This is a genomic window from Citricoccus sp. K5 (assembly GCF_902506195.1).
Taxonomy (GTDB): Bacteria; Actinomycetota; Actinomycetes; order Actinomycetales; family Micrococcaceae; genus Citricoccus.
In genome coordinates, this window is sequence record NZ_LR732817.1 from 1,809,430 (window position 1) to 1,867,100 (window position 57,671).

Annotated in this window: 44 protein-coding genes and 1 tRNA gene (1 of these 45 running past the window's edge); 16 read left to right on the top strand and 29 right to left on the bottom strand. The window is 69.3% G+C overall.

Annotated features, from left to right (window positions below; genetic code table 11):
• Positions 1–142 precede the first annotated feature (142 nt).
• The gene (locus BOSE125_RS08055) at positions 143–391 is read left to right on the top strand and encodes a WhiB family transcriptional regulator (protein ID WP_010144519.1); all 249 of its coding nucleotides are present in this window, start codon (positions 143–145) and stop codon (positions 389–391) included.
• Positions 392–498: 107 nt separating this feature from the next.
• Here BOSE125_RS08055 and BOSE125_RS08060 read toward each other — a convergent pair whose 3' ends face one another.
• The 4 genes from BOSE125_RS08060 to BOSE125_RS08075 all read right to left on the bottom strand — a co-directional run bounded on the left by BOSE125_RS08060 (position 499) and on the right by BOSE125_RS08075 (position 9,458).
• On the bottom strand, positions 499–2,103 hold the full coding sequence (locus BOSE125_RS08060) for a sensor histidine kinase (RefSeq protein WP_159551542.1): 1,605 nt from the start codon (positions 2,101–2,103) through the stop codon (positions 499–501).
• 9 nt (positions 2,104–2,112) lie between these two features.
• Positions 2,113–7,026 carry an NAD-glutamate dehydrogenase gene (locus BOSE125_RS08065; RefSeq protein WP_159551544.1) on the bottom strand — a complete coding sequence of 1,638 codons (4,914 nt, stop codon included), beginning with the start codon at positions 7,024–7,026 and terminating at the stop codon, positions 2,113–2,115.
• Between the two features lie 162 nt (positions 7,027–7,188).
• Positions 7,189–8,811 (bottom strand): ATPase, encoded by a 1,623-nt coding sequence (locus tag BOSE125_RS17955; RefSeq protein ID WP_236557880.1) that lies wholly within the window; start codon positions 8,809–8,811, stop codon positions 7,189–7,191.
• 8 nt (positions 8,812–8,819) lie between these two features.
• Complete coding sequence (locus BOSE125_RS08075; protein ID WP_159551546.1) at positions 8,820–9,458, bottom strand: flagellar biosynthesis protein FlgA; 639 nt, start codon at positions 9,456–9,458, stop codon at positions 8,820–8,822.
• A gap of 205 nt (positions 9,459–9,663) precedes the next feature.
• Between BOSE125_RS08075 and BOSE125_RS08080 the strand changes: the two genes are divergently transcribed.
• On the top strand, positions 9,664–9,894 hold the full coding sequence (locus tag BOSE125_RS08080; RefSeq protein ID WP_159551548.1) for a helix-turn-helix domain-containing protein: 231 nt from the start codon (positions 9,664–9,666) through the stop codon (positions 9,892–9,894).
• On the opposite strand, the gene BOSE125_RS08085 is transcribed toward BOSE125_RS08080, so the two are convergent.
• The gene (locus BOSE125_RS08085; protein WP_159551550.1) at positions 9,876–10,439 is read right to left on the bottom strand and encodes a hypothetical protein; all 564 of its coding nucleotides are present in this window, start codon (positions 10,437–10,439) and stop codon (positions 9,876–9,878) included. The genes BOSE125_RS08080 and BOSE125_RS08085 overlap by 19 nt on opposite strands.
• Before the next feature lie 234 nt (positions 10,440–10,673).
• On the opposite strand from BOSE125_RS08085, the gene BOSE125_RS08090 reads away from it, so the two are divergent.
• On the top strand, positions 10,674–11,453 hold the full coding sequence (locus BOSE125_RS08090) for a LysM peptidoglycan-binding domain-containing protein (protein ID WP_159551552.1): 780 nt from the start codon (positions 10,674–10,676) through the stop codon (positions 11,451–11,453).
• 79 nt (positions 11,454–11,532) lie between these two features.
• A complete protein-coding gene (locus tag BOSE125_RS08095; protein ID WP_159551554.1) occupies positions 11,533–12,099 on the top strand; it encodes an Rv3235 family protein in 567 nt (188 codons plus the stop codon).
• On the opposite strand, the gene secA is transcribed toward BOSE125_RS08095, so the two are convergent.
• From secA to mtrA, 7 genes are all read right to left on the bottom strand, one after another.
• Positions 12,096–14,885 carry a preprotein translocase subunit SecA gene (gene secA, locus BOSE125_RS08100; RefSeq protein ID WP_159551556.1) on the bottom strand — a complete coding sequence of 930 codons (2,790 nt, stop codon included), beginning with the start codon at positions 14,883–14,885 and terminating at the stop codon, positions 12,096–12,098. The two genes, BOSE125_RS08095 and secA, sit on opposite strands and share 4 nt — an antisense overlap.
• A 99-nt stretch (positions 14,886–14,984) precedes the next feature.
• On the bottom strand, positions 14,985–16,256 hold the full coding sequence (locus BOSE125_RS08105) for a winged helix-turn-helix domain-containing protein (RefSeq protein WP_159551558.1): 1,272 nt from the start codon (positions 16,254–16,256) through the stop codon (positions 14,985–14,987).
• Between the two features lie 58 nt (positions 16,257–16,314).
• Positions 16,315–16,995 (bottom strand): ribosome hibernation-promoting factor, HPF/YfiA family, encoded by a 681-nt coding sequence (hpf, locus tag BOSE125_RS08110; protein ID WP_159551560.1) that lies wholly within the window; start codon positions 16,993–16,995, stop codon positions 16,315–16,317.
• 162 nt (positions 16,996–17,157) lie between these two features.
• A complete protein-coding gene (locus BOSE125_RS08115; RefSeq protein WP_159551562.1) occupies positions 17,158–18,105 on the bottom strand; it encodes a ComF family protein in 948 nt (315 codons plus the stop codon).
• Between the two features lie 81 nt (positions 18,106–18,186).
• The gene (locus tag BOSE125_RS08120) at positions 18,187–19,932 is read right to left on the bottom strand and encodes an LpqB family beta-propeller domain-containing protein (RefSeq protein ID WP_159551564.1); all 1,746 of its coding nucleotides are present in this window, start codon (positions 19,930–19,932) and stop codon (positions 18,187–18,189) included.
• Positions 19,932–21,713, bottom strand: coding sequence for an MtrAB system histidine kinase MtrB (gene mtrB / locus BOSE125_RS08125; protein ID WP_236557881.1), 1,782 nt, complete (start codon positions 21,711–21,713; stop codon positions 19,932–19,934). Before mtrB ends, BOSE125_RS08120 begins: the two co-directional genes overlap by 1 nt.
• A gap of 1 nt (position 21,714) precedes the next feature.
• Positions 21,715–22,392, bottom strand: a complete 678-nt coding sequence (gene mtrA, locus BOSE125_RS08130) for an MtrAB system response regulator MtrA (protein ID WP_159551566.1) — start codon at positions 22,390–22,392, stop codon at positions 21,715–21,717.
• 227 nt (positions 22,393–22,619) lie between these two features.
• Here mtrA and BOSE125_RS08135 point away from each other — a divergent pair, with 227 nt between their 5' ends.
• The 5 genes from BOSE125_RS08135 to BOSE125_RS08155 all read left to right on the top strand — a co-directional run bounded on the left by BOSE125_RS08135 (position 22,620) and on the right by BOSE125_RS08155 (position 28,444).
• Complete coding sequence (locus BOSE125_RS08135; protein WP_159551568.1) at positions 22,620–23,963, top strand: hypothetical protein; 1,344 nt, start codon at positions 22,620–22,622, stop codon at positions 23,961–23,963.
• A 21-nt stretch (positions 23,964–23,984) separates the two neighbouring features.
• Positions 23,985–24,680, top strand: a complete 696-nt coding sequence (locus tag BOSE125_RS08140; protein WP_159551570.1) for a DUF4129 domain-containing protein — start codon at positions 23,985–23,987, stop codon at positions 24,678–24,680.
• The gene (locus BOSE125_RS08145; RefSeq protein WP_159551572.1) at positions 24,677–26,011 is read left to right on the top strand and encodes a DUF4350 domain-containing protein; all 1,335 of its coding nucleotides are present in this window, start codon (positions 24,677–24,679) and stop codon (positions 26,009–26,011) included. Before BOSE125_RS08140 ends, BOSE125_RS08145 begins: the two co-directional genes overlap by 4 nt.
• Positions 26,008–27,021: a MoxR family ATPase gene (locus BOSE125_RS08150; RefSeq protein ID WP_159551574.1), complete on the top strand. Its 1,014-nt coding sequence runs from the start codon at positions 26,008–26,010 to the stop codon at positions 27,019–27,021. Before BOSE125_RS08145 ends, BOSE125_RS08150 begins: the two co-directional genes overlap by 4 nt.
• A 112-nt stretch (positions 27,022–27,133) precedes the next feature.
• Complete coding sequence (locus tag BOSE125_RS08155; RefSeq protein WP_159551576.1) at positions 27,134–28,444, top strand: DUF58 domain-containing protein; 1,311 nt, start codon at positions 27,134–27,136, stop codon at positions 28,442–28,444.
• 106 nt (positions 28,445–28,550) lie between these two features.
• Here BOSE125_RS08155 and BOSE125_RS08160 read toward each other — a convergent pair whose 3' ends face one another.
• The 13 genes from BOSE125_RS08160 to BOSE125_RS08220 all read right to left on the bottom strand — a co-directional run bounded on the left by BOSE125_RS08160 (position 28,551) and on the right by BOSE125_RS08220 (position 43,336).
• Entirely contained in the window at positions 28,551–29,708 is a 1,158-nt protein-coding gene (locus BOSE125_RS08160) for a hypothetical protein (protein ID WP_159551578.1), read from the bottom strand.
• The gene (locus BOSE125_RS08165) at positions 29,708–30,085 is read right to left on the bottom strand and encodes a chorismate mutase (RefSeq protein WP_159551580.1); all 378 of its coding nucleotides are present in this window, start codon (positions 30,083–30,085) and stop codon (positions 29,708–29,710) included. Before BOSE125_RS08165 ends, BOSE125_RS08160 begins: the two co-directional genes overlap by 1 nt.
• Positions 30,086–30,089: 4 nt before the next feature.
• Positions 30,090–31,829, bottom strand: coding sequence for an ABC transporter ATP-binding protein (locus BOSE125_RS08170; protein ID WP_159551582.1), 1,740 nt, complete (start codon positions 31,827–31,829; stop codon positions 30,090–30,092).
• A complete protein-coding gene (locus tag BOSE125_RS08175; protein ID WP_159551584.1) occupies positions 31,826–32,860 on the bottom strand; it encodes an ABC transporter permease in 1,035 nt (344 codons plus the stop codon). Before BOSE125_RS08175 ends, BOSE125_RS08170 begins: the two co-directional genes overlap by 4 nt.
• A gap of 1 nt (position 32,861) precedes the next feature.
• Positions 32,862–33,941, bottom strand: coding sequence for an ABC transporter permease (locus tag BOSE125_RS08180; RefSeq protein ID WP_159554936.1), 1,080 nt, complete (start codon positions 33,939–33,941; stop codon positions 32,862–32,864).
• 54 nt (positions 33,942–33,995) lie between these two features.
• Positions 33,996–35,648: an ABC transporter substrate-binding protein gene (locus BOSE125_RS08185; protein WP_159551586.1), complete on the bottom strand. Its 1,653-nt coding sequence runs from the start codon at positions 35,646–35,648 to the stop codon at positions 33,996–33,998.
• A 189-nt stretch (positions 35,649–35,837) separates the two neighbouring features.
• Positions 35,838–36,986 carry a tRNA 2-thiouridine(34) synthase MnmA gene (mnmA, locus tag BOSE125_RS08190; RefSeq protein WP_159551588.1) on the bottom strand — a complete coding sequence of 383 codons (1,149 nt, stop codon included), beginning with the start codon at positions 36,984–36,986 and terminating at the stop codon, positions 35,838–35,840.
• Positions 36,987–37,033: 47 nt separating this feature from the next.
• Entirely contained in the window at positions 37,034–38,314 is a 1,281-nt protein-coding gene (locus BOSE125_RS08195; protein WP_159551590.1) for a cysteine desulfurase family protein, read from the bottom strand.
• A 17-nt stretch (positions 38,315–38,331) separates the two neighbouring features.
• On the bottom strand, positions 38,332–39,186 hold the full coding sequence (locus tag BOSE125_RS08200; protein ID WP_159551592.1) for a hypothetical protein: 855 nt from the start codon (positions 39,184–39,186) through the stop codon (positions 38,332–38,334).
• Complete coding sequence (locus BOSE125_RS08205; protein ID WP_159551594.1) at positions 39,183–40,010, bottom strand: hypothetical protein; 828 nt, start codon at positions 40,008–40,010, stop codon at positions 39,183–39,185. The genes BOSE125_RS08200 and BOSE125_RS08205 overlap by 4 nt, the downstream gene beginning before the upstream one ends.
• A gap of 463 nt (positions 40,011–40,473) precedes the next feature.
• On the bottom strand, positions 40,474–41,661 hold the full coding sequence (locus BOSE125_RS08210; protein WP_159551596.1) for a hypothetical protein: 1,188 nt from the start codon (positions 41,659–41,661) through the stop codon (positions 40,474–40,476).
• Positions 41,662–41,672: 11 nt separating this feature from the next.
• Positions 41,673–42,044, bottom strand: a complete 372-nt coding sequence (locus BOSE125_RS08215) for a hypothetical protein (protein WP_159551598.1) — start codon at positions 42,042–42,044, stop codon at positions 41,673–41,675.
• Between the two features lie 128 nt (positions 42,045–42,172).
• The gene (locus tag BOSE125_RS08220) at positions 42,173–43,336 is read right to left on the bottom strand and encodes a diacylglycerol kinase family protein (RefSeq protein ID WP_159551600.1); all 1,164 of its coding nucleotides are present in this window, start codon (positions 43,334–43,336) and stop codon (positions 42,173–42,175) included.
• A 263-nt stretch (positions 43,337–43,599) separates the two neighbouring features.
• Here BOSE125_RS08220 and folP point away from each other — a divergent pair, with 263 nt between their 5' ends.
• The 5 genes from folP to BOSE125_RS08245 all read left to right on the top strand — a co-directional run bounded on the left by folP (position 43,600) and on the right by BOSE125_RS08245 (position 48,818).
• Entirely contained in the window at positions 43,600–44,601 is a 1,002-nt protein-coding gene (folP, locus tag BOSE125_RS08225; protein ID WP_159551602.1) for a dihydropteroate synthase, read from the top strand.
• On the top strand, positions 44,598–45,395 hold the full coding sequence (locus tag BOSE125_RS08230; RefSeq protein WP_159551604.1) for a pyrimidine reductase family protein: 798 nt from the start codon (positions 44,598–44,600) through the stop codon (positions 45,393–45,395). Before folP ends, BOSE125_RS08230 begins: the two co-directional genes overlap by 4 nt.
• Complete coding sequence (locus tag BOSE125_RS08235) at positions 45,392–46,405, top strand: J domain-containing protein (RefSeq protein WP_159551606.1); 1,014 nt, start codon at positions 45,392–45,394, stop codon at positions 46,403–46,405. Before BOSE125_RS08230 ends, BOSE125_RS08235 begins: the two co-directional genes overlap by 4 nt.
• Before the next feature lie 106 nt (positions 46,406–46,511).
• Positions 46,512–47,012: a tRNA (cytidine(34)-2'-O)-methyltransferase gene (locus tag BOSE125_RS08240; protein ID WP_159554938.1), complete on the top strand. Its 501-nt coding sequence runs from the start codon at positions 46,512–46,514 to the stop codon at positions 47,010–47,012.
• A gap of 159 nt (positions 47,013–47,171) precedes the next feature.
• A complete protein-coding gene (locus BOSE125_RS08245; protein ID WP_159551608.1) occupies positions 47,172–48,818 on the top strand; it encodes an anti-sigma factor domain-containing protein in 1,647 nt (548 codons plus the stop codon).
• Between the two features lie 7 nt (positions 48,819–48,825).
• Here BOSE125_RS08245 and BOSE125_RS08250 read toward each other — a convergent pair whose 3' ends face one another.
• Positions 48,826–49,716 carry a PIG-L deacetylase family protein gene (locus BOSE125_RS08250; protein ID WP_159551610.1) on the bottom strand — a complete coding sequence of 297 codons (891 nt, stop codon included), beginning with the start codon at positions 49,714–49,716 and terminating at the stop codon, positions 48,826–48,828.
• Positions 49,717–49,739: 23 nt separating this feature from the next.
• A complete protein-coding gene (locus tag BOSE125_RS08255) occupies positions 49,740–51,281 on the bottom strand; it encodes a S1C family serine protease (RefSeq protein ID WP_159551612.1) in 1,542 nt (513 codons plus the stop codon).
• Between the two features lie 255 nt (positions 51,282–51,536).
• Between BOSE125_RS08255 and BOSE125_RS08260 the strand changes: the two genes are divergently transcribed.
• Positions 51,537–53,657 carry a TPM domain-containing protein gene (locus BOSE125_RS08260; protein WP_236557882.1) on the top strand — a complete coding sequence of 707 codons (2,121 nt, stop codon included), beginning with the start codon at positions 51,537–51,539 and terminating at the stop codon, positions 53,655–53,657.
• Positions 53,658–53,794: 137 nt separating this feature from the next.
• Positions 53,795–54,592, top strand: a complete 798-nt coding sequence (locus BOSE125_RS08265; protein ID WP_159551614.1) for a PspA/IM30 family protein — start codon at positions 53,795–53,797, stop codon at positions 54,590–54,592.
• Between the two features lie 179 nt (positions 54,593–54,771).
• Here BOSE125_RS08265 and BOSE125_RS08270 read toward each other — a convergent pair.
• Together BOSE125_RS08270 and BOSE125_RS08275 are read right to left on the bottom strand one after the other, a co-directional pair.
• Positions 54,772–54,845: transfer RNA gene (locus BOSE125_RS08270), tRNA-Met, on the bottom strand.
• 241 nt (positions 54,846–55,086) lie between these two features.
• Positions 55,087–57,671 carry the 3' portion of a UPF0182 family protein gene (locus BOSE125_RS08275; RefSeq protein ID WP_201301163.1) on the bottom strand. It continues 574 nt past the right edge of the window, so the window shows 2,585 of its 3,159 coding nt (coding positions 575–3,159); its start codon lies off the right edge, out of view — the gene reads right to left on this strand; the stop codon is at positions 55,087–55,089.

Sequence of the window (57,671 nt, forward strand, 5' to 3'; positions counted from 1 at the left end):
GGGGTCGTCGCAACGGCCCTTTTTTGTTGCCGTCGACAGGATGCTGCAGATCAGCCCCCGCATGAGGACTACCGTCCGATGACCCGAGACAGTATTGCCGGGGCCACCCGTGTGCCCGGCAGCGAAGGAGTGAACGATCAGCATGGATTGGCGTAGCCGGGCAGCGTGCCTGGACAAGGACCCGGAACTTTTCTTCCCGGTGGGGAACACGGGTCCGGCCCTGCTCCAGATCGAAGAGGCCAAGGCTGTCTGCCGCACCTGTGAAGTGGTCGACACGTGCCTGCAGTGGGCCATCGAGTCCGGACAGGACTCCGGCGTCTGGGGCGGCATGAGCGAGGATGAGCGCCGCGCCCTCAAGCGCCGGGCCGCCCGCGCGCGCCGCGCCTCCTAAGCCTGAAGCCAGACCGGGAACCCTGCGAACACCACAGACACGTTACAGGCCCTGACCCCGTGGGGTCAGGGCCTGTGACGTGTCCCGTCAAATCCCTCGGCACTCCATCAGTGCTCCGGGACCGGCGCCTGGATGACCACCTCGGTGCCGCCGGACTCCAGCGCCATCCAGTCGATGGTGCCCCGCAGGTCCCCCGCCACCAGCGTGCGGACGATGTGAAGGCCGAGCCCGGGGCTCTGCCCCGGTGCCGGAACGACGCCGGCTGACCCACCTCGGGCGTTCCGGGGATCGGCTCCGGTGTCCATCGCCGAACCGCCGGCGGCCCGCCCGGGTTCGCTGCCGACGTCGGACACCTGATCAGGGCCTCCCGCCCCCTCCATTCCGCTGTCCCAGAGGCGGACCTCCAGTCGCTCGCCAGAGGGTGTCTGCGTCCGGCGAGCCGAGAGCCCCACATGGCCACCCTTCGGCCCGATCCCGTGTTCCACCGCGTTCATGGCGAGTTCATTGATCACCAGGGCCAAGGGGGTCGCAAGGTCGGAGGGCAACTGGCCGAAACCGCCTCGGAATTCCGTGCTGATCTCCCGTCCGTCGCCGGCCACCTCCACGGCGAGCCGGAACTGGCGCCCCAGCAGGGAGTCCATGTCCACCTGTTGGTCCAGGCCTCGGGACAGCGTCTCGTGGACGAGGGCGATGGTGTCCACGCGGCGCATGGCCTGCTCCAGGCCCTTCTTCGCCTCCTCTGAGTGCATCCGCCGCGACTGCATCCGCAGCAGGGACCCCACGGTCTGGAGATTGTTCTTCACGCGATGGTGGATCTCCCGGATGGTGGCGTCCTTGCCGATGAGCTGCTGCTCCCGCCGGCGCAACTCCGTGACGTCCCGCAGGAGCACTAGCGCCCCGAAACGTCCTGCCTCATCGCGCAGCGGCACCGTGTGCAGGGTGAGGTTGACCGAGCGGACGTCCAGCTCGGCGCGGGCTGCGGCCTTGCCCGTCAGAACCAACGGCAGGGACTCGTCCACGGGCCGGCGTTCATCCTGGAGGTCCGTGACGATCCTCGCCAGGGACCGCCCCTCCAGGGGCTCGGTCTCCCCCAGCCGGCGGAAGGCCGAGACGGCGTTCGGCGTCGCGAAGTCCACCAGTCCCTCGGCGGTCAGGCGCAGAACACCGTCTCCGACCCGGGGCGAACCCCGGTGAGAGCCGCTGACGGCGTCGTCCGTCTCCGGCCACTGGCCGCGGGACAGCATGGTCAGCAGTTGTGTGGCGCTTTCCCGGTAGACCAACTCGAGCCGGGACGGCGTGCGCTGGCCCGTGAGGTTCTGGTGGACAGTGACCACCCCGATGCTCCGGTGGTGGCGGACCACGGGCCACACCGCCACCCTCATGGAGCTGTCCGGACCGTGCACCGAGGGCGCCGTGGCCGTCGGCTCGCCGGTGGTCCAAGCCTGGTCCACCAGGGACTTCAGGTCGGTCCGGACCCGGCTGCCCACGATGTCCCGGTGCAGGGAGGTCTGTGAGGTGAAGGGCCGGGCCTGGGCCAGGGCCACGAAGCCGCGGCCGGTGGCCTCCGAGCCCGCGACCGGATACCACAGCACCAGGTCCGCGAAGTCCAGGTCCGCGATGAGCTGCCACTCACCGACCACCATGTGCAGCCAGTCGACATCGCCCTCCGCCAGGTCGGGGTCGTCGTGGAGGGGGTCGGTGAACAAGGCCATGGGACAGTTCTACTGGGCCGTCACCGATCGCAGTTGGCGCAACGCCACGGAGAGCGAGGCCAGATCGTCCGACCCCGACTCGCGGATCTCCTCGAGGAAGCGTTCGGCCCTCTCCAGCCGGGTGGCGTTCTCCTCCTCCCAGGCCTCGACCAGGCGGGATCCGTCGTCCGTGTCCGCCTCGGTCCCACCGGCCAGGACGTCGGTGGTGACGTTGAGGATCAGGGCGTACAGGTCATCCCTCAGGGCGGCTCGCGCCAGCGCCTTCCAGCGCCCGCTCCGGGGCAGGTCCGTGATGAGATTGAGCATCTCCTCGGCGTCGAACCGGTCGTAGAGACGGAAGTAGACGTCCGCCACGTGCCGCGGTTCCCGTCCGGTCTGCCGGGCCAGGCGGACCACGTCCAGCAGACCGAAGGACTCGAACAGGATGGATCGCCGGCGGGCCAGCTCTGAGGGCAGACCAGCTTCCAGGGAGGCGTCCCGCCATTCGGCGAAGCGCTCGGCGTCCTGGCCCTGCACCAGCTGGGGCAGGTCCTCGACGAGGGCCTGAAGGGGGGCGGCGTAGTACTCGACGACTGCGCCGATGCCCTCGCCCTCCGCCCGGTGGTTGACGAGCCAGCGCACCGCCCGGTCGAGGAGCCTGCGGGCATCGAGGTAGACGCGTGCTTTGACCTCGCCGTCCACGCTGGCGGGCAGCGCCCGGAGCGACTCGAAGTAGTCGCCGTACCCGTAGATCTCCTTCATCGCCGAGTAGGCGGCGACCACGGTCGCGGCATCCGCCCCCGTCTCCTCCATGGCCCGGAACACGAAGGTGGTGCCGCCGGTGTTGACCACGTCGTTGGCCACGACGGTGGCGATGATCTCCCGGCGCAGCGGATGCTGCTGGATCCGCTCGGCATAGCGGCCACGTAGAGCGGAGGGGAAGTAGGCGTCCAGGGTGCGGTCATACCAGGGATCGTCCGGCAGGTCCGAGTCCAGCAACTGGTCGGACAGGTTCGTCTTCGCGTAGGCCACCAGCACCGCCAGCTCCGGCGTGGCCAGGGACTGGCCCTGCTCGAGGCGTTCTCCCAGCTCGTCGTCACTGGGCAGGTCCTCCAGCTCACGGTTCAGGTCCGCGTTCTCGACCAGCCACTGGATGTGCCGCTCGAAACTCGGCAACCATTCGGACACCTTCTGGGAATCATTGCGCAACAGGGTGTTCTGGTCGACGTTCGTCTTCAGGACCAGTTCGGCGACCTCATCCGTCATGGACTCCAGCAGGCCGGACCGGTCGTCTGCGTCCAGCGCCCCGGTGGAGACCAGCTGGTCCACCATGATCTTGATGTTGACTTCGTGGTCGGAACAGTCCACGCCGGCCGAATTGTCGATCGCGTCCGTGTTGATCAGCACCCCGGACAGGTTGGCCTCGATCCTGCCCCGCTGGGTGAAACCGAGGTTGCCGCCCTCCCCCACGACGGCCGCACGCAATTCACTGCCGTTGATGCGGATCGCATTGTTGGCCCGGTCCCCGACCTCGGCGTGGACTTCGGACTCCCCCTTGACGTAGGTGCCGATGCCGCCGTTGTACAGCAGGTCCACGGAAGCCTTCAGGATGGCCTGGAGCAGGTCGTTGGGCCTCAACTCGGTAGTGCCCAAGGGCAGATCGAGCAGTTCCTGGACCTGGGGGCTCACCGGGACCGATTTGGCATTGCGGTCATACACGCCACCGCCCTCGCTGAGCAGCGACGCGTCGTAGTCGGACCACGAGGACCGGGGCAGCTCGAACAGCCGCCTGCGCTCGGCGAAGGACACGGCCGGATCCGGATGCGGATCCAGGAAGATGTGCAGGTGATTGAAGGCGGCCACCAGCCGGATGTGCTCGGACAGCAGCATGCCGTTGCCGAACACGTCGCCGGACATGTCCCCGATCCCCACGACGGTGAAGTCCTCGGTCTGGGTGTCCCGGCCGAGGGACGCGAAGTGGCTCTTGACCGACTCCCAGGCGCCCCGGGCGGTGATGCCCATCGCCTTGTGGTCGTAGCCCACCGAACCGCCGGAGGCGAATGCGTCGCCCAGCCAGTGCCCGTACTCGGCGGAGATGGCGTTGGCGGTGTCGGAGAAGGATGCCGTGCCCTTGTCCGCCGCCACGACGAGGTAGGCGTCGTCCTCGTCATAGCGCACGATCCGCTCCCGGGTGGAGAAGACCATCCCGGTTCCGTCGGTGCTGCGCGACTGCTGGTCGGTGATGTCCAGCAGCCCGCGGATGAAGGTCCGGTAGGCCTCCCGGCCCGCCTCCACCCAGGCACCGCGGTCCACGGCCGGGTCCGGCAGGCGCTTGGCGAAGAATCCGCCTTTGGCCCCGGTGGGGACGATGACAGCGTTCTTGACCTGCTGTGCCTTGACGAGTCCAAGGACCTCGGTGCGGAAATCCTCCCGGCGGTCCGACCAGCGCAGACCGCCGCGGGCGATGGGGCCGAACCGCAGGTGCACGCCTTCGACCTCCGGGTCGTACACCCAGATCTCCCGTGCGGGCCGGGGCTGCGGGGCGAAGTCGATCTCCGAGGTCGCGATCTTGAAGCTCAGGCGCCGATGCCCTTGGAAGAAGTTGGTGCGCTGAGTGGCCTGCATGACGGTCAGGAAGCCTCGCAGCACGCGTTCGGCGTCCAGGGTGACGACGTCCTCCAGCGCCTCTTCGGCCCGTTCACGGACCCGCTCCAGACTCTGGCGCCGGGTCTCGCCGGCATCCGGGCCGTCGTCGTCTGTGGCCGAGGGGGTCGTGGGATCGAAGCGGGTGAAGAAGTAGTCGACCAGGGCCCGCGTCACGGTCTCGTGGGCCAGGAGCGCGTCCGCCATGAAGTCGAAGGAGTTCTGCATCCCGAGCAGCCGCAGGTACTTCGCGTAGGCACGCAGGACGCTCACGGTTCGGGAGTCCAGGCCGTGGGCGAGGACGAGGCGATCCAGGGCGTCGGACTCGGAGACGCCGGTGGTGGCGGCGACGACCGCGTCCTCGAGCAGCCCGGCGGTGGCCTCAGATTCGGTGCCCACCGGGTAGCCCAGCCCGAAGTCATAGAGGTAGAACTTGCGTCCGTCCGCCGGTTCCACCTCGAAGGGCCGTTCGTCCAGCACGGACAGGCCGAGGTTCTGCAGCACGGGCAGGATCTCGGTGAGCGTGCGTGGCCGGTCCGAATAGACCTTCATCCGGCCGATCGTGAGGTCTGTGACCCGTTCCTCGGCGATCCGTGAGCGCTCGTCCTGGTGTTCGGGGACGACGTGCACCACGGGCGCCCCCTCCCCCGGAAGGCCATTGAACCGGCCGATGTCCTCGAGGGCGTTGTCGATCTCGTAGGCCACCCGGTAGGCGGGCGGAAAGGCCTCGTCCCACAATCGGGCGGCGTCCACGCCGGAATCGGCGCCGAACGCCTCGACCGCCTGTTCGTCCACCCCCTCCTTCCAGGACCGGACGGCCCGGACCAGCCGGTTCTCGAGGTCCTTGGCGTCCACCGGTGCGGCGCGTTCGCGCTCGCGCGGCAGCCGGATGCGGAAGTACAGGCGTGCCAGCACGGATTCGGTGAGCCTGACCTGGAAGTCCAGGGACTCCCCGCCCAGGGCTTCCAGGAGCACGTCCTGGATACGGCCGCGCACATCCGTGTTGTAGCGGTCGCGGGGCAGGAAGACGAGGGCGTTCATGAAACGGCCGTAGGTGTCCGGCCGCAGGAACAGCCTGGTGCGGCGGCGTTCCTGCAGCTGCAGGATCTGCCGACAGGTCTCCCACAACTCATCCACGCCCACCTGGAACAGTTCGTCACGCGGGTAGGTCTCGAGGATCTGCTGGAGTTCGGCACCGGAGTGGGAGTCCCGAGGGAACCCGGACCGGTGCAGCACCTCGGCTGCCTTCTCCCGCACCAGCGGGATGTCTTCGAGTGACACCGAGTACGCCTTGGGGTCCCACAACCCCACGAACCGGCGTTCACCCGTGACCTTGCCGTCACGGTCGTAGGTCTTCACGGCCACATAGTCCATGTAGGCAGAACGCTGCACCCGGGAACGCGAGTTCGCCTTGGTGATGATCAGCGGGATGGGTCGCTCGATCTGGTTGCGACCGGCGATGGACAGGGGAGCCGGCGGCGTGGTGGGCCGTCGGCGCAGGATACCCAGGCCGGTGTCCTCCACCGGGACCAGGACCTGGCCGTTGTCCCCACTGTGCAGCACGTACTCGCGGTAGCCGGTGAACGTGAAGTGGCCGTCCTCCATCCAGTTCAGCAGCTCGCTGCTCTCGCGCACGCCCTGCACGTTCGTCGGGGCATCGTGCGTCAGAGTGCGGGCGGCGGTGAAGGCAGCCGCGCGCATGCGGTCAGCATCGGCGATGGCCGCGCGCACGTCCGCCAATGCGTGGCCGAGTCCCTTCTCGAGCCGGGCGGCCTCCTCATCGTCCAACGGGCCGACGGTCTGCACGCCGATCCAGGACTCTACGCCGGTGCGTTCGCCATCACCGGCGACCAGGGGGCCGAGGTCGGCGAGCGCTGCCGTGGTGTCACCGCTGGCGGTGCCCTGCTGGGTGGGGACGCGGTGGACGGCGGTCAGCGTCCCGGTGTCCTTGGCCCGATGGGTGATCACGGTCGGGTGGGCGACCATGCGGATCGCGTGCCCCTGGCGGGTCAGCTCACTCGTGACGGAGTCCACGAGGTAGGGCATGTCCGCATGCACGATCTGGACGAAGCCGTGGGGCCGGCTGGGGGTCACCCTCACGACCGCTTCGTTGGTGCCACGCCCGGCGGCCATCTCCACGTGCGTGGCGACGAGCCTCTCACGCGTGGGTGGGTCCAGCTCGGCCAGGTCCGCCTCCGAGACGTGCTCGAAGTACGCGCGGGCGAGGTGTTCGAGACCGAGGGGGGCGTCCGGGGTGCCGGCGGCCTGTTGATCGGTCCACAAAGGGGTTGACGACGACATCTGGGGGGTGTCCTCTTCCATCGCTGCAGCTATACCGGAGGAACCGGGCCTGGGCCGGGTGCAACCGGATGAGTGGAACGTCCTTGGTCCACTAGGGCGAGCCTAACGGCCCGCAGGTCAAAGCGTGAACGACGTGTGCCCGCTGCGGAGCGACGCGGGGGCTCAGCTGCGCCGCAGCAACGTCCGCAGACCGTGTCCGACGGCGGCCGTGGCGGGTCCCGTCTGGTGGCTTCCGGCAGCCGTGCCGGCCAGCCGGGCCACGGCGCGGCGCAGGGCCGACTTCGGTGCGGCCTCGGCCAGCACCTGCCCGCCGAGCAGCGCACGGTCCAAGGCCCGGCGGTCCCAGGGTAAGAACCCTCCGACGGTCCATGAACCGCCGAACCGGTCGAGGACGCCGGTGATCTGCGATTGTGGGGCCACCCCGGAGGCATCCGTCCGGACCTGGTTGACGACCACCTCGACCCGGCTTCGCTCCATGGTGTCCACGTGCAGGCCCAGCTCGTCCAAGCCGTGGATGAGCCGGGGCAGCCCCACCGGGTCGCCGGTGCCGACGGCCAGGATGCGGTCCGCGGCGGCCAACCCGGCCAACGTGGCCGCGTTGCGCTGTGGAGCGGGGATGTCGAAACTCAGTTCCTCGTCCTCCTCCAGGCAGAACCCACAGTCCAGCACGACCTCGTCCCAGCCGGCTGCTGCCGCCGACAGCACGCCGTCCAGGGCGGCGCGGCGCAGTTCCGGCCACCGGTCCGCACGGGTCAGTCCCGTGAGTACCTGGAGGGTGGTCCCGGCCACCCGAGCCCGGAGCGCTGCTCGTCCGACCCCCTCCGGGGAGATCCCTCCCTGGTCGGCGGTCCGGCACGCTTGGGCGATGCCCGCGGATTCGTCTAACAGGCCCAGGTGGATGCCCGCGGAGGCCGCATAGGTGTCCAGATCGATCAGCAGGGTCCTGCGTCCGGCGAGGGCCAGCTCCACCGCGAGGTTGACTGCCACCGTGGTGCGGCCCGGGCTCCCAGCGGGTCCCCAGACGGCAGTCACCCGGGGCGGTGCCGCGGGCTCGGTGGCAACTTCCCCGGGGACCAGGGGCTCCGGCTCGCCGCGTCGATCGGATGGGGCTTCCATGGCCGGATCATCGCCGGGGTCCGGCGCCAGAACGCCCGGCACGGCCGGGCAGGCGTCGCCCCGGTCTGCTCCATCCCGCTCTGCGCTAGCCGGTTCTGCGCCGACCCGGATGGCGCCAGCCCCCGTGACGGAGAAGGACAGAGCCTGAGCGTGATCGGCTCCCGGGCCAGGGGTGCGCACCTCGTCGTCGGCCGGGCGAGCCGGCGTCGTCTGCTCTGACTCGGTCAGGTCGTCAGCGCCGTTCTGGGCTGCCCGGCGCCCACGGCCGCGCGCCCCGGGTCCGGCCGCGGCGCGCTGGCGTTGCTGGTCCTGGGAAGCCGCGTCGGCCAGCAGCACGGCCAGCTCTTCCGGGTCCAGATCCGGGGAGGCCACCGGGATACCGAGACCGGAGAGGCGGTCGCGTTCAGCGGCCACCTCACTGAGTGCCACCACCGCGGCGGTCCGGGAACCCGCACTCCCGTCACCCAGGGATTCCATGAACGTCAAGGTGAGTTGATCGGTGTCTCCGGCCACGAGAACGACGTCCGCCAGACCCGTGCGGGCCATCGAGATCAGTTCGGCGAGACTCTCGCAGCGGCGGATCACCGTGACGGGCCCACGCAGTCGCTCGAGTCCGGAGACGTGGTCGAAGCCGGGCATGATGGTGGTGGCCACCGAGACCTTGCGCATGTGCACTCCTACTGTCCAGCGAGCGACGGGACCACGCTGATGCGCGCACCATTGCCCTTGGCGTCCAGGACCTGTGGCAGCTGCTCCGGACCCACGAGGATCTGCACGTTCATCCCGCCCGTGGAGCCGAACGATCCGGTGGCCTCCGTGATCTCGGCCAGTTCGGCCGACGGGGCAACCAGTTGCGGTTCGCTGAAGCCCTGATTGCCGTCCTTGGCTGCGATCCACACGTCCACCCGGGACCCGGAGGCCGTTCCCTCGGGGAGCGGGTCGGCCACCGTCAGGGACACAGCCTGCCGGGACTGTGGGTCCACCACGGCCACGGCACCGGCCGGGAGCAGTTCACCCTGGCGCACCGTGCCCACCACCGCGCTGTCCCCCGGGAACGGTTCGTCCGCTCGGAGGTAGTCGTCGGCCGCGTCTCCCAACCGGGCCTGCACCACCGTCAACTGTTCGGCCTCGACGACGTTGCCCGGAACCAGGTCCTGCCCGGCGGCCCAGTAGCCCTCTGATCGGTCCAGTGACTGCACCAGTGCCACGATCCCGGCCACCGACAACAGCACCAGCAGGAGCCCGGCCAGCAGCCGGGGGTCCTTCCATCCCGGCCGCGTGAGCCGCGGAGCCTCCGCCGTGTTCGTCCCCTCCACGGGCGTCCTCCCTCTCCGGTTCAGCAGCCCCATTCGCCGCTGACGTCCCCGACCACCTTAGCCAAGCCCGGCGCCTCCGCTGCCGGGGTGTGGACAACACGGGGTGAACAGAGCGCACAGAACCGCTGCTGTGGACAACCCCTGCACGGAAGGCGACCGTGGAAGAATGGAGGTGACCGATGCCCGCTCTCGACCCGGAGGACCAATGCCGCGCTTCCTGACCCTGACCGATGTCGCCGAGGAGCTCCAGGTCTCCATGGCGCAGGCACGTGCGCTGGTGCGCAGTGGGGAGCTGCCGGCCATCCAGATCGGCGGCCGGGGCCAGTGGCGGGTGGAGCAGGTCAAGCTCGACGAGTACATCGAGGACCTCTACGTGCAGCAGGCCGCCAAGGCCGAGGCCCGGAAGGCCGGTGCACCTCAGACGGAGGACGCCTGAGCCGAACGCACCAGGTGGATGGCGTCGAAGGGGATCACCCTGAGCCCGCGGACATTGCGCCCGCGCCGCTGTTCGTCCCGCGGGTGGACCGCCAGGTCGAGGTGGTCCAGCCCCACCCGGTCGATGGTCCCCTCCCCGAGTAGCCGCCCGTCCCGGCCGGTGACCACGAGAGCCACGCGGGCCCGGGACAACGACCGGTACAGGGAGCCGATGCCCAGCCGCCGCCGCCCGGGGGACGGTTCCTGGGCCACCACGGCCAGGGGGCTGTCGACGGCCGCCACGGCAGCGAGGTTCACCACCAGGCTCCCGCTCCGGTCCGTGCCGCCGATCCAGGTGGACCCCACTGTGGAGAGGCTCAACTCCAGCCGTTCTCCGTCCGCCAGCAGAAGCGCCAGCGGCGTCCCCACCGCCCCGCGCAATCGATCGATCAGGGCGATCGAGGATCGCTCGCCGCGCGTCATCTCGGCCGCCTCGGCCTCGGTGTCCTGCCAGTGTCCCTGGGCCAGCTGGGCCTCCAGATCGGCAAACAGCCCATCCCATCTCATCTCTCCAGCCTAGACGGGGGAACCGGCCTCACCCGTCTCCGGGGTGAACGGGCCACCGTGGGGCGCGGTCCAGGACCTGGCGCCGCCTCAGCATCTGTGAAGCTCAAATCGCATCAAACGTCATCAAACGTTCATTGCAGCACCCTATTGACATCGCAAGCCAACTATTGTTGCCTTAGTCCATCAAGGAAGAACGACGGGCGTCCGGCGCCCGCGTGGCTGAAGGGGCACACTGTGAGTGCATCGTCTGAGAACCGCCGCCCGGCACTCCGGGGCGAGGACCTGGTCCTGACCCTGCTGTGCACCGTGGCCGGACCGTTGCTGTGGTGGTTCGGCGCAACCGGGCTGGGAGGGGCCGCTCCCAGCGCCGGCCTGCCCCTCGTCGAGCGGCTGGTGGCCTCCCTGTGTGCCGGAGCGGGCGCCGTCGTGGCCGCATGGTGGTTCCTGGCTGTGCTGGGCACCGCCTTGGTGGCACTGGGTCACCGGACCAGGTCGCTCCGCCTCATACGCTGCGGCGGCACACTCTCCCCCGCCTTCCTCCGCCGGGTGGCGGCGTCAGTCCTGGGAGTCAACCTGCTGCTGGCGCCGGGGGCCTGGGCCACGCCGGGGTCCACCGTCGAGCCGCTCCCGGCGGCCCACGTTTCCACAGCGCGGGCGGCCTCGGTGTACACGCCCACCGCCCTCCCACACCCGGGTTGGCTCTCGGCCGCCTCGGCATCCCTGCCGGACGAACAGCCCCTTCCGACACCCACGTGGAAACCCTCGGCCCCGGTACCGTCCGCTCCCGGTGCACCGCGCTCGGGCCAGTCCGCCACGGACGACGTCAAGACCGTCACGGTACGCCGGGGTGATTGCCTGTGGGACATCGCAGCGCATGAACTGGGTCCCACTGCCACCGACCTGGAAGTGGACGGCCGATGGCGCCAGTGGCATGACCACAACCGCACCGTCATCGGCAGCGACGCCGATGTACTCATCCCCGGCACCGTCCTCACGGCACCGCCCCTGAACTAGTCGGCACCCCGCACCGCATCCCGACCGAAGCCCCCACCGAACCCCGAACACGCTCGATTCCAGCACAACCGGAGGAACCATGACGACCTTGACCACGGCAGCAGAACAGACCCCGGAGCAGACTCCGGCCCTGACCGTGACCGCCGTTCCCGCCACCCTGCCGCCCCTGGACTCCGTGGCCGGCTCCGGCCTGGGCCTGGCCTCCCGTGAAACGCGGAGTCAGCAGCACCCGGCATGGGCGCCCCGGCAGCGTCCACTCGACGAGACCACGATGACCGAGCGTGCACAGGCAGAGCACCGGCGCGAGGAAGAACGCCATGTCCGGTCCCTGGCGCGGATCGTGGCCTTGGCCTGTGTGGAGGCCGAACTCGGTCTTCGGTCGGCACGTCAGCTGTCCGCATGGCTCGACCTGGCCACCTACCAGAAGATGATCCGCCGGGCCGACCTGGCCCAACGAATCCGGGCCACCCGGAGCGATGGTCCCTCCGCGGCACCCAAGGCCCTCGGGGCTCGGGCCTGCCGACTGGGCCAGGATGCCTATGAGGCCAGTGCCACTGTCCAAATGCCGGACCGCGCCCGGGCCATGGCCTTGCGCATCGAGAAGCACCGCAACCGGTGGAAGGTCACGGCGCTGGAACTCGGTTAGCGGCGGCTCTTCTTGGATTTCTTGGCACTGCGCGGAGCGTCCTTCGCCCCGTCGGCTCCGTTACCGGAGTCTTTCTGGCCAGCCTCATCAGCGGCCCCTGCAGACGTCTGAACGTTGCTCGCCCCTTCGGTTCGGCGCACCTGCGTGGTGACCTCACCGGAGTCCGACGGCGCGGAGAATCGTAGGGTGGACGGCTGGCGAGGCGCGTCGAGGCCCTTGACGTTCAGGACCGGCGTCATCGTCGTGGACCGGGCGTCCTGGACACCGGGCAACGAGGTCGGTGCCGGAGCGGTCTGCACCTCGAGGTTGAACAGGTATCCGATCGACTCCTCTCGGATGGCCTCCATCATGGCCTCGAACAGGATGAAGCCCTCGCGCTGGTACTCCACCAGGGGATCACGCTGGGCCATGGAGCGCAGCCCGATCCCCTCTTTGAGGTAGTCCATCTCGTAGAGATGCTCCTGCCACTTCCGGCCGATCACCGAGAGCACCACGCGGCGCTCCAGTTCGCGCAGAGTGTCCGGCCCGATTGCCTTCTCGCGGTCCTCATAGGCCAGCCGGGCATCGGAGACCAGCTCACGCTTCAGGTCCTCGGCCTTGAGCTTCGTCAGGCCGCCGGACTCCTCCACCACCTCGTCCACGGTGACGCCCACCGGGTACATCTGCTTCAGATCCGTCCAGAGCTGGTCCAGGTCCCAGTCGCCGGCGTGCCCGGCACCCGTGGCCTCATCCACCACGGTGGAGACGGCATCCTCGAGGAAGTTCTGGATCTTGGACCGCAGGTCCTCCCCCTCCAGGATGTGCCGGCGGTCCGTGTAGATGGCCTCACGCTGGCGGTTCATCACGTCGTCGTATTTCAGGACGTTCTTGCGCTGCTCGGTGTTGCGCGATTCGACCTGCTGCTGGGCGTTCTGGATGGCGCCAGACACCATCTTCGACTCCAGCGCCATGTCATCCGGAACGGAGGCAGAGTTCATGATGCGGGACGCGGCACCCGGGTTGAAGAGGCGCATCAGGTCATCGGTCAGCGAGAGGTAGAAACGGGATTCGCCTGGATCACCCTGACGGCCGGAACGGCCGCGCAGCTGGTTGTCGATGCGCCGGGACTCGTGGCGCTCAGTGCCGAGCACGTAGAGCCCGCCAAGCGCGAGGACCTCCTCGTGTTCCTTCTTGACCGCCTCCTGGGCGGCGGCCAGGACCTCGTCCCACAGTTCCTCGTAGCGTTCGGCGTCCTCAACGGGATCCACGCCACGCTTCTGCATCTCGGTGACGGCATTGTGCTCAGCGTTGCCGCCCAGCATGATGTCGGTGCCGCGGCCAGCCATGTTGGTGGCCACGGTGACGGAACCCTTGCGACCGGCCTGAGCCACGATCGACGCCTCACGAGCGTGGTTCTTGGCGTTGAGCACCTCGTGCCGGACGCCGTTCTTGGCCAGCAGCTTGGAGAGGTACTCGGACTTCTCCACGGAGGTGGTGCCCACCAGCACGGGCTGGCCCTTCTCGTGCCGCTCGGCGATGTCCTTGACCACCGCGTCGAACTTCGCCACCTCATTCTTGTAGATGAGGTCGGTCTGGTCCGCGCGCTGGATGGACCTGTTGGAGGGAATGACCACCACGCCCAGCTTGTAGGTGGACATGAATTCACCGGCCTCGGTCTCGGCGGTACCGGTCATGCCGGACAGCTTCTCGTAGAGGCGGAAGTAGTTCTGCAGGGTGACGGTGGCCAAGGTCTGGTTCTCCGCCTTGATCTGCACGCCCTCCTTGGCCTCGATGGCCTGGTGCATGCCCTCGTTGTAGCGGCGGCCGGCCAGGACACGGCCGGTGTGCTCGTCCACGATGTTGACCTCGCCGCCCAGCACGACGTAGTCCTTGTCCTTCTTGAACAGCTCCTTGGCCTTGATGGCGTTGTTCAGGTACTGGATCAGCGGGGTGTTGGCGGACTCGTAGAGGTTGCTGATGCCCAGCCAGTCCTCCGTCTTCTCGATGCCCGGTTCGAGTACGCCGACGGTCTTCTTCTTCTCGTCTACCTCGTAGTCCTCGTCCAGGGTCAGCTTGCGCACCAGCTTGGAGAACTCGGTGTACCAGCGCGAGGCGTCACCCTGGGCCGGACCGGAGATGATCAGCGGGGTGCGGGCCTCGTCGATGAGGATGGAGTCGACCTCGTCGACGATGGCGAAGTGGTGGCCGCGCTGGACGAGTTCGTCCTTGGACCAGGCCATGTTGTCCCGCAGGTAGTCGAAGCCGAACTCGTTGTTCGTGCCGTAGGTGATGTCCGCGGCGTACTGGGCGCGCCGGGTGGCGGGATCCTGGTTGGCGACGATCACGCCGGTCTCCAGGCCGAGGAACCGGAAGACGCGGCCCATCAGCTCGGACTGGTAGCTGGCGAGGTAGTCGTTGACCGTGATGACGTGGACGCCCTGACCGGAGAGGGCGTTGAGGTAGGCCGGGGCGGTGGCCACGAGGGTCTTGCCCTCACCGGTCTTCATCTCGGCGATGTTCCCGAGGTGCAGGGCCGCACCGCCCATCAACTGGACGTCGTAGTGACGCTGGCCGAGGGTGCGTCCGGCCGCCTCGCGGACAGCCGCGAAGGCCTCGGGCAGCAGTGAGTCGAGCGACTCGCCGCCGGCGATCCGCTCACGGAACGCGTCGGTCTCGCCGCGCAGCTCGGCGTCGGACATCTCGCGGAACTCGTCCTCGAGGACATTGATGGCGTCGGCGAATCCCCTCAGGCGCTTGAGGACCTTCTTGTCCCCGGTCTTCAGGATTCGTTCGATGAATGATGCCACGTGCCTAGACTCCCTGTTCCCCGGTGCACCGGGTGCGTCGGTATGCGTTGCGCTCGGGTACCCCGGTTCGGCCAGCGGCCACGGGGATACCCGGACAGTCTACGGTCTAATCTCTGGGAGCTTCCTCCATGTCCGCCGCAGTTCCACTGGCAGGTCCCCGTCGGCATTCCCCTCCACCACCACGTCCTCGAGGCCCAGCCATCGAGCCAGCTCGCCCAGCTCGGCGGCCAGCTCCACCACCACCTGCCCGACGCCGGCCGCCCGGCCCCCTGACCCACTCGCCTTCCCTGGGCCGCCGGGTACTGCTCCCGGATCCTCGGACCAGGCACCGCGCACCATCAGTACCTTGCCGGCACGGTCCGCCTTGAGGTCGACCTGCGCGACCAGCCGCTCCCCGAGCAGGAACAACAGGGAGTAATAGCCGCGGGTCCGTTTCGGAGCGGGGGTGTAGATCCCCAGGCGGTACCGGACGCCGAACAGCGCTTCGACCCGCGGCCGGTGGAACACCAGGGGATCGAAGGGGCTGACCAGGGCCCGGCCCGTTGCGGCCCTGGGGGTCACCGCCTCGGCGTGGCGCCACGCCGCCACGGTCGTCCCGCGGAGACCCGGCAGCCGGACGGGTTCCAGCACGCCCTCGTGGTGCAGTTGCACCGCTGCGGCGCGGGCGGCCGTGACGGTGATCCGGTAGTAGTCGGCGAGGCTGGCCTCGGTGGCGACCCCGAGGGCCCGCGCGGCGGTGTCCACCAGCTCCAGGACCGCCGCGTGACGGTCCGGCACCTCGGAAGCCGGATCGATGGCCGAGGCCGGCACGAAGCGGCGTTCGAACTGGGGATTGCGGCCGGCACTGGCGATCTGCCCGGACGCGAAGAGGTCTTCGAGGACCCGCTTGACCACGGACCAGTTCCAGCCCCAGTGCCCCTGGTGGCCGCCGTGGTGCCCCAGCCGGCCCTCGACCTGCCGCGCCGTCAGCGGGCGGTAAGCCGAGAGCAAGGTGAGGATCTGGTGCGACAGCTCATCCCTGATCTGAGTGTCCAGGCCCGTGGCGGTCATCCAGGTGCGACGCTGGACCGCCACGAGCGCCGGCCGCAACCTGACCGGAACCAGGGAGGCCTCGTGGGCCCAGTACTCGGTCCACGGGGGGTGCCTCTGGTGGGACAAGCGGTCCAGCAGAGCCGGATCATAGGGGCCCAGCCGGCTGAAGAGGGGCACGTAGTGGGCCCGCGCGAGGATGTTGACCGAGTCCACCTGGAGCACGCCGAGCCGGTCCAGGGTCGACCTGAACTTCCGGGCGCCAGGCGGGCCCGGCCGGCGTCGTTGGTGGATCAGCTGGGCGGCCAACGCCGTCCGGCGGGCCTCGGAGTAGCCGAGCACCGGACCGCCCGGCCCCGAGGGGCCGGGCGGGCGGCGGCCATGGCGTGATGCCAGGGACTCAGACGGTTGCGGCTCGATAGTGGACGTCCTCTTCCTGGACCTCTGCGTCAGGATGGTCGGCGTCGAGAGTGATGACGCCGTAGCTCCAGCCCTTGCGGCGGTAGACAGCGGAGGGACGGCCGGTGGACTCGTCGATGAAGAGGTAGAAATCGTGTCCCACCAGCTCCATGGCATCGACTGCGTCGTCAACGCTGACGGGCCTGGCGGGGAAGACCTTCTTGCGGATCTGCACGGGGGCCTCGCTACTCTCCTCCTCTGCAGCGTGGTTCTCCGCGGCCTGGTCCGCCTTGACCTGCTCCACCAGTGACTGCCCCGGTTGGACCAGTGGCAACGCCGCCGTCGCATCCGCCACCGAGACCCGCTTCTGATGGCGGTCCTTCTGCCGGTCTCGGAGGCGCCGCAACCGCTCCAGGAGCTTGCCGAAGGCAAGATCGAAGGCGGCGAACTTGTCGTCAGCCTGGGCCTCCGCGCGAATGACCTTGCCCTTGCCGTGGACGGTCAACTCCACGGTGAGCTTCTCGTCCGAATGACGGTGGTTGGTCTGCTTGGTGACCTTGATCTCCAGCCCCTGAGCGCGAGTGGATAGCTGCTCGATTTTGCTGAACTTCTCCTGGGCGTAGTCCCGGAACCGGTCCGGAAGGGAGACGTTGCGGGCAACGTAGCTGACGTCCATGGTCATGATGTCCTCCTAGGAGCCTGACGGCTATTCGAACATGTTTGTGCACCGTGCGGCCGGCCCCGTGCCAGCCCCTTAATGCACCTCGGCGGCGGGAAGAACTCCTCCTTCCAGCCGCCGAAGACGATCCCCGAGGGGTCCGTTGCCTTCACCCTAGTACTTTCTTCACGCCGAGTTAAGACCTTCGTCAGGTGCCGTTCCCGGTGCGGTCACCGCGGCCACCACCACCGCGCCCACCGGCCGGACTCCCACCTGTTCGAGGGCGTGCCACGTGGCCGCGAGGGTGGATCCCGTGGTCATGACGTCGTCGAACACCACCACGTTGCGTCCGGGATCGCGGTGAGCCCCCGCGGAGAAACGCCGGGTGACCCGGAACCGGTCCCGTCCGCGATGGCGCCGCTGCCGCGATCCTGCACCCGCGTGACTGCTGCGGGGGCGGAAGGCGGCCACGAGGGGCCTCCTCCGGTGCGCCAGCCATCCGGGGGCCACCTGCCAACCGGGTGGCAGGGCACCGGTCAGCAGTTCCTCCACCGGGTCATAGCCCCGGCTGCGGAATCCGGCTGCGCTGGACGGCACCGGCACCAGGGTGAACGGGCCCCGTGCATCCAGCAACCGCGGAGCGGCAGCCAGGGCCCGGTGGACGGCCGGACGCAGGTACCCGGCCACGGCCGTCCGCCCGTGGTCCTTGAAAGCCAGGAGCGCCCGCGAGGCCTCCGCCCCGTAGCGTGCGGCCGCCACCACGGGCACCGGGTGCAGGGACGGTTCCGGACCGCCCCGGGGCGGCGGTGGGTCTTCGTCACCGGACGAGGCCGCGGGCAGGACCACGCCGTCGGGTGACCTGGCCGGCGGCGGCCAAGGTGGGGTCCGGGCAGGCCAGAGGGGGTAGAGCGGCAGGGCGGCCGCGTCCTGTTCCGCCCGGAAGGGGTGAAGCAGTTCGGCCACCAGTCCGGGGGCGCACTCCGGACACACCGTCCCGTCCTGCCGTCCGCAGAGGACACAGAGGCTGGGCATCAGCAGTCCCGCCAGCTCGCGTCCCGACCGGCCCAGTGCACGCGCCGCCGGGGCATGGACCAGCCGGTCCAGTCCAACGGCACATCCAGAAGGGATCCTCATGATCCCAGCCTGCTCCTCGGGACCGATGCCCGGGACACCAGTCGGGGTCCGCTGTGCATGACACGCCCGGGTAGGCCCGAGTCAGCCGGGGAAGGCCATGTCGTGGGCCATGGCGCCGGCCTGGGACCGCCACGTGGACCCGGCCAGGGTGTGCACCGCCTCAGCCGTCTCCGCATAGATCGGATTGTCACCGGGACCGGTGGAGAAACCGGTCATGCCCAGCAGCGGCCGCAGCGTGTCGAGCGAGCCGTCGAGTCCGACGAGCTGTGCCTCCACCGAGGACGTGCTGCTGGTGGCGGCCACCAGCAGCTTCTGGTCGGAGACCCAGTTGACGTCGCTGACGGGCACCGTGGGCTCCATCCGGACCGGCGAGCCGAGTCCCCGGGGTACGCCCTCCGAATCGCGGATGACGCCGGAGAGGTACAGGTGGGACGAATCCCCCTCCCCGGCCACGATCGCCGCCCGCGTGCCATCGCGGGAGATGCGCAGAGCCTGGACGGTGCGGTCGCCGAGCCATTCCGCGCTGATCTCCAGGGGCGCCTCGTCCTGGCCAGAGGTCTGCAGGGCCATGATGCGGGTGCCGTTGGCGTGGTCCACGGTCCAGGTCCAACCGGACGAGTCGAAGCTCGGCCGCGTCAGGTTCTCTCCCTCCAGCTCGAGTTCCTGGGATCCGTCCGTACCGGCGGAGACCATCTGCGTCCTGTCGCTGTTCAGGAACGCGAAACGGGTGCCGTCCAGGCTCATGGCCGGGTCCACCGGCCCGCCATCGATGTCCAGTTGCAGGCCACCCACCGGTACCGTGGCGTCGCCTTCGAAATAGACGAGTTCTCCGTTGGCGACGGCAACCTGGGTGGAGCCCACCCCGGGGTTGATCTGGGCCGGTTCGAAGTTGTCCGCCACCGACCCCAGGTCGAGCGGGTTCAGATCCACGGACATCTCCACACTGGAGACGTTGTTCAGGCCGTCCAGTGTCAGCTCGAGCTGTTGCTGCATCCGCTGCCGCATCAACGGATCGGCGCTCTCGACTGTCTGTTGGGTGAGGTCGACCATGGCCGAGCCCGCGTCGACCGGAACGGAGGGACGCGACAGCTCCGAACCGGCTTGGAAGGCCGTCCGCACGGCGCCGTCCAGGTACGGGGCGGGCCCGTCCAGCAGGGCACCCACGATGTCCGCCGCCGAACCGGACCGGTTGAGGAACCACCGCAGATCCGGAACGGCATAGGAATAGGACTGGTCGTAGAAGTACAGCTCATGTGAGGCGAAGAGGGCACGGAACTGGGCGGATTCCAGCATCGTGCCGCCCGGCGCCTCCGCGATCCTCCACTGGCCGTCCTCCTGCGCCAGGGCGAAGCCCACGGCCTCAGAGGTGTTGGCCGGCATCCGGTTCATGATGCCGCGCTCATCCACCACCGAGTCGACCTCGATCTGGACCTCGTACTGGTTGTCCTGGGCCGACGGGACCACGGTGGGTGTCTCGTTGTAGACCAGAGTCCGGGCCTCGGGGTTCCAGGCCTCGGCGGCCTCCTCCGTGAGGAACTCACGGGCAGTGGCGTAGTCGTCCTGGGTGCCGGTCCCCGCGGTGAGGAAGCCACGGATGACGTCCTCCGGGCTGGCATCCTCCGCCGGGCCAGCGGGGGTGAAGGAGTAGTTCACCTGGTTCTCGGCACCCGGCAAGGGGTCCGAGGTGCCGACCGGGCCGCTCTGGGGCAGGTGGGCACAGCCACTCAGCAAGAGCAGGCCGGCCACGAGTGCGGCACAGAGCGCGGCCATCGGGCCTCGGGTGCGGGCCGGACGACCTCGGTCCACGGTGTGCTGGGGATCCGTCATCAGGATTCGACCTCCGGCTGCGTGGTATCCGGGCGAGGCTGGTACAACGACTGCTCATGGATCCGGTCCGGCAGCGCCTCGCCGTTGAGCTGCGCTGGTTCCGGGTTCTCCAACTCCAACGGCAGCCGGCGTTGGGACTCGGTGTAGATGGGCGGCAGTTCCAGCGGCACGCTGTCCCCGACCGTGCCGCCGCTGCGACGCGGGATGGTCAGGCGGAAGGCCGAACCGTCCCCCGGGGCACCCCAGGCGTCCAGGCGCCCATTGTGCAGCCGGGTGTCCTCCGTGGCGATGGACAGGCCCAGCCCGGAGCCGCCGGTAGTGCGGGCCCGTGCGGGATCCGCCCGCCAGAACCGGTCGAAGACGCGGGAGGCCTGTTCCTCGGACATGCCGATCCCATGGTCACGGACCACCACAGCCACTGTGTCCTCCCCGGCCCCGACGATCACGTCGACGGGACGGCCCTCGCCGTGCTCGATCGCGTTGTTGACGAGGTTGCGGATGATGCGCTCGATGCGGCGGGGATCGACGTCTGCCGTCACCTCCATGTCCATCGGGACGACGAAGACGGCCGTGTTGGCCTTGTGGGCCAGCGGCTGGGCCGTGAGGACCACGTCGGTCGCCAGGTGCAGGATGTCCGTCTCCTCCGGGGCCATCGTGGCGGCTCCGGCATCGAAACGGGTGATCTCCAGCAGGTCGGCGAGCAAGGCCTGGAATCGTTCGACCTGGTGGTAGAGCAACTCGGTGGAGCGGCGGTTGATGGCGTCGAACTCCTCCCGGGAGTCATAGAGCACCTCCGCCGCCATGCGCACCGTGGTCAGGGGCGTCCGCAGCTCGTGCGAGACGTCCGAGACGAAACGCTGCTGCATCTGTGAGAGTTCCGCCAACTGGGTGATCTGGTCCTGGATGTTGTCCGCCATCCGGTTGAAGGACGAGCCGAGCCGGGCCATCTCGTCCTCGCCGTGGACGGGCATGCGCACAGTCAGGTCCCCGGAGGACAGGGACTCCGCGGCGGAGGCCGCCTGGCCCACCGGGCGGACCACGGACCGGGTGACATAGACGGCGATGAGGGAGTTCATCATCACCAGCATGGCCCCGGCGACCACGAGGACCCGCATGAGGTAGTCCAGGGTGTCCTGCACGCTAGTGAGGTCGTACACCATGTAGAGCGCATAGATGTTGCCCGGCGGCAGGGTCACCTGGGTGCCGAAGGCCAGGCCGGGGCTCGTCCCGCCGTCCTCGGCCGGAAGACTGATGGACTGCCAATAGGTGCCGTTGTCCTCTTGGACCGCCTGGGACAGCTCCTCAGGGATGACCTCCGTGGACAGCCCGGAACTGGACTTGGGCCCCACGAAGAGGTTCTGGGCCTCCTCCAACGGGACCAGGAGCATGTCCCTCACCACGGTGGCGCCGGTGTCCCCGGCCAGCTGGTTCAGCGTGTTGGTGACCAGCAGGTCGGTCGACTCGGAGTCGTTGGTGACGGCGTTGTCGAAGATGGACCGGGCCTGGTTCAGACCGCGGTTCGATTCGGCCTCGACCTGGTCGAACCGGGACTGGAACAGGCCGGAAGTGATCTGCTGGCTCAGGAAGAGGGCCAGCACACCGGCCGCCACGAGGGTCAACACGGCGGTGATCGCCACGGTGCGCAGCTGCAGCGACGCGGTCCAGCGGCGTCGCAGGCCCATCAGCCACCGGCCGATCACTGCACGGATCCCGGCCCCCGCACCCGAGTCTGAGCCGACGGTGTCCGCCTGCTCGGGGGCGGTGACGGTGCCCGTGGTCAACTCAGCTCTGACCGGCCTTGTAGCCGACGCCGCGGACGGTCAGGACGACCTCCGGGTTCTCCGGGTCCTTCTCCACCTTGGAACGCAGTCGCTGGACGTGCACGTTCACCAGCCGGGTGTCCGCCTGGTGGCGATAGCCCCAGACCTCCTCGAGCAGCATCTCCCGGGTGAAGACCTGCCACGGCTTGCGGGCCAGGGCCACGAGGAGATCGAACTCCAGGGGCGTGAGCTGGATGGCGCCGTCGCCGCGGGTGACCTGATGGCCGGCCACGTCAATCGTGAGATCGGCGATCTTCAGGGTCTCCGGGGCGCGGGTCTCCCCCTCGCGCAGCCGGGCGCGGACGCGGGCCACCAGCTCGGCGGGTTTGAAGGGCTTGGGCACGTAGTCATCGGCGCCGGCCTCCAGACCACGCACCACGTCCGAGGTGTCCGACTTGGCGGTCAGCATCACGATCGGAGTGTCCGACTCGGCCCGGATGACCTGGCAGACCTCGATTCCATCCATGCCGGGCAGCATCAGGTCCAGCAGCACCAGATCGGGCCGCGTGGAACGGAACATCTCCAGGGCTTGGGATCCGTCCGCACAGAACGTCGGTTCGAAGCCGTCGTTGCGCAGCACGATGCCGATCATCTCCGACAGTGCCTCGTCATCATCGACTACGAGAATTCTGGCCTTCACCGGATTCGTCCTCCCCTGACTGAAGTTCCCGCCGGTGGGTCCCGCCCGCCGACGCCGCCGCCCGGTGGCCCCGTGCAGACCGGACCGAACGGCCATCCGTTCCACCTTATCCGACAAGGAGGGATGCGGCCGATATAGTCAGCCCTGCAGGTGGGCGCGCCGCACTGACATCGGTGGATCCACCCGCCGACGGGCCGCGACCGCAAGACCATCAGGGGGACCCTCCAATGAACGAGAACGAGGTCCCGGGCCAAAACCCGGACCAGCAACCAGTCCAGCAGCCGGGCCAGCAGCCTCAGGACCCGAGCCGGCAGCCGGCCCCGCCGGTGCACCAGCCCTGGGGACAGTCACCCTACGGTCCGGCGGTCAGCCAGTCCCCCTACGGTGCCTATGGCCAGCCCGCGAGCCAGCAGAACCCCTACGGCCAGCAGCCCGGGTACGGGACGCCGTCACGGCGGCCGGGCATCATTCCGCTGACGCCCCTCGCGCTCGGCGACCTGCTCAGCGGCTCCTTCGCCGCCATCCGCCGCAATGCGGCGGCCGTCCTGGGAACCGCGCTGATCGTGGCCCTGATCGAGATCGTCGTGTCCGTCTTCGCCACCAACGTGCTCTTCGACGCCACCTACAGCATCATCCTCATGGAGGAGGGCGGCCAGGACCCGTTCCTCGGTGACCCCCTCACCAACCCGGTCTTCGGCCAGTTGTTCGGATCGATCGCCCTGCTCTTCCTGGGGGCCCTGCTCGCGGCGCTGGCCGGGGTCATCGCCAATGGTGTCCTGGCCGTGGTGGTCCTCCGCTCGGCCGCGGGACTCAAGACCTCATTGGGTCAGGCCTGGAAGCTGACCGGCCGTCAGATCTGGTCGCTCATGGGCCTCGCGCTCGTCTACCTGGTCGCCGGGGCCATCGTCTTCGCCCTGTTCATCGGTGTCTTCGTGGGGCTCGTCATCGCGGCGGTCAGCGAGGACGGCGGCATGGCCGCCCTGATGGGCATCCTGCTGTTCGTCCTGACCGTCGCGTCGGTCGTCATCTCCGCCTGGCTCTACATCAAGCTGGTGCTCGCCGCGGCTGCCTCCGCCGTGGAGCTCAAGGGTCCGTTCAAGGCCATGGGCCGCTCCTGGTCCCTGACCCGCGGCCACTGGTGGCGGACCCTGGGCATCATCCTGCTCGTGGCCGTCATCGTCGGCATCATCGCCTCGATCATCACCACGCCGTTGTCCATGATCGGCGGCGTGTTCGCCCCCTTGGATCCGACGACCTCGATGGAGGAGATGATGGACTCCACGCGATGGTGGACCCTCCTCAGTGTGGCCGTCTCGTCCCTGGTCAACGCGCTCGCCCTCGTCTACAGCTCCTGCCTGATCGCCCTGCTGTACATCGACTACCGGATCCGGCACGAGAGCTTCGACCTGGACCTGGCCGCGGCCGCCGAGGCGGCCGGGGCGGGCGACGATGAGCGCTTCAGCACCGTGCGGGACGTGCAGGCGGCGACCGGAACCGACCAGCTGGTCCCCGGCCGCCATCCCTCTGGTCCATCCACTCCCGCGGGCACGTCCGGCCCGGCCGGACACTGATCCTCGCGGCGCTGGCCTGAGATGACGTTGATGACCGCGGCGGTGGCCCCTGACGGCTGGGAACCGGACCGGGACGAGGCTCAACGCCTGATCCAGGAGGAGCTGGCTCGGCCCGAGTACGCCCAGGCCGAGCCGAATCCCCTCCTGGAATGGCTGGGAGGGGTCCTGTCCGCCGCCCTGGAATGGCTCGGCACCCTCGGCGGTGCCGCTCCCTCCCTGCCCGGCTGGGTCCTGCCGCTCATCCTGGTGGCCGTGGCCGTCGTCGTCCTGGTGCTGCTGCGCCCCCGCGCGAACGCCGCCGCTCGTTCCCGGCGCACCGCCGCCGTGCTCTCTGACCCGACGGTCACGCCGGAGCAGCACCGCCGGGTGGCTGAGGCGGCCTTCGCGGCCGGCGACCACGGGGCGGCGCTCGTCTCCTGGTTCCGCGCCCTGGTGCGGCACGCCGAGGAACGCACCGCTCTGGACCCGCGCCCCGGACGCACGGCCACCGAGGCCGCCCATGGCCTCGGAACAGCCTTCCCCCCGGAACACCAGTCCCTGGATGCGGCTGCGGATGCCTTCAATGCCGTGGTCTACGGCGATCGCCCGACGACGGCCGCCCGGGCCACGGATGTCCGTGACCTCGACGCCCGACTGGCCGCTATGCCGCTGGACACCACGCCCCCCGGGTCTCCGCATCGTGCCGGAACGGCCGCGAGGGTGGTGGCTCCACGATGACGACGAGTGCCACGCCGGCCGCCGAAACCCAGCGTCCCGACCGGACCACCTCCCCCTCCCACGGCTCCGGCTCGCAGACCTCCACCCCTCCGGGCCCCGCCGTTCCGGGCACCGGCCAGGCCCTGTCCCGGTGGCTGCGGAAGGCCTGGATCTGGTTCGCCCTGGCCGCCCTGCTGCTACTCGTGGCCCTGCCCTCGATGCTGCGCCAGAACCCGGACACGCGCCAGCTCTCACCGTCTTCGCCCGCGCCGAACGGCGGCCAGGCCGTGGTCCGCGTCCTTCAGGCACAGGGCATCACGGTGCACCCCGCCGAGTCCCTCGAAGAGGCGCTGGCCCTGGCGGACGAGCATCCCCAGGCCCCGGTGCTGTTCCACGATGCCGCCGACCACCTTCCCGAGACCGGCCTGGACCGGCTCGCCGAGGAGATCGCCCCCGAGCGGCGGGTGCTCGTCGAGCCGGGCTTCCAGGCTCTCAGTGCCCTCGCCCCCGCGGTCTCACAGGCCGGTCAGGTGCCCGACGGCGACCCCTTGGCCTCCGGGGAGGGCTGCGGCCTGCCGATGGGCCGGGAGGCACAGTCGATCGAGGCATCGGGCCGCTCCTACCGCAGCGCCGGCGCGCAGGCCTGCTTCCCCGTCCCCGGAACGGACTCCGGTTCCACCACGGACCCGGCCCACGCAGTCCTGGAGACGGCCGACGGCACCGTGGTGATCGGTCAGGTCGGCGTGTTCGCCAATGAGTCGGCCGACGCCGAAGGCCATCCCGTGCTCGCCCTGTGGTCGCTGGGTCAGTCCTCGGACGTGGTCTGGTATCTGCCCGGACTAACGGACGTGGCGATCGAGCCGGGCCCGCCGACCATGGACCAGCTGCTGCCTGACTGGGTCCGCCCAGCGGGAATCTGGCTCATCCTCTGCCTCGCGGTGCTCATGCTGTGGCGCGGGCGCCGGCACGGGCCCCTTGCCGTGGAGCCGCTGCCCGTGATCGTTCCGGCCTCGGAGACCGCTGTGGGCCGGGCCCGGTTGTACGAACGCTCCGGCCAGCATGGTTCCGCGGCGCATGCGCTGCGCTCGGCCACGCTCCTCCGACTGTCCCGGGTGCTCCGCCTCGGCCACGGTGCCTCCGTCGAAGCCGTGGTGGGCGCGGCGGCCCGCACCACCGGCCGGGACCCCATTCAGGTGGCCGCCGTCCTCGATGTCAGCCACGTGACCACGGCCCGGGACCTCGTCGCGGCAGGGCGGGCCCTCCTGGACCTCGAGGACACCGTGCGAGCGGGCCTCACCACCGACCACGCCGCAGCAGAGCCGGCATCAGACTCCGACGGAAGGACACCATGACCACCCCGTACCCCGAGCACCCTCCGGCACCTGCGGCCACCCCGCCAACCGACCGGACCGACGACGAGCTGCGCCACGCCTTCGGCCGCGTCCGCGAGGAGGTGGCGCGCGCCGTCGTCGGGCAGCAGCCGGCGGTCACCGGACTGCTGATCGGGCTGCTGTGCAAGGGCCACGTGCTCCTGGAGGGCGTGCCCGGCGTCGCCAAGACGCTGCTGGTGCGGACGCTGTCCGCCGCCCTGGACCTCGGCACCCATCGCGTCCAGTTCACCCCCGACCTCATGCCCGGTGATGTCACCGGTTCGCTGGTGTACGACTCCAAGACCGGAGAATTCGAGTTCCGCGAGGGACCGGTGTTCACTCATCTGTTGCTGGCCGACGAGATCAACCGGACGCCGCCCAAGACGCAGGCCGCCCTGCTCGAGGCCATGGCCGAGGGCCAGGTCTCCGTGGACGGCGTCTCCCGGCCGCTGCCGGACCCCTTCATGGTGGCCGCCACCCAGAACCCGGTCGAGTACGAGGGCACCTATCCCCTGCCCGAGGCCCAGCTGGACCGCTTTCTGCTCAAGGTCACCCTCGAGCTGCCTGAGAGGGCGGACGAGGTGGAGATCCTGCGCCGCCATGCCGAGGGGTTCTCCGCCTCGGACCTGGCCTCCGCAGGGGTCAGCGCCGTGGCCGATGCTGCCACGATCCAGGCGGCACGGGCCGCCGTCGGGAACGTTCAGTCCGGGCCCGAGGTGCTCGGCTACATCACAGACCTGGCCCGCGCGACGCGGGTCTCACCCTCATTCCAGCTCGGCGTCTCCCCCCGTGGATCCACCGCCCTGCTGCAGACCGCCAAGGCGTGGGCCTGGCTCAACGGCCGGGACTACACCACCCCGGACGATGTCCAGGCGATGGCCCTGCCCTGCCTGCGGCACCGGGTGTCGCTGCGCCCGGAGGCAGAGCTGGACGGAGTCAGCACGGATCAGGTGCTCTCCGGCCTGCTCGCCACCGTGCCGGTCCCGCGCTGAACCCCGTGACGGAACGTTTCTGCAGTGATGCTGGTGGAACCGGTGATGCCGGAAGTACTGGAAACGCTGGACGTGCCGCTGAGGCTGGCGGCGGGCTGAGGGTGGTGCGCTGATGGTCTTCTCCGGACGTTTCCTCGTGGTGGCACTGGTGTGCCTGCTGCCGGTGGTGCTTCGCCCCGGACTGGACACGATCGGCTGGTGCCTGCTGGCACTGGTCTTGGTAGCCGGCGTCGACCTCGAGCTGGCGGCCTCCCCCCGTTCTCTGGTGCTCGAGCGCGAGTTGCCCGCCTCCAGCCGTCTCGATGAGCCGGTGGCCAATGCGGTGCTGGTGTCCAACCGGGGCCGGCGCCGGCTGCGCGGCTCGCTCCGCGACGCCTGGCAGCCCTCGGCGGGTCAGGCCTCCCCCTCCGATCGCCCGGATGCGGCGGTGGCGCTGGACGTACCCGCGGGTGAACGACGCCGGACGGTCACCACCCTGATGCCGCGCCGCCGGGGCACGCTGCGCACCGCCACGGTCACCGTGCGCTCCTGGGGACCGTTGGGTCTCGCGGCCCGGCAGGTCACGCATCCGGTCCCCGGACAGATCAGCATCCTGCCGCCGTTCCGCTCGCGCCGCCACCTGCCCTCCCGCCTGGCCCGACTGCGCGAGATGGACGGGCGTTCGGCCGTGCAGACCCGGGGCGGCGGCACCGAGTTCGACTCCCTGCGTGACTACGTTCGCGGGGACGATGTCCGCTCCATCGACTGGCGCGCCACCGCCCGGCGCCAGGACGTGGTGGTGCGGACCTGGCGCCCCGAACGGGACCGCCGCGTGGTGATCGTGCTGGACACCTCCCGCACGGCCGCGGCCCGGGTGGACGACGAGCCGAAGCTGGACACCGGGATCGAGGCCTCCCTGCTGCTGGCAGCCCTGGCGTCCGCCGGCGGCGACCGCGTGGAGTTGTTGGCCTTCGACCGCCGCGTCCGGTCCCGGGTCTCCTCCACGGAGAAGGGCAACCTGCTGCACCGGATGGTCACGGCGCTGGCCCCCGTCCAGCCGACCCTGCTGGCCGCGGACTGGTCCCACATCCCGGTGGAGGTCGCCAAGGTCTCGCGTCAGCGCTCCCTCGTGGTGCTCCTGACCGACCTGGATTCCGCGTCCCTGGAGGAGGGGCTGCTCCCCGTGCTGCCGGCCCTCACCTCGCGGCACCAGGTGGTGGTCGCCTCGGTGGCCGATCCCCAGCTGGCGGAGATGGCCCGCACGCGGAACGACGCCGAGACCACGTTCCGTGCAGCAGCCGCCGAACGCGCGGGGCTGGAACGGCGGGCCGCCGCGCGCGAGCTGGAGATGCACGGCGTCGAGGTGGTCGACGAGGCACCCCACCGCCTGCCGCCGGCCCTGGCGGACACCTACCTGCGGCTTAAGGCAGCCGGCCGCCTCTGACACCTCTGACGTTTTCAGTCGACTTGGGGCGGGCCATTCGGCCCAACACCCACACCAACTCGACTGAAAGTGAAGAGCCTCAGGGGTTGGGCGTGGGCTTGCAGTCCTAGCCCAGGCCGCCGTCCTGGCGGATCCGGTCGAGTTCCTCCGCCGTGGCCACTGCGGAGGCCAAGGCCCGATTGGCCTTGAGATGGGAGGACGCGGACTGGTCCGGTGCGGCCAGGACCAGCCGCCCGAGCAGGTCCGGATCCAGTCCGATCCGCTCCCAGGTCCGGGCGATCATGACTCCGGTGCCCCGGTACGGGTGCACACTGTTGTCGGTCGGCTCGGCTGGCTTCATGGCCTTCGCCGGCTGTGACGCCGGTGACGCCCGTGCTGTCTCCGCGGCCGGGAGGCGGAACACGATGTCCCGGCCCGCCTCGGTCCAGCCCGCGACGATGTCCCAACGCGAACTGTCCGACCCCGGGCCCTCCAGGGGAACCAGGGGAAGAGCCAGCGCGGCCGTCCCCTGCTCCTCCTCCGGTGTCTGTTCAGAAGGCGGCAGTGCTTCCGAGGCCAGCAGTGCCAGGTCCGTCCAGGTCCACTCCTCCCCGGCGCCCGCTCGGCCGGGGGCCAGGACGATCCCGGTGGCGCCGGCGTCGAGCACGGCCTGGGCTACCAGGGTCCAGGCCTCCCGGACCTCGGAGCGGGGCAGGGAGCGGACGGTGCGGTAGCCGCTGGCGGTGGGCAGCGCACCGGAGAGCACGGCGGCGGCGCGGGGCTCGTCCAGCACCACGGTCACCCGTACGGCGCCCGTCTGGGACCGGACCGCCCGGACGTGTGCGGCGAGGCCGGCGGCCAGCGACTGGGCCACGTCCCGGCGGGCCCCGTGGTCCGAGAGGGACCGCTCACCTGCGGGCAACCAGAGCTCGGCGGCCAGCGTCAGCGGACCGGTGACCCGGACGAGCAGGTCCTCCACGTCGATACCTGACTCCCCGGCGACGTCCGTCAGGGCGTGGCGGTCCGTGGTCAGGGCCGAGACCGCCCGGCGGTGGTCCATCCCGGGCTCGGGGACGAGCCTCCAGCCGTGGGGTTGCAGGTCGACGGCCAGTTCCTCGAGGAGCCCGGCGGAGCGGCCAATCGCATCGGAACCGGGACCCCGGGCGGGCAGCTCGGGCAGCACCGGCAGGTGCGGGGCGCCCAGGGCGTTGAGCAGGTCACGGGACGCGGACACCGGATCCATCCCCGGCCAGGCCCCGAGCAGGGTGGCGCGAACGGAGGGCATCAGGAGCGGTCTGCGGCGATGGCGCGGTGGTGCTGGATGACCTCGGAGACGATGAAGTTCAGGAACTTCTCGGCGAACGCCGGGTCCAGCTCGGCGTCCTCGGCCAGGGTGCGCAGGCGTTTGATCTGCGCTGCCTCACGGCCCGGGTCCGAGGGCGGCAAGGAGTGTTCAGCCTTGAGCCGGCCGACCCGCTGGGTGCACTTGAAGCGTTCAGCCAGCAGGTAGACCAGCGTGGCATCGAAATTGTCGATGCTGCCACGGATCGCGTACAGCTCCTCCAGCACCGCCGGATCGGCCTCGCCCTGGAGCGATGAGGCGTGCGGGTCGTATCCGGAGGCCGGGTTCTGGCCGGTCTCGGCGGCCGGGTCATCAATCATCCCCCTAGCCTACGGTCGTGCGGCGCTCATTCCGGCGACGTGACTGTTCCTCCGGGTCCGGCACGGGCAGGGAGGCCACCAGCCGGCGGGTGTAGTCGTGCCGGGGGCTGCCCATCACCTGGGAGCCGATGCCCTCCTCCACCAGGTCCCCCCGGTAGAGGACGCCCACCCAGCTGGCGAGGTGGTCCACCACGGCCAGGTCGTGGCTGATGAACAGGCACGCGAAGCCGAAGCGCTGCTGGACCTCACGGAACAGGTCGAGCACCTTTGCCTGCACGGAGACGTCCAGGGCCGACGTCGGCTCGTCCGCCACCAGCAGCGTGGGGTCCAGGGCCAGCGCGCGCGCCAGCGAGGCCCGCTGCCGCTGGCCTCCGGAGAGCTCGTGCGGATAGCGCCGGGCGTAGTCGGACGGCAGTTGGACCGCGTCCAGCAGTTCGGCGACCGTGCGGTCGGTATCCGAGCTGGCGCCGCCACCGCTGCGGCCGCGCGCACCGGGGTGGACGAGGAGGGGCTCGGCCACGCACTCGCCGATCGTCAGGTGCGGGTTGAAGGAGGCGGCCGGGTCTTGGAACACGAACCCGATGTCCCGGCGGAGCGGCTTGAACGTCTTCTCCCTGAACCCCACCATCTGATGCCCGAAGACCGTCAGTGAGCCTCCCGTGGCGCGGGTGAGCCCGGCGATGGCGCGGCCGATCGTGGTCTTGCCGGAACCGGACTCGCCCACGAGCCCGTAGACCTCGCCGGCGTGGATGTCGAAGTCCACCCCTTTGACGGCGTGGAACGGCTGCTGACCCATCCGTCCGGCGAATTCGATCTCGAGGCCCCTGGCGGTGACCACGGGGGTGGCCTCGCGGTGGCGTCGCTCGGTGTCCCCGGCGGAGGCGGAGTTCCGCCCGAGGTGGGGCACGGCGTCCAGCAGGGCCCGGGTGTAGTCCTCTCGCGGCTCCGCGAACAGCTGGGCCACAGGGGCCTTCTCCACGATCTCACCGCGGTACATCACCACCACGCGGTCGGCGAGATCCGCCACCACCCCCATGTTGTGGGTGATCAGCATGATGGACACGCCGCGGGAGTCCCGGAGCTCCCGCAGCAGGTCCAGGATCTCGGCTTGGACGGTGACGTCCAGGGCGGTTGTGGGTTCGTCGGCCACGATGAGCCCGGGTTCCAGGGCCAGGGCCGCGGCGATGACCACGCGCTGCTTCTGGCCGCCGGAGAACTGGTGCGGGTAGTAGTCCACGCGGTGCTCGGGGTCGGGGATGCCGACCGCGCGCAGGGCCTCGATGGCGCGGCGCCGGGCCTCCTTCTTGCCGAGGGTGGCCTTGTGACCGGACGCTGTGTTCGCCCGACGATGGGCCCGCAGGCCCTCCATGATCTGCCAGCCCACCGTGTAGACCGGGTTCAGGGCGGTGGAGGGCTCCTGGAAGATCATCGCCGCAGCGCTGCCGCGCAGCCGGCGCAGCTCGGCACCGGGGATCGAGAGGACGTTCTGGCCGGACACCACCACGGCGCCGGTGGCCAACGCGGTCTCGGGGAGAAGCCCCAGCACCGTCTTGGCGGTGACGGTCTTGCCGGAACCGGACTCGCCCACGACGGCGACCACCTCCCCCGGCGCGACGGAGAAGTCGGCCGCCCGCACGGCTCGCACGTCGCCGCCGTCGGTCGCGAAGGTCACCGAGAGGTCCCGGACCTCCAGGACGGGCGCGGCCGGTCCGGGGCGGTGTGCGCTGTCGATCTGTTCGGTCACGGGGAGACCTCCGGGTCGGTCCGGACGGTGCCGGTCGGGGTGGTGCCGATGGGGGCGGCAGCGGTGACGGGGGCGATGGAGCCAGCAGCGGCGGTCGCGCGCCTGCTGCGGGACCGTGATCGGGTGCGCAGGCGCGGATCGTTCAGGTCGTTCATCGATTCGCCCACCAGGGTCAGCCCGAGGACCGTGAGCACGATCGCCATGCCGGGGAACAGGCCGGTCCACCAGATGCCGCTGGTGACGTCGGACAACGCCCGGTTGAGGTCGTAGCCCCACTCGGCGGCGGCCGTGGGCTGGATGCCGAAGCCCAGGAAGCCCAGCCCGGCGAGGGTGAGGATGGCCTCTGAGGCGTTCAGGGTGAAGATCAGCGGCAGGGACCGGGTGGCGTTGCGCAGGATGTGCCGGGTCATGATGCGCCACGGCGAGCTGCCGACCACCTGGGCCGATTCCACGAAGGGCTCGGCCTTGAGGCGGATCGTCTCGGCGCGGATCACGCGGAAGTACTGCGGGATGAACACCACGGTGATGGACAGGGCCGCCGCCATGATGCCGCCCCACAGGCTCGACTGGCCCTGGCTGATGACGATCGACATGACGATCGCCAACAGCAGGGACGGGAACGCGTAGATCGCATCGGCGATGACCACGAGCACGCGGTCCACCCAGCCGCCGAGGTAACCGGAGACCAGACCCAGCAGCACACCGAGGATCAGGGACATCACCACCGCGACGACGATCACGGCCACGGCGGTCTGCGCACCCCACAGGGTGCGGGAGAGCACGTCGAAGCCGCCGACCGTGGTGCCCCAGGGGTGTTCCGCCGAGGGGGCGCCCTGGGTGGGGAAGGCACCGCCGTCGGGATGTGACATCTGTGCGTAGCCGTAGGGGGCGAGCACCGGGGCGAGCGCCGCGGTGAGCAGGAAGATCAGCGTGAGGACGAGCCCGGCGATGAGCATGCCGCGCTGGAGTCCGGCCGACTGGCCCAGGTGGGAGACGACCGGAAGTTTGCGGACCGTGGTGGCCAGGGACATGTCAGTACCTCACCCTCGGGTCGATGAGGGCGGCCACGATGTCCACCAGGAAGTTCGTCACGGCGACGATCACGGCCAGCATGACCACGATCCCCTGCACGGCCACGAAGTCACGCGCAGCCAGGTATTCGGCCAACTGGAAGCCCAGTCCCTTCCATTCAAAGGTGGTCTCGGTCAGCACGGCCCCACCCATCATCATGGCGATCTGCATCCCCATCACGGTGATGATGGGGATCAGTGCCGGACGGAACGCGTGGCGGGTGGTCAGCCGGTACTCGCTGACGCCGCGGGACCGGCCGGCCTCCACGAACTCGCGTCCGAGGGTGCCGATCATGTTGGTGCGGACCAGGCGCAGGAACACACCGCCGGTCAGCAGCCCCAGGGCCAGGGCCGGCAGGGCGGCGTGTTCGAGCACGTCAGCGAGGGCGGCCATGTTCCCGGAACGCAGGGCGTCCAGGAAGTAGATGCCCGTGGGCGCCTGCAGGCCGTCCAGCGCCAGCTGGTTGCTGATGGTCAGCCGCCCGTTGGTGGGAAGCCAGTCCAGCCACACGCTGAAGACGAGCTTGAGCAGCAGACCGGCGAAGAACACCGGGGTGGCGTAGAACAGGATCGCCGCGATGCGCAGGAACGCATCCGGCCAGCGGTCGCGGAATTTCGCTGCGACCATTCCCAAGGGGATGCCGACCACGAGTGCGACGATCACGGCGAAGAACACGAGCTCGAGGGTGGCCGCGCCGTAGGTGGCCAGCACCTCGGTGACGGGGCGGTTGTCCGAGAGCGTGGTGCCGAAGTTGCCGGTGAGCAACTGGCCGAGGTACTCGACGTACTGGACCGGCAGCGGCCGGTCGTAGCCGGCGGCGGCGATCCGCTCGGCCAACTGGGCCGGCGTCAGACGCCCGCCCATGGCCGCGGTGATCGGGTCGCCGGTCACCCGCATCAGGAAGAACACCATGGTCACGAGGATGAACACAGTGGGGATGATGAGCAGGAAACGGATCAGGATGTAGCGGCCCAGTCCGCCCAGACCCCTTTTCCGGGTCGGGGCGGACGGGGCGATTCCCTCATCTCCTGGCAGCACCACCGGTTCGTCGCCGGCCGGGGTTCCCGGCAGGTCAGCGGTTACGGTCACGGTGGATTAGCCCTCCTTGGACACGGCTCCCAGACGGAACTTGAAGGAGGCGTCCAGGGTGTCCTCCACGCCGGTCACGTCAGGACCGGACACGGCCACCTGGGCACCCTGCAGCAGCGGCAGCGTGGACAGTTCCTCACCGACGATGTCCTGGATCTGTCCGAGCTTCTCGTTGCGCTCGTCCGCGTCCGGGGTGACCCGCTGCTCGGCGATCAGCTGGTCGACCTCCTCATTGACATAGCCGTTGGAGAGGAAGTTCTCGATCGCGAAGAACGGGGACAGGTAATTGTCCGCATCCGAGTAGTCCGGGTACCAGCCCAGCTGGTAGACGGGGTAGGAGTCGATGCGGTCCTGCTGGTAGGTCACCCATTCGGTGGACTGCAGGTTCACCGTGAAGAGGTCGTTGGCCTCGAGGTGCTGCTTCACCAGGGCGTACTCCTCACCGGAGGACGGGCCGTAGTGGTCCGGGTTGTACTGCAGGTTCAGGGCGACCGGGGTCTCGACGCCGGCCGCCTCCAGCCGCTCGGCGGCGCGGTCCTGGTCCGGACCTCCCTCACCATCTCCGTACTTCTCCTTGAGGGGCTCGGTGGCGCCTTCGAATTCCTTCGGGATAAAGCCGTAGGCCGGGGTGTAGGTGCCCTTGTAGACCTGCTCGGACAGGGCCTCCCGGTCCAGCAGATCGGCCATCGCCTGACGGACGGCCAACGACTTCTCCTCATCCGCCTCCTCGGTCTCTGCGCCGAAGGGCATGATGTTGAAGTTGAAGACCATGTACCGCAGCTCGCCGCCGGGCCCCTCGTGCACCACCACGTTGTCGTCCCCGGACAGGTCCTCGACGTCAGTCGGCGTCAGGGCGCGGGCGGCCACGTCGATGTTGCCCTGCTGGATGTCCAGCTTCAGGTTGTTCGAGTCGGCGTAGTACTTGATGGAGGCCTGCGAGTTCTTCGGCGCCCCCAGCAGGCCCTGGTAGCCGTCGAACGGCACCAGGTTCACGAGCTGGTTCTTCTCATAGGAATCGATCGAGTACTGGCCGTGGAAGGCCTCTGCCGCCACGATGTCCTCGTCCGGGAGCAACTTGTCCGCGGGGAAGGTCTCGTCATCCACGATCGGACCGACGGGCGAGGACAGGACCTGCGGAAAGGTCTGGTCATCGCCTTCCTTGAGGGTGAAGACCACGGTGGTCGGGTCCGGGGCCTCGACGGACTCCAGGTTGCCCAGCAGGGAGGACGGCCCATTGGGATCGGCGATCTCCAGCTGACGATCGAAGGTGTGCTTGACGTCGGCGGAGTCCAGGGTGTTCCCGTTCGCCCAGGTCAGGCCCTCCGGCAGCGTCACCGTGTACTCGTTCGGGGAGGTGAACTCAGCGCTCTCGGCAAGGTCCGGCTCGACGTCGGCGGACCCCGGGGCGGAGTTCAGCAGCAGTGGGTAGACTTGGTTCATCAGCATGAACGAGCCGTTGTCGTAGGAACCGGCCGGGTCGATGCTGGTGACCTTGTCCGTGGTGCCGTAGACGATTGGCGCGCTGCTGGCGCCGCCCTCGCCGGAACCGGCCTCGCTGCCCTCGCCGCTCGGGGCGGGTCCGGTGCAGGCGGTGAGGGCCAGGGCGGCGATCCCGCCCAGGGCGATGGCCGCGCTCAGGCGGCGACGGATAGTGGCCATGACGGTGTCCTCCTCAGGGCCGGTGGACACCGAGGAAGGCACCACCGACCCGGGTGCGAATGCGGGTGCGAGTGAAGGTGATCCCAGTCACTATGACCAGGATCACATCAGACTGTACGCCGCGATCCGGCGAATTCCGAACTCAAGTTACCGGCGAGTCGCATGCACCGTACCGGTGAGTAGATCCGGTCAGGCCACCCGGGCGGCATTGAAGGCGGCGTCGATCGTGGACTGGCCCAGCACGCGCGTGCCCTGGTAGAGCACGGCCGTCTGGCCAGGCGCGACCCCCGCGAGGGGTTCGAAGAGCTCGATGACCCAGGTGGCGTCGTCGTGGGTCTGAGGCGCGGCATCCGCACGGACCGAGCGCTCCACCCGGGCGCGGGCGGGCACCGGATCCCCGTGCGCCCGGACCTGCAGGTGACAGTCGAACCACTCACCGGTGGCCTCCTCGGCCAATGGCGCCCCGGCCCACGAGGGGCGGATGCCCGTGACCCGGTCCACGGCGAGCATCTCCTTGGACCCGACAACGACCGTGTTGTCCTTGGGACGGACCTCGAGGACGAAGCGGGGCCGGCCGTCCGGGGCGGGACGTCCGATGCTCAGCCCCTTGCGCTGGCCCACGGTGAAGGCCTGCGCGCCGGGATGGGAGCCGAGGCGGTTGCCCTCCGTGTCCAGGATGTCCCCCTCGGTCATCTCGATGCGCTCGTTCAGCCATCCGCGGGTGTCCCCGTCCGGGATGAAGCAGATGTCATGGGAGTCCGGCTTGGCGGCCACGGACAGGCCGCGCTCGGCCGCCTCCGCCCGGACCAGGTCCTTGGACGGGGTCTCGGCCAGCGGGAACATGGAGTGCTCGAGCTGTTCGGCGGTGAGCACTCCGAGGACGTAGGACTGGTCCTTGGCCCAGTCGGCCGCGCGGTGCAGTTCGAGACTGCCGGCCTCATTGCGGAGGACGGTCGCGTAGTGACCGGTGCACACGGCGTCGAAGCCGAGGGCGAGTGCCTTCTCCAACAGTGCGGCGAACTTGATCCGCTCATTGCAGCGCATGCACGGGTTCGGGGTGCGGCCCGCGGCGTACTCGGCCACGAAGTCATCCACCACGTCCTCCTTGAACCGCTCGGAGAAGTCCCATGTGTAGAAGGGGATGCCGAGCTTCTCGCAGGCGCGCCAGGCGTCGCTGGAGTCCTCGATGGTGCAGCAGCCTCGGGAGCCGGTACGCAGGGTTCCGGGCATGCGGGACAGGGCGAGGTGCACCCCGACCACCTCGTGGCCGGCATCCACAGCGCGGGCGGCGGCAACGGCGGAGTCGACTCCCCCGCTCATGGCGGCGAGGACCTTCATGTTCGTGGTTTCCCTTCGGTGTACTGCGGTTTCTACTGCGTTTCCCGTCAGCGCTGGCTGTTCGCGGTCTTGATACTGGAGTCGTGCCCGGCCAAGCCGGCGCGCAGGGCCGAGGCGTGGATATCCGGCAACACGGACAACACCTGCTCAACGTCGACCGGCTCCGAAGTATGCCCGAGGCTGAATCGCTGCACGCACCGGGCCAGCTCCTCCTCGATGCCCAGCGCGATCAGCACGTGCGAGGGGCGGGGCACCCCGGCTGAACAGGCCGAACCGGTGGAGGCCTCCACGCCGACCATGTCCAGGCCGAACAGGATGGAGTCACCCTCGCACCCCGGGAAGACGAAGTGGACGTTGCCCGGCAAACGGCGAGTGCCTGCGGTCAGCCTCTCCCCGGTGAGGGGGTCGAGGTCTTCCGCGCCCGTCAGCCGTGCATCGGGTACCAGTTCACGGATCCCGTCGATCAGTTGGTCCCGCAGGCCACCGACGCGTTCCCGCTCGGCAGGCAGGTGGGCGTGGGCCTCGGTGGCGGCAGCGGCGAAGGCCTCGATGAGGGCGGCCGGGATGGTCCCCGAGCGGATGTCACGCTCCTGGCCACCGCCGTGGAGCACCGGCGTGAGCGCGGCATCCCGCCGCACCAGCAGGGCTCCGACGCCGACCGGCGCGCCGATCTTGTGACCGGTCACCGCCATCGTGGTGGCGCCGGAGGCCTGGAAATCGAGGGGCACGGCACCGAAGGCCTGGACGGCGTCGGTGTGGAACGGCACCCCGTGCTCCGCCGCCAGGGCGGCTACCTCGGCGATCGGCTGGACGGTGCCGATCTCATTGTTGGCCCACATCAGCGTGGCCACGGCGATGGTCTCGGGGTCCCGGGCCAGTGCGGCCCGCCAGGCGTCGAGGTCTACCCGTCCGTCCGCGTGGACCGGGACGAAGTCCAGCCGGGCCCCCTCATGGGTCTCCAGCCAGGTGGCCGCGTCCAGGACAGCATGGTGCTCCAGTCCCGTGAGCACGATGCGATGACACTCGGGTGCTCCCGACGCGCGGGCGCGGTCCCGGCGCGCCCAGTACAGTCCCTTGAGCGCCAGGTTGTCCGACTCGGTGCCTCCGGAGGTGAAGATGACCTCGCTGGGGTGGGCGCCCAGGGTGGCCGCGAGCGCATCCCGCGCCGTCTCGACCCGGAGTTTGGCCCCGCGGCCGGACTGGTGCAGCGAGGACTGGTTCCCGAGCGTCCGGGCGCTGGCCGTGAATGCCCCCAGCGCCACCGGGCGGAGTGCCGTGGTGGCGGCGTGATCGAGGTAGACGCGAGTCCTGGAGGTGGGAGTGGCCATGCCCTCCAGTGTAGGAGTCAGGGGGCGGAGACGATCCATCCGTGGACCAGCTCGGAGACCTGCTCGGGATCGGTCAGGGAGACCACATCCCAGGATCCCTGGGCCTGATCCACATTCAGGCCCCGCCCATCCCAGTCCTGGCGGAACTCCAGCACGGTGACGCCGTTGAGCGGAGTGGCCACCACATGCCTGGTTCCCGGTGGATCCGCCTCGAGGCGATAGGTGGCGGCATCCTTCCTGGCCTTGCGGGACATCAGCAGACTGGCCGCACGAGTCGGATGCTCCTGGTCATCCAACAAACCCCAGGAACGGAGCCGGCCCAGCTCCGTCTCGTCCCGCTGCCGGGTCCGGGCCTTGCCCACCAACGACCATTCCACTGCCGCCATGGTACGGGCGGGGATCAGGCCGAGGGGCGGAGAGTAGACGGCCACGTCTGCACGGCCCGCAGTCACCGTCGACCACGCTGGGGCCAGTTCGGAGGCCACCGGTTCGGGACCTCCGGGCGTGGTCGGCAACCCCTCGATCTCCCGGACCCAGCCCGGCCGCAGTCGCGCCGGCATGCCCCACTGCGCGAACGCGAATCCGGTGATGACGGCCAGGATTCCCCCGAAGAACAGGACGACGAAGGCCACGCCGCTCATCCACGTCGGTCCGGTCCCCGTCCAGAGCGTAGCCAGCGGGGTGCTCCCGATCATCAATGCGCCGATCCCCGCGTACAGCAACCCCGGGCCGAGATATCCCTGGAAGATCGAGGGGCGCACCAGCCATCCCCGGTAGACGCCCCGATAGGCGTTGATCCCGAGGAGCAGCAACAGCAGTCCCCCGACCAGGAAAACGCCCGCGAACAGCCCGAACTCTTCCATGTCCTTCATGTCACCCCTCCGGCAAGGTCCGTCAAAGCAGCATCCCAATAGGACACGATGGACGTGAACACACTCAGTCCGTTGACCTGGACCAGGGTGACGTCGTTGTCCCCGGGCTCACCGGTGATCGCCATGCATCCGATCCGTTCGGAGATCAGCCACGGCTCGGCCTGCAGGCCGGCACCGGACAGCCGCAACAGCCACCACTCACCCGCGTCGTCCAAGGGTGGGAACTGTTCGGTGCCGCTCTCGGACGACCGGTCCAGACGGGAGTCGATGACGGAACCCGGGATCTTCAGCGGCGGCCATCCTGCCCAAGCGGGTGCAAGTCCTGCCCAGGATGAGACCAGGCGGGGAAGAACCGACCAGGGTCCAGAAATGAACTTCCGTTCACCCTGCAGTAGACGGGAGCTGCCCTCACCGTCCGCCGCCGCAAGATCAGCTTGCCCGGGGTCCGCCCACCCGGCGAATCCGTCCTGGTTCAGGACGATGTCCAGAGACGCATTCCCGGAAGGGGCCAAGAGGTCCACCCGGTGGAGGTGACGGGATTGGAGTGCGGCAACGGTCCGCTGACGGTCGCCGGACGGCAGCCCGTCGATCCCCAACCGGGCTGCGAGGTCATCGTCCACCTCCACCCGGCCGGACGAGATCTCCTGCACCTCGTGGCGTGACAGCCATTCACCGAGATGGTGCCACGATTGGCTTTTCCGTACCTTCGCCAACGTTTCCAATGGCAGACCATGCGCCGCCGAGGCCTGCTCGTCGAGCCGCGGTTCACGGCCCGGGAAGCCCTCGAGCTTACGGGCAAAGGCGTGCGAGCCCTCTGACGTCATCGGGTCTCCTCCCATCGGACCGTATCCCCCAGGTGGAGCATGAGGGGTTGCAGGTCGACGCTTTGGAATACCGTGCAGTGCGCATTCATCTCCAGGAGACGCCCCTCGTCGAGGAGATAGGTCCAGCTATAGGTCAACAGGTCCCCGGCAGGGGACTCATGGACGAAGACCAAACGGCGGCCCGGCACGAGGCCCTGGGGCGAGTGGAGGCGGCTGGGAGCGGCATCAATCCAGTGGCTCCCGCCCAGTGCCGAGGAATTGAAGGCAGCCGTGAGAGACGTGATCTGCGTCAGCGAGCGCCCTTGGGGATGTGTCACACGCGCCGTGAACGTCGGCCGGTAGGCCAGATCGGACCGCTCAGGATGCATCAACAGGAACGTCGGTCCCGGAACCTCTATCCACGATCCCGGAGTGTCGAACTCCAGACCTTCCCAGTGGCGATGGCGCCACGATGTCCCTGCCATCAGTCGAACAGCTCTCCCCATTTGCCGGTCACGAGATCGCCCACGAAATCACCGACTTCGCCACCCACTTCCTTGACGGAGTCCGGGGCGGCGTTGTCCCAAAGCCACATGGCCCCGTCGTTGATCTTTTCCTGAACCCCTGAGGCTTCGAGGGCAATGCCCACGAGTGTACCGCCGACGAGTCCGACGACTGCTCCGACGGCTGTGCCGGCCACGGGGACGATCGAGCCGACGGCGGCACCGATCGCCAGGCCTGTCACCGCACCGGTGGCGATGGAAGAGCCGCCGCGAACCAGTGTCTCCTGACCGACCCTGCTCTCCAATTCCTCATCGGAGATGTCGGGGTTCTCCTGAATGACCCGTTCCTCGGCGGCCTCCCGTTCGCTGGCAAACGTGAAGCCGGCTCCCAGGATGGCCAGCGCGCCTCCGCCGATCCGTACGCCACGTGGCTGGGTCAGCCGGTTTCCGTCGGCATCGAGGCCGTTTCCGCTGACCGTGATGGGGCGGTTGAGGTCGGGCTCCGGAAGTTCCACCTTGACGGGCCTTCCGTCCGGGTCCAGCCCCTGGGCCAAGTTTGGGATGCCGCGCAGGAACTCCCGCCGGCTGAAGGTCGGCATCCGGGGCGGTTCGTACTCGTAGTAGATCGTTCCGCCGAGGTCTTTGAAGTACCCGGTTGTGGTGGCACCGGCGCCGTAGGCCGTCCCATACTCGTTGGCGATGGGGATCTCGATCCCGTTCAACGCGCCTACGCAGTCGTCGACATAGCCGTTGTAGTCCTGGACCGTAGTGTTGATGAGTTGATTGATCCGTAACCTCTCCGTTTCGAAGAGGGGATCGTCCTCCGGTAGATCGCCTGGGAAGGAAGCCGCCTCCTGGCGCGCCGTAGTCCGGCGGGTATGCAACCCCTCGATGTCATCGGCCCAGGTGCTCAGTGCAGACTTGACCTCGTCCGTGGCCGTCTTCAGGTTCTCGGCCCGGTCCTTGGGCAGAGAGAACGCCCCCGCCAGGGTGACGGCGTCGCCACCCGACGAGGAGTAGTAATCCGAGATGGACTTCCATTCCGTTCTCGCGTTGACCACTTCGTCGCGGATGGTCGCCCCGGCAGTGCCGACGGAGTCGGCTGCCGTACGGATGGTTGCCGGACTGGGCCATTGGTCGAGCTTGGAGAGGTTCGGGAAATAGGTCATGGTTCAGTTCTTCACAGCTCGTTCAGGTCGACAGAACCGTATTGGTCCCAGTCGAGGTTGTCGTTGGCGGATCCCACGGCATCCTGCGAGATCTCACCACGTTCCCGCATCTCGTCGGATGCCACCAGGTAGGCATTGATGACCTCGCTGGCGGCCACCAGACGTGATTCACACAGCCCCAGGATGTTGTCCTGCGCGGGGGTGGCGATGTTGTCCCGGATCGCCTGCAACGCCGAGACGACCTCGGAGGCTGTATCAGCCGCCGAGATGCCATCGTCCAGAGCGTCCTTGAGGTCAGTGTTGCCCCTGAGTTCCTCAACATGGACGTCCGTGTTGGTGACGATGGCTCCCGCCCCCACTGGATCGATCTCGAATGTTGCCACCGGCACCCTTCTCTCCGCGCTCTGGAGGCCCCTTCGAGGGGACCGTTGCCTACTCTGCCCCGCCGGCCAGCCGACGGGTTGATTTCACTCATCCTAGGAGGGTGCGGAATCACCTGCGATGGGCAGAACTACCCATCCGCCGTCTGGCGTCCTTGCGTCGATGGCATCGGCGAGTGCAGCAGCTCGGTGTCCAGCACGGTCAGCGCCCCGGACACCACAGTCACTGTGGCGGGCAACATCCCCAACGGCTCACCGTCCCCGTGCAGGACCGGATCAGCGCTCCTCCAGGACGGCAGCCCAGGCGGAACCGGATGCTCCACCGCGGTGATGTTCTCGATCCTCACCGAGCTCGCCTCCTGGATCTCCACCTCCGGCAAGTCCGTGTGGTGTCCGGCGAAGACCCTCGGGAAGACCCGCAGGAAACGCACCGGGCTCAGGGGCGTGACGCGGAAGACCTCCAGCACACCGTCGTCGATCCGCGTGCCGGGGGTGACCTCCATGCCGCCTCCGATGAACCGGCCGTTCATCACGGCGAGCAGGAACGTCGGCCCGGCCAGGACCCGGACGTCGTGACCTCCCTGACCGTCCGGCCCATCTCGTCTGTCCGGCCCGTCGAGCCGGGTCCTCAGGTCCAGGGGCCGGAACCGCAGCAGTTCCACCAGCACGGCGGCCACATACCGCAGGCCACCACGGGGCCAGCGCATCTGGTTGGCGGTGGCGTTCACCGCGGCGTCGAAGGCCACGTTCACCCCGGAGACGACATACCGGAACACGCGCTCCGGCGCCGCACCTGCCGCGGGGCGGCCGTCCACGGTCCCGGCGAAGTCCGGCCCTGCTGGCAGCGCCGCCGGCATCGGGTCCAGGTCCACCCGGGCCAGGTCGATGCGTCGCGGCGGCCGGTCCAAGCCAGAGAGGATCCGGTCGACGGCGCCCACCACTCCGGAGTCCGCCAGCCCCAGTGCCCGGGCCAGGTCGTTCCCGGTCCCGGCGGGGACCAGGCCCACCGGTATCCCGGTACCCGCCAGCACGTTCGCCGTGGCGTGCAGCATCCCGTCGCCGCCCACCACCACGACGGCGGCCGGTGCCGCTCCCGCCGCCGTCCGCGCCAGTCGCACGGTGAGGGCTTCGGAGTAGCGCCGGGCGGGTGACGTCCCGTCGTCGCCGGGCACCGCCAGGATCTCGACGTCGGCCCCGCCGCTGCGCAGGCGGGCGGCGGTCTCAGCCCCCGCGTCGGCACCCCGGCCCGCCCCGGAGGCGGGATTGATGCACAGCAGGAGGTGGTGCCGGCTCATGCGCTGGGATCCCGGTGGTGCCACGGCACCGGGTGGCAGTTCGGCGCGATGCCCTCGGACGGATCGAGGACGGCGGGATCGGGTGCATCGGGCCGGGGGCCTGGTCTGCGGCGCATGATCCTCATCGTGCCACCCCGGAACCGGCCTCAGGTCCTCTCGTGACGGCCGGTCTACCCATGCGCCACCGGTATCCTGCCAGAATGGCACGGACGGTTCTCAGCACCGGACCGCGCCGCAACCAGCCACGGAGGAGCACGCCGCCCATGCCCATGGTCGAGCCGGAGTTCAGACACCCGGTCCAGCGCTTCGCGCACCGCACCGTGGACTTCCGCTCGCGCATCCTGCTGATGGCCGTGGTCAACCGCACCCCGGACTCCTTCTACGACGACGGCGCGACCTTCGCCCTGGATGCCGCGGTGGGCGCCGCCCGGCAGGCGGCCGAGGACGGCGCGGACTGGGTCGACGTCGGCGGGGTCCCGTTCTCCCCCGGACCGGAGCTGCCCCCGGCCGAGGAAGCCGAGCGTGTGGCGCCGGTGATCGCCGCCCTGCGGTCCGGCCGCGGTCCCGCCGCCACCGCGATCCTCTCCGCGGACACCTTCCAGCCGCTGGTGGCGGAGCGTGCCATCGCGGCCGGGGCCGACGTCGTCAATGACACCACCGGACTGTTCCACCACGATCTCGGCCGGGTGGTGGCCGCCGGTGGCGCCCACCTGGTGATCACCCATTCCCTCGCCACGCCGCGCACCCCGGTGCCGTCTCCACGCTACGACGATGTGGTGGACGAGATCCGAGAGTACCTGCTGCGGCGGATCGACCTGGCGGTCTCCCTCGGAGTCCCGGAGGACAAGATCATCGTGGACCCGGGCCACGACCTGAACAAGAACACACGGCACTCCCTGGAGATCACCCGGCGCTTCGACGCCTTCACCACCCTCGGATTCCCCGCCCTGGCGGCGGTGTCCAACAAGGACTTCATCGGCGAGACCCTGGACCAGCACAAGTCGGCCCGGCTAGCCGGGTCCCTGGCGGCGGCCCAGGTGTGCGTCCTGAATGGCGCCCGCGTGCTGCGCATGCACCAGGTGCGGCCCTCTGTCTCGGCGATCCGGATGACCGAGGCCATCATGGGTTGGCGCGAGCCACACCGGCTGGAGCACAACATGCACGGACTCAACCGGGACGCTGACCGCTCAGCGGGACCCGGGGACGCCGCCCACTGGGACGGTCTGGACCCAGCCTCCCCCGTGACCGAAGGAGTCAACCCATGAGAGCACTCGTCCACCCCTATCCCTCGGGCCTGCCCAGTCCAACCCTCACCGCGGACCTGACCGACGACGAACTCGTGGCCTTCTATGCCCCGCCCGTCCAGGACCAGCGCCGCGGGGACCTCTCGCGGGACGGGCTGTGGGTGCGCTTCAACTTCGTATCGTCCGCCGATGGCGCGGCCACCGTCCACGGGCGCTCAGACGGTCTCGGAACGCCGGCCGATCAACGACTCTTCGCCCTGCTGCGCCGACCCGCGGACGTCATCCTCGTGGGTGCCGGGACCGTTCGCGCCGAAGGCTACGGCGGCGACCTGGTCTCCGCGGAGGATCGGGCCTGGCGGGAGGCGCGGGGGCTGGTCTCCCACCCTGCTGTCGCCCTGGTGTCGGGATCCCTTGACCTGGACCCGGAGAGCGCCTTCTTCACCGCGGCCCCCGTCCGGCCCCTGCTCCTCACCACCACCGGGGCCGACGCCGGCCGGCGGGCCGCGCTCAGCGAGGTCGCCGACGTCGTGGACTGCGGGACGGACCAGGCTGAGCCGGCCCGGATCCGCGCCGTGCTGGCCGAACGCGGCCATCGGCTCGTGCACTCGGAGGGCGGACCCGCGCTGCTCGGGGCCTTCACCGCCGCCGGGTTGGCCGACGAGCTGTGCCTGTCCCTCTCGCCGTTGCTCGCCGGTGGTGCGGGCGGTCGGATCATCGGAGGCGCGGACCTGGCCAGTCCCTCCGGAATGGACCTGGTGGGCCTGCTCGAGGAGGACGGGGCGTTGTTCCTGCGGTACCGGGTGACGGCACCGTGACTCCCGCCGATTTCGGTGGCCGTTCGGCCTACGAGGTCCTCAGCGTCCCCTTCGATGCGGACACCGCCACCCTCAAGTCGGCCTGGCGGCGTGCGGCCCGCCGCACCCATCCGGACTACGACGGGGACGCAGCGGAGTTCCGGCTGGTCAGCTACGCCTGGGAACTGGTGGGCACCCCTGAGTCCCGGCGCGAGTATGATCGCGGCTTCAGCGCCGGAGGTGGGTCGTCGCGTGGCCGGCCCGGGCCCACCGTTCCACCGCGGTCCGGCGCGGGAACGCCGACCGCCGGGCCGGCGTCGGGCCCCGCCTTCTCCACCCGGTCCGAACGCGACCGGTCTGCGGGCAGGAGCAGTGGAGGTGACCGCAATGGTGCTGGGACCATCACCTATGTGCCGCCGCTGGAGGACGAGATGGTGCTGGACCTGGCCCGCAGCTCCCAGCAGATCCACGGGGCGCCCCGCAAGCGTGGCATCCTGCCGGCCGGCCACCGGCTCGTGCGCGAGGCCCGGACCATCCGGACGCTGCAGAACCATGTGCTCGGATCGCTGCCGGCCAGCCGCCTCGTGACCGGCCTGCACCTGACCTTCGGACGGCTCAACTCGGGTGCCATCGACCACGTGGTGCTGTGTGGGGACCGGCTGGCGGTGATCGGCTCGATGCAGGTCCCCGAGGGGGTCTACCGGTGGGACGGGGCGGAGATGTGGCGCGGCGACCGGCGCCTCTCACCGCCGTCCCTGGCCCCGGCGATGGTTGCCCTCCAGCGGGCCTTCCCGGACTGCAGTGTCGGCGGGTTCATCCTGGTCCTCGGCCCGGACGAGAATCCGCACGCCCCCGTCATCCAGCTGGAGCGCACACGCTCGGTGCTGGACTCGGACGCGGGATTCCTCACGGACCCGCCGGCCAACGCACTGCAGTTCGCCCGCGATGTGAAGATGTTCCTCGGCACCGGCCCGATGTCCGGCACCGTGGACCGCCGCCTCCTGGCCCGGTTGCTCGGAGCCATGTACTGAGCCGTCGAGTACTCGGCCGCACTACTATGGCCGGGTGCCTTCCGACTCCCCCGATCGCGTGCCCCGCCGGGCCGCGACGCCCGACGCCGTTCCGACCAACCCACATCTGGAGGCCCCGAGGGGCCCGGCCCCCGGCACCCCGGGGTTCAGGATCCTCCTGCACTCCCCGGAGATCCCGGGCAACACCGGCAACGTGATCCGGCTGGCGGCCATCACCGGGGCGGAGCTGCACCTGGTGGAACCGGTCGGCTTCGACTTCTCCGACGCCAAGCTCCGCCGCGCGGGCCTGGACTACCACGACCTCGCCGTGATGACCGTGCACCCGGACCTGGACACGGCGTTGGCGGCCCTGTTGCCGGCCCGGGTCTTCGCCTACACATCCGGTGGCGAGTGCCTGTTCACGGACATCGACTACGGTCCCGGTGACGTCCTGATGTTCGGCCGCGAATCCACGGGCCTGCCGGCCGAGGTCCTCAGCGATCCTCGGGTCACCTCCCGTGTGCGGCTGCCGATGCAGCCCTCCCGGCGGTCCTTGAACCTGGCCAACTCCGCCTCGATCGCGATCTACGAGGCCTGGCGCCAGCACGGCTTCGCGGGCTCTGCCTGAGCTGGGGCCACGCCGCGCTGTTTTTCCCTGCCGGCCTTCGCTGATCCCGCTCATTTCCGCTGATTTCCGCTCATCCCCGCTGATCCCCGCATTGCGGACCGGTCACGGTCCGCGTGGCATCAAGGCGGGGTGGCGCAGCGTTCCTATGCTTGAGGCACCATGAAGAAGAACGCTCCCGGTCTCCCCGATCGTCCGACCGTCCCGGAAGACGACCCTGTCCCGTCGGCGACCTCGCCCGCGGCAGCGGACCTCGGCCTCCCCGGCCTCGATGACCTGCTGCGACTGGCCGGCGAGGGCGACCAGGCCTCCTTCTCCGCGTTCTACGATGCCACCGCCCCCTGGGTCTACGGGTTGGCGTGCTCCATCTTCGCCTCCGAGGCCGACGCCGACGAGGCCATGGTGCTGACCTATGTCCGGGTCTGGGACGCCGCCCCGCACGAGCGGTTCGACGATGACTCCGTCCGCGCCCGGCACCGCTCGGTCCTGTGCTGGCTCGAGGTCTTGGCGCACGAGACCATGACGCGGTTGTTGCGCGAGGATGCCCTGCCGGAATACGGAGCGGGGCTGCTGCCGGACGGCGCCGGTGCTGCCGAGGGCGGCCACCGCCAGCCGACCACGGTGCTGTCCGTGCTGACCCCGGCCCAGTTCCAGGCGCTGGACCTGGCCTGGGCCGGGGGCCGGACCTACCGCCAGGTGGCGGAGGAACTCGGGATCGCCGTGCCCACCGTGAAGTCCCGGCTGCGGGACGCCGTCCAGCGCGTCTCCAAGCGTTACCAGGAGAAGTTCCTCGGACGGTCCAGTGAGGACGATCCGGTACTGCACCGCGCAGTCACCCCGGAGATCGCAGCCCGCACCGGCACCACACGCAACTTCACCCTGAACCTGAGCCAGGACCTGGAGAACGGTCTGGCCAAGGAGTGGGCCGACCTGGTGGCCCTCGATGCCGTGGCCGATCCCGAACGCGAGGAACTGGAACGCTTCCTGTCCCGTCAGGGCCCCGAGTTCACGACCTTGTGGCGTGCCCGGATCGAGGGAGCCCGCCGCACCGTCACATGGGCGTTCCGCGGGTTGGCGCACGAACCGCCCTCGGAATTGCTCGACGAGCTGCTGCACCGGTTGCCGGCTCAGGACGTCGGCATGGGGCTCGTGGACGGACTGGGGCCCTCCGAATCTCCGGACCATGGAGGGACGCCCAAGCGCCCCGTGAAGAAGTGGATGCTCGTGGTCGCCGGGCTCCTGATCCTGGTCCTGGGCCTCTGGACCATCGTGCGGCTGATCGTCGGACCGGACATCGTCTCGGCGGTGGACCGCGCCGAGGATTCCTTCACCACCCGGGAGATCGCGCTCACGGACGGCGGTTCCATGCAGGGACACGTCTCCAAGGACCAGGACCTCGCGTACGTGACCTTCGCCGGCATGCCGTCCCCGGGCGAGGGCAACGTGTTCCAGTTGTGGCTGTTCCCCACCGACGGCTCGGCACCGCACAGCCTGGGCACCCACACGCTCGAGGACCTCCAGGACCCGGTCACCTTCCGCGGCGTCGAGCGCTTCCGCGAACTGGTGGTCACCCTGGAGCCGGAGGGCGGCTCGGAGACTCCGACGTCGGCCTCGCTGGGCAACGTCGACCTCGTCCACCAGGTGACACAGGGGCCGATCTACGGCGGTCACCCGAACAGCACCCCGACACCGCCCGAGGAGGGCGAGGGCAGCGACGACGAGGGCGCCGGTGGCGATGAAGGCGACGGTGGCGATGAAGGCGACGGTGGCGACGAAGTCGACGGTGGCGACGAAGTCGACGAGGGCTGACCCTCGCCTAGAACCCGCTGATCGTGGTGGGGTCGTTGACGCCGACCAGCTGGAAGGTCTCCACGAACCGGCGGCGGCCATCGGCGGTGACGGCTGTGGTGGTCGCGGTGGGATGGTCCGGCACGGACACCGACTCGGCAGGAGCGCTGGAGTCCGCCGTTCCAGCGGCGGCCGGTGGGCCCGCTGCGGCGAGCCAGTCCCGGTGCAGCTGCTCCATGCCGTCCAGGACGAAGGCCTCCATCGCCGCCACGTCGGGGTGCTGCGAGGCATGGAAGCGCAGGGCGGCCAGCTTGTCCTGTTCGAACCCGGTCACGTCCACGGCGAGGTTGGACCGGACCGCCGGATGGCAGTACACCATGAGCCATTTCAGATGGAACGCCTCCAGCCCCCGCTCGGCCAGCTCCGGATAGGCGAAGGGATTCTCCACCGCCGGGTAGCTCGCGCGGACGACCGCCTCACCCGCGGCAAGATGGTCCGGATGGGACCGCTGCAGGCGGTCCCAGTCCCGTTCGGGGGACATGGTGAACACGACGTCCGGCCGGTGACGGCGCATCGCCTCCACCACCTTGGCCATCACGGCGTGCGAGGGCTCCAGGTAGCCGTCCCGCTCTCCCAGGTACTCCACGTCCAGCACGCCCAGATGGGCCGCGGCCTCCCTTTGCTCCCGGTGCCGGCGCTCCGTCATGGTGTCCTGGTTCGCGGGCTCAAAGCCGCCCGCGTCCCCGTCCGTCATGACCACATAGGTCACCTCGACGCCGGCCCGCGTCAGCCCGGCGACCGTCGCGGCGGCTCCGAAGTCGAGATCATCGGGATGGGCTCCGAAGGCCAGGACCTTCGTCCAGCCGAGGTCGGCAGCCAGTTCGGCAGGAGTCTTGAGAGGCATCGTCAGCGGCGTCATGACCTCCATGGTGCCCTCTGTCGCTAGTCCTGGTTCGCATCCGAGACGAACGTGACCTCCGCGGACTGGTCCTCGCCGTCCCGGGTGAAGTGCACCGTGGCCGTTTCGCCCTCGGGGTACTCACGCACCACGGCGGTCAGTGACTCGCTGTCCGCGACGGGGCGGTCTCCGACACCGGTGATGACGTCACCCTCCTCGATTCCCGCCTCAGCGGCCGGGGTGTCCGGAACCACCTCGACCACGCGGGCTCCCGCGCTGAATCCTCCGGAGGACAGGGCGTTCTGCTCACTGGTGCCGGCGCCACTGGCCTCGGCACTCGGCTCGGTGCCGGCAGGCGTGGCGGGCTGGGGCGTCACGGAGACGCCGAGGAAGCCGTGGGTGGCCTCCCCGTCCTCGATGAGGTCCTGGGCCACGCGCTGGGCGTAGTCCACGGGGATGGAGAAGCCAACGCCGATGTTGCCGGAGGAATCCGCGCCCGAGGCCCCGGCAGCGGAGGCGATCGCCACGTTGACGCCGATCAGCCGTCCCTGGGCGTCCACGAGTGCGCCGCCCGAGTTCCCGGGGTTGATGGCGGCATCGGTTTGGATGACATTCATGAAGATCGAACCTTGGGCTTGCGGCTGCTGCTCCTCGGGGGCGGGGAACCCCGGGATCTCAAACTCAGGTGCATCCTGGCTGCCGCCCTCCCCGCTGTCCTCGGGCACGGCCGAGGAGGACACGGAGATCGTGCGGTTCAGCTTGGAGACGATCCCGTCCGTGACGGTGCCGGAGAGTCCCAGGGGGGCACCGATGGCGATCGCGGAATCGCCCACATTCAACTCGGAGGACTGCCCCGTCTCGATGGGTGTGAGCCCCTCGGCCTCGATCTTGACGACGGCGAGGTCGGACTCCGGGTCGGTCCCGACGATGCTGGCGGTGTGCACGGCCCCGTCGGCGGTCTGGACGGTGATGTCGGCATCTCCGGTCTGTCCGCCCAGCGTCACCACGTGGGTGTTGGTGAGGATGTGCCCTTCGTTGTCGAGGATGACCCCCGAACCTGACCCGGAGGCCTGATCAGCCGAGACGGAGAGGGTCACCACGGATGGGGCCGCCTTGGCAGCCGCGGCCGTGACGGCGGTGGCATCCTCAGAGCGGTTGATGTCCAGGCCGTGGCCCTGTTCCTGGACGGAGCCTGTGCCGGCCGAGCCGGTGGGGTCATCCGTGGCCGCGTTGACCCCGACTGCCACGCCGCCACCGGCGAGGCCGGCGATGAGCATGCCGGCGACGAGGGCACCGACGCCGACGGTGCGGCGCGTCTTCGCAGGGCCGGCGTCGTGATGAGGTGCCTGATGGGAGGAGTTCGTGGCGGGTGCGCCCGGTTCCGGCGCATCCGTGGCCTGCTCTGAGGCGTCTGTACGGGGCAGGGACTGGGTCTCGTTCCAGCGGGGGTAGGGCTCCCGGCTGGCGGAGAGCGGCTCAGACGACCGAGCGGACGTCGGCGGGGTCTCAGGACGCGGGGGGACGGATGGGGTCCCCTCGTGCTGCCCGCCGGTACCCTCGGTGCCGTTGTGGTCCGCTTCGTTCATGGTCGTCGTCCTTTCCTGCCGGCTCACCCGCGGTGGGAGGTCCGTCGTCGTGGTCGGCCAGGCCGCTCGGGCCGCACCGCACCGTCTATCCTGCCGCTCCATCCTGTCTACCGGGAACGTGTTCGCTGGACGAATCCTGAGTGCATGCTCGACGGTTCGCCGACGGCGCACACGTCTTCATGGCGAACGTCCGGAATCGCCCCATAGACTTCTGCTAGCAGCCACCATCCCACGTGTACCCCTGAAGGGTGATCCATGAAGTCCCAGGCCTATGCGGTCCAACCGCGCCGTCTCTCCCCCGCCGTACTGGCTCTGAGCGCCCTGCTGGCCTCGGGACTGACCATGGCCGGCGGACTGGCCCTCGCCGAGGCGGCCCGGGCTGAGGCGCCGGTGGACATCCCGCCGCGCACGTTCGTGGTCGATGAGGCCGAGGTGTTGACCTCCGCCGAGCAGGACGAGATCACCCAGGCCATCAACCAGCTGCGCTCCGAGGAAGGCCAGAATCTCTACGCGGTGTACGTGAACGAGTTCACCGACGAGGCCGGCCAGCCCATGGATCCTGGCGAATGGGCACTCGAGGTGAGCGAGGGCAATTCGATGGGATCCACCGATTCGCTCCTGGCCGTCTCCGTCGAGGAGGGCGAGTACCGCTACGGCGCCGCCCAGGCCAACAGCATCTACCCACTGCAGAACGAGATCATCGAGGAGTACATCGGCCCGGCCATGCCGGCGGTGGGCGAGGACGACTGGTCCGCCGCCGCGACGGCCGCGATCGCCGGCATACAGGACGCCGCCGACGGTCGGGTCAACGGACCCGACTCCGGCGGCGGTGCCGGCGGCTGGATCGCCGGTGGCGTGGCGGTGGCCGCCCTCGCCGGTGGTGGGTATGCCCTGATGCGCCGCAACAAGTCCAAGGCGGAGCAGCAGGGTCACTCCGCCCGCGGAGCACAGGGGCCGAAGGACCCCCTCGACGAGATGTCCGTGAAGGATCTGCGCACCAAGGCCGGCTCGATGCTCATCGGCGCCGATGACGCGATTCGTTCCTCCGAGCAGGAGGTCGGCTTCGCCTTGGCGTCCTATGGCGAGAAGTCCGTGGAGACCTTCACCCAGGACATCGAGATCGCCAAGGACCACATGCGGGAGTCCTACAAGCTGCAGAATCAGCTGGACGACCACATCCCGGACACCGAGGAACAGCAGCGCGCCTGGCTCAAGGACATCATCGCCCGGTGCCAGGCTGTCAACGAGTCGCTGTCCGCACACACCAAGGAATTCGACGAACTCCGCGACCTGGAGAAGAACGCCGGTGCAGCCCTGGAGTCCCTCAACACCCGCGCCGATCAGGTGGCGGACTCGGTGGCCCAGGCCGAGCAGGGCCTCGTGGACCTGCATACCCGCTACGCGGACGTAGCGCTGGCCGAGGTCAACGACAACGCCACGCAGGCCCGGGAACGCCTCGAATTCGTCCGGGCCGCCGCGGCGAAGGCCGAGGAGTCCCTCACCTCCGACCCATCCACCGCCGTGCTGGCGATCCGGGCCGGTGAGGAGGCCGTCTCCCAGATCTCCACCCTGGTGGAGGCCGTGGCCAAGGCTCGGGGGCACCTGGAGAGCGCCATGGAGAACCTGCAGGCCGGGATCAATCAGTCGACCCAGGACCTCGCCCAGGCCCAGGCCCTCGTGGAGGCTGGCCGACACACCGAGTTGGCGGGGCCGGCGGCCGGTCTGCAGCAGACCCTGTCTCGCGTGAGATCAGAGATCGCCGCAGGTCGGCCGGCCCCCTTCCGACTGTTGCAGTCGTTGGAGCAGGCCCACCGCCAGCTCGACGCACCGCTGTCCGGTATCCGAGACCGCCAGGAGCAGGAGCGCCGGGCTTCCTCCGCGCTCCAGTCCACCATCCGGCAGGCACAGGCTCAGATCGACGGCACCCAGGACTTCATCGCGGCCCGCCGGGGTGCCGTGGGCAGTCAGGCCCGGACCAAGCTGGCCGAGGCGGAGCGGACCCTTCAGGACGCCGTCCGGCTCTCGGGACAGGACCCGGTGACCGCCTTGAATCTGGCGAACCAGTCCAGTTCCCTGGCGGACCGCGCCAGCCAGCTGGCCCAGCAGGACCTCAATCAATGGGGCGGCTACGCCGGCGCCGGTGCCGGCCACGGGGGCCGTGGTGGTTACGGCGGCGGCGGGGGTGGCGGCTTCGGCGCCGGGCTCGGCGGGGCCATCCTCGGCGGCATCCTCATGGGCGGCATCCTCGGCGGAGACAATGACCACGGCGATTGGGGCGGCGGCGGCTTCGGTGGCTTCGGCGGTGGCGGCGGCCTGGGCGGCGGGGACTTCGGCGGCGGCGGTGGCTTCGGCGACTTCGGTGGCGGTAGCTTCTAGGAACGGACACCCGGACGACACGGTCCACAGATTTTCCGGTGCCGCGAGGTGCCGGGCCCAACGCCCGTCAGCGGGACACGGGAGACGGAGCTCCGGAAAACCCCGGGGCCCTCACGGAATGAGCGGAAGGCGACAACGTGGTAAAGCAGTCCATTTTCGGCCGAATTGCAACCCTGGCCAAGGCCAACATCAACACGATGCTGGACAAGGCCGAAGACCCGCAGAAGATGCTGGACCAGATGGTCCGCGACTACACCAACAGCATCTCCGAGGCTGAGGCCGCCGTGGCCCAGACCATCGGCAACCTGCGCATGATCCAGGACGATTACAACGAGGACCTGGACGCCTCCAAGAGCTGGGGCCAGAAGGCCCTGGCCGCCTCCTCCAAGGCTGACCAGTTCCGCACCGCGGGTGACACGGCCTCCGCGGACAAGTTCGACAACTTGGCCAAGGTCGCCATCGAGCGCCAGATGGATTCGGAGAAGTCTGCCAAGGCCGCGGAGCCGACCATCGCCTCGCAGACCGAGATCGTGGCCAAGCTCAAGGACGGCTTGGACAAGATGAACGACAAGCGCCGCCAGCTGGTCTCCAAGCGGGACGAACTGACCGCGCGCGCCAAGTCCGCCCAGGCACAGTCCGCAGTGCACGACGCCGTGAAGTCGATCGACATCATGGACCCCTCCTCCGAGGTCAACCGCTTCGAGGAGAAGGTCCGCCGCGAGGAGGCCCGCGTGCGGGGCCAGAACGAGCTGGCCGCCTCGTCCTTGGACGCCCAGTTCGAGTCCCTCGAGGACCTGGGCGAGCAGACCGAGGTCGAGGCCCGCCTTGCTGCGCTGAAGGCTGGTGGAACCCAGTCCCTCACCGCCGGCAACGCCACGGACACCGGCGAGAACGAGCTGGACTACTCCGAGGGTGCCACCACCCAGTCCAACTGATTCCGGGTTCCGGGCTCCGGGTTCCGGGTTCCGTTCCGGCCTACCGGCCCGAACCACGACGCCGGCCCCTCCCCTTCCCCGTACCCGCCAGGGACAGCGGCTGGAAGGTGAGGGGCCGGCGTCGTCCGCCGGACAGCAGAAAACCCCCGAACCAGTGGTTCGGGGGTTTTCCCTTCTCGTTGCGGGGGCAAGATTTGAACTTGCGACCTCCGGGTTATGAGCCCGGCGAGCTACCGAACTGCTCCACCCCGCGGCGACTCCTATGACTATACGGGGGTCCCTGCCGGAAAGCCAAATCGAGGCCACCGTGATGTCCACCACTGGCCAGTCCCCGTTCATCTTGCCTCCACCGTTCGGCCACCAGGCTGCCCCGGACGTCTGTGGAGGCCGCCGGACGGGGCTGACGGCTGACCGGCCAGACGCAGCAGGGGCCGTCGCCCGGAGCGATCCGGGCGGCGGCCCCTGCTGCCTGCAATGAGACGGGGTCGAAGGGGTCAGCCCTCGGTGCCCCCCTCCGCCGGCGGCTCGGTCTGCTCACCGTCAGCGGGCGCCTCGGCGCCCTCGTCGGGTGTGGCCTCGCCACGGATGGCCTCGTCGGCCTCCAGGGCACGGGACAGCGCGTCGTTCAGACGGGTCTGTGCCTCACCATATGCCGTCCAGTCACCATTGGCCATGGCCTCCTCGGAGGCCTGGATGGCCTCGTTGGCGTCGGTCAGGGCCTGACCGAGTTGCTCCTGTTGACTCTGGGTCTCAGGGACTTCCGGTTGCGAACCCGGTTCACCACCCGGCTCCGCCTCCGGGTCCTCCCCATCCGCCGTCTGGGCACCGGAATCGCCTCCGAACACCTGGTCCAGGGCCTCCTCGAGCGTGCTGGCGAAACCGACCTCGTCACCGTAGGACACGAGGACCCGGCGCAGCGTCGGGTAGGACGTCGGACCGGTGGACTGGATGTAGACCGGCTGGACATACAGGATGCCGTCAGCAACGGGCAACGTGATCAGGTTGCCGTTGATGACCTCCGACGCGCCCTGACGCAACAGGTTCAGTTCCTGGGAGACCTGAGCGTTGGAGTCGAAGTTCGCCTGGGCCTGGCCCGGACCGGGGATTGCCGTCTGACGGGGCAGTTCCAGGAGCTGGATATGCCCATAGCCCTCGGCCTTCTGGCCGTCCTCACCGGTTCCCGCGTCGCCGTTGGCGGACAGGAAGCCGTAGAGCACGTTGCGCTGCTGAGCGCCCTGGGTGATCTGCGGGATATATGTGCTGGTCAGCGAGAAGGCTGGCTCATCCTTGCCCGGCATACGCAGGGTCATGTAGTACGGCGGCACCTTGACCGTGCCGTCATCCTGGGTCGGATCGGCCGGCACGGACCACGCGTCGTTGTTCTCGTAGAAGTCCACCGGGTTGGTCACGTGGTAGCGGCCAAGCAGTTCCCGCTGGACCTTGAACATGTCCTCGGGGTACCGCACATGGTCCATGAGTTCGGCGCTCATCTCCGAGTACGGCTGCAGCGAGGTCGGGTAGACCTTCTGCCAAGCCTTCAGCAACGGGTCCTCCTCGTCCCAGGCGTACAGGTTGACCGAGCCGTCATAGGCGTCCACGGTGGCCTTGACGGAGTTGCGCATGTAGTTCACCTGGCCGGACAGATTGGCGTTGGCGTCCGTGTTCAGGCCGTCCCGGGTCGCCGAGTCCAGTTGCTGGGCGGTGGAGTACGGGAATTTATCCGAGGTGGTGTACCCCTCCACGATCCACTGCACGCGGCCGTCCACGATGGCCGGGTAGGCGTTGGAGTCCACGGTCAGATACGGCGCGACCTTCTGGATGCGCTCGATCGGACTGCGGTCATAGAGGATCTGTGACTCGGAGTTCACGTCCGAGGACAACAGGATCTCCGTGGAGCCGAATTTGATGGCATAGACCAGCTGGTTGAAGAAGCTGCCCACGGACGGACCGCCCTCACCGGTGAAGGTATAGGTGGTGTCCTGGTCACTGGCGGCATCCTGCGGACGGTCACGCTCGCGCTCCGGGGCCCCCTCCGGCGCGCCCACGATCGAGTAGCTCGGGGAGTTCATGCCGAAGTAGATGCGCGGCTCATAGGTCTCATCGCTGCCCAGGGCACCCGAGGTCGGGATCCCGGAGAGCAGGAAGGACGGGCGTCCTCCGGCGGCCACCTCGGAAGCGTCCGCGGCCACCAGGCCGTAGCCGTGGGTGTACGTGATGTGCTGGTTCACCCAGGACGAGGCGGGGTCCACGTTGACGTCACGGACGGAGATGATGGTGTCCTGGGATTCTCCCTCCACGTCGTAGCGGTCCACGTGCAGGGTCTCTGGGAAGGCGTAGTACGGACGGAATTGCTGCAGCTGTCCGAATGTCCGCGAGAGCAGGTTCGGGTCCATCAGGCGGATGTTCTCGGTGTTGTCCGCTTCCTCGGCCAGGCTTCCAGGCTCGGCGTCGGTGGCACCGGCGTAATCGGTGGACTCCACGTCGGCCAGACCGTAGGCCTCACGGGTGTGCTCGATATTGCGGTTGATGTAGTCCTGTTCCAGGGTCACCTCGGAGGGCCTGACCTGGTACTCCTGGATGAGGAAGGGGTAGGCCGCACCGGCCACGATCGCGGCGATGACCAGGCCCGCAGCGCCGACCAGCGAGATCCGCCACTTGCCGGTGATGGCCGTGACGATGAACAGGATGGCCACGAGGGCGGCGGCCACCGCGAGGATCGTAGAGGTCGGGATCACGGCGTTGACGTCGGTGTACATGGCACCGGCCCAGTTCCCGTCCTGTGACTGCAGGGTCCGGAAGCGGTTCAGCCAGTAGTTGCCGGCCTGCAGCAGGAGGAACAGTGCGACGAAGACGCCCAGGTGGATGCGGGACGGAGACTCGATGACGACCCCGCCCTGCTCCTTCACCCGGATGCTGCCATAGAGGTAGTGCACGAGCAGTCCGGCGATGCCGGCGATCAAGACGACTGACACCAGGAATCCGACGATCAGGCCGAGGAACGGCAGGGTCGCCATGAAGAACATATAGTCCAGGCCGAACTCCGGGTCCACCTGGCCGTAAGGCTCCTGATTGAGGAACA

Excerpts from the sequence above, each read along its gene's own strand:
- BOSE125_RS08080 (WP_159551548.1), top strand. The coding sequence starts at position 9,664 with ATGCCGCGCTTCCTGACCCTGACCGATGTCGCCGAGGAGCTCCAGGTC.
- BOSE125_RS08260 (WP_236557882.1), top strand. The coding sequence starts at position 51,537 with ATGAAGTCCCAGGCCTATGCGGTCCAACCGCGCCGTCTCTCCCCCGCC.
- BOSE125_RS08120 (WP_159551564.1), bottom strand. The coding sequence starts at position 19,932 with ATGACGGATCCCCAGCACACCGTGGACCGAGGTCGTCCGGCCCGCACC.
- mnmA (WP_159551588.1), bottom strand. The coding sequence starts at position 36,986 with ATGAAGGTCCTCGCCGCCATGAGCGGGGGAGTCGACTCCGCCGTTGCC.
- BOSE125_RS08135 (WP_159551568.1), top strand. The coding sequence starts at position 22,620 with ATGAACGAGAACGAGGTCCCGGGCCAAAACCCGGACCAGCAACCAGTC.
- BOSE125_RS08150 (WP_159551574.1), top strand. The coding sequence starts at position 26,008 with ATGACCACCCCGTACCCCGAGCACCCTCCGGCACCTGCGGCCACCCCG.
- BOSE125_RS08145 (WP_159551572.1), top strand. The coding sequence starts at position 24,677 with ATGACGACGAGTGCCACGCCGGCCGCCGAAACCCAGCGTCCCGACCGG.
- BOSE125_RS08160 (WP_159551578.1), bottom strand. The coding sequence starts at position 29,708 with ATGCCCTCCGTTCGCGCCACCCTGCTCGGGGCCTGGCCGGGGATGGAT.
- hpf (WP_159551560.1), bottom strand. The coding sequence starts at position 16,995 with ATGACCATGGACGTCAGCTACGTTGCCCGCAACGTCTCCCTTCCGGAC.
- BOSE125_RS08085 (WP_159551550.1), bottom strand. The coding sequence starts at position 10,439 with ATGAGATGGGATGGGCTGTTTGCCGATCTGGAGGCCCAGCTGGCCCAG.
- BOSE125_RS08220 (WP_159551600.1), bottom strand. The coding sequence starts at position 43,336 with ATGAGCCGGCACCACCTCCTGCTGTGCATCAATCCCGCCTCCGGGGCG.
- folP (WP_159551602.1), top strand. The coding sequence starts at position 43,600 with ATGCCCATGGTCGAGCCGGAGTTCAGACACCCGGTCCAGCGCTTCGCG.
- BOSE125_RS08065 (WP_159551544.1), bottom strand. The coding sequence starts at position 7,026 with ATGTCGTCGTCAACCCCTTTGTGGACCGATCAACAGGCCGCCGGCACC.
- BOSE125_RS08245 (WP_159551608.1), top strand. The coding sequence starts at position 47,172 with ATGAAGAAGAACGCTCCCGGTCTCCCCGATCGTCCGACCGTCCCGGAA.
- BOSE125_RS08095 (WP_159551554.1), top strand. The coding sequence starts at position 11,533 with ATGACGACCTTGACCACGGCAGCAGAACAGACCCCGGAGCAGACTCCG.
- BOSE125_RS08210 (WP_159551596.1), bottom strand. The coding sequence starts at position 41,661 with ATGACCTATTTCCCGAACCTCTCCAAGCTCGACCAATGGCCCAGTCCG.
- BOSE125_RS08140 (WP_159551570.1), top strand. The coding sequence starts at position 23,985 with ATGACGTTGATGACCGCGGCGGTGGCCCCTGACGGCTGGGAACCGGAC.
- BOSE125_RS08250 (WP_159551610.1), bottom strand. The coding sequence starts at position 49,716 with ATGACGCCGCTGACGATGCCTCTCAAGACTCCTGCCGAACTGGCTGCC.
- BOSE125_RS08055 (WP_010144519.1), top strand. The coding sequence starts at position 143 with ATGGATTGGCGTAGCCGGGCAGCGTGCCTGGACAAGGACCCGGAACTT.
- BOSE125_RS08060 (WP_159551542.1), bottom strand. The coding sequence starts at position 2,103 with ATGGCCTTGTTCACCGACCCCCTCCACGACGACCCCGACCTGGCGGAG.
- BOSE125_RS08195 (WP_159551590.1), bottom strand. The coding sequence starts at position 38,314 with ATGGCCACTCCCACCTCCAGGACTCGCGTCTACCTCGATCACGCCGCC.
- BOSE125_RS08230 (WP_159551604.1), top strand. The coding sequence starts at position 44,598 with ATGAGAGCACTCGTCCACCCCTATCCCTCGGGCCTGCCCAGTCCAACC.
- BOSE125_RS08255 (WP_159551612.1), bottom strand. The coding sequence starts at position 51,281 with ATGAACGAAGCGGACCACAACGGCACCGAGGGTACCGGCGGGCAGCAC.
- BOSE125_RS17955 (WP_236557880.1), bottom strand. The coding sequence starts at position 8,811 with ATGCGCAAGGTCTCGGTGGCCACCACCATCATGCCCGGCTTCGACCAC.
- BOSE125_RS08115 (WP_159551562.1), bottom strand. The coding sequence starts at position 18,105 with ATGAGGATCCCTTCTGGATGTGCCGTTGGACTGGACCGGCTGGTCCAT.
- BOSE125_RS08165 (WP_159551580.1), bottom strand. The coding sequence starts at position 30,085 with ATGATTGATGACCCGGCCGCCGAGACCGGCCAGAACCCGGCCTCCGGA.
- BOSE125_RS08175 (WP_159551584.1), bottom strand. The coding sequence starts at position 32,860 with ATGTCCCTGGCCACCACGGTCCGCAAACTTCCGGTCGTCTCCCACCTG.
- BOSE125_RS08185 (WP_159551586.1), bottom strand. The coding sequence starts at position 35,648 with ATGGCCACTATCCGTCGCCGCCTGAGCGCGGCCATCGCCCTGGGCGGG.
- BOSE125_RS08155 (WP_159551576.1), top strand. The coding sequence starts at position 27,134 with ATGGTCTTCTCCGGACGTTTCCTCGTGGTGGCACTGGTGTGCCTGCTG.
- BOSE125_RS08205 (WP_159551594.1), bottom strand. The coding sequence starts at position 40,010 with ATGACGTCAGAGGGCTCGCACGCCTTTGCCCGTAAGCTCGAGGGCTTC.
- BOSE125_RS08200 (WP_159551592.1), bottom strand. The coding sequence starts at position 39,186 with ATGAAGGACATGGAAGAGTTCGGGCTGTTCGCGGGCGTTTTCCTGGTC.